Annotated in this window: 49 protein-coding genes (1 of these 49 only partly in view); 23 read left to right on the top strand and 26 right to left on the bottom strand. The window is 72.8% G+C overall.

The window, feature by feature from the left end:
• The 5 genes from ACIA8R_RS26535 to ACIA8R_RS26515 all read left to right on the top strand — a co-directional run.
• Nucleotides 1–168: the final stretch of a LysR family transcriptional regulator gene (locus ACIA8R_RS26535; protein ID WP_364092056.1), read on the top strand. The gene continues 735 nt to the left of window position 1, outside the view; 168 of the gene's 903 nt are visible here — the last part of the coding sequence; the start codon falls outside the window, past its left edge; its stop codon occupies nt 166–168.
• Nucleotides 169–335: 167 nt separating this feature from the next.
• Nucleotides 336–1,439, top strand: coding sequence for a hypothetical protein (locus tag ACIA8R_RS26530; RefSeq protein WP_397040959.1), 1,104 nt, complete (start codon nt 336–338; stop codon nt 1,437–1,439).
• 35 nt (nt 1,440–1,474) lie between these two features.
• A complete protein-coding gene (locus ACIA8R_RS26525) occupies nt 1,475–1,924 on the top strand; it encodes an SRPBCC family protein (protein WP_397040958.1) in 450 nt (149 codons plus the stop codon).
• Nucleotides 1,925–2,018: 94 nt separating this feature from the next.
• A complete protein-coding gene (locus ACIA8R_RS26520; RefSeq protein ID WP_397040956.1) occupies nt 2,019–2,708 on the top strand; it encodes a GNAT family N-acetyltransferase in 690 nt (229 codons plus the stop codon).
• A gap of 136 nt (nt 2,709–2,844) precedes the next feature.
• Complete coding sequence (locus ACIA8R_RS26515; RefSeq protein ID WP_364092049.1) at nt 2,845–4,014, top strand: MFS transporter; 1,170 nt, start codon at nt 2,845–2,847, stop codon at nt 4,012–4,014.
• Between the two features lie 48 nt (nt 4,015–4,062).
• Here ACIA8R_RS26515 and ACIA8R_RS26510 read toward each other — a convergent pair whose 3' ends face one another.
• The 3 genes from ACIA8R_RS26510 to ACIA8R_RS26500 all read right to left on the bottom strand — a co-directional run bounded on the left by ACIA8R_RS26510 (nt 4,063) and on the right by ACIA8R_RS26500 (nt 5,926).
• The gene (locus ACIA8R_RS26510) at nt 4,063–4,389 is read right to left on the bottom strand and encodes a DUF3140 domain-containing protein (RefSeq protein WP_397040955.1); all 327 of its coding nucleotides are present in this window, start codon (nt 4,387–4,389) and stop codon (nt 4,063–4,065) included.
• Nucleotides 4,386–4,619 carry a DUF2945 domain-containing protein gene (locus ACIA8R_RS26505; protein ID WP_397040953.1) on the bottom strand — a complete coding sequence of 78 codons (234 nt, stop codon included), beginning with the start codon at nt 4,617–4,619 and terminating at the stop codon, nt 4,386–4,388. Before ACIA8R_RS26505 ends, ACIA8R_RS26510 begins: the two co-directional genes overlap by 4 nt.
• Before the next feature lie 74 nt (nt 4,620–4,693).
• Nucleotides 4,694–5,926, bottom strand: coding sequence for a serine hydrolase domain-containing protein (locus tag ACIA8R_RS26500; protein ID WP_357707389.1), 1,233 nt, complete (start codon nt 5,924–5,926; stop codon nt 4,694–4,696).
• A 193-nt stretch (nt 5,927–6,119) separates the two neighbouring features.
• On the opposite strand from ACIA8R_RS26500, the gene gdhA reads away from it, so the two are divergent.
• A complete protein-coding gene (gene gdhA / locus ACIA8R_RS26495; protein WP_357707387.1) occupies nt 6,120–7,460 on the top strand; it encodes an NADP-specific glutamate dehydrogenase in 1,341 nt (446 codons plus the stop codon).
• 103 nt (nt 7,461–7,563) lie between these two features.
• On the opposite strand, the gene ACIA8R_RS26490 is transcribed toward gdhA, so the two are convergent.
• The 10 genes from ACIA8R_RS26490 to ACIA8R_RS26445 form a co-directional block, all read right to left on the bottom strand.
• A complete protein-coding gene (locus ACIA8R_RS26490; RefSeq protein WP_357707385.1) occupies nt 7,564–7,980 on the bottom strand; it encodes a cytidine deaminase in 417 nt (138 codons plus the stop codon).
• Nucleotides 7,977–8,723, bottom strand: a complete 747-nt coding sequence (locus ACIA8R_RS26485; protein ID WP_397040951.1) for an alpha/beta fold hydrolase — start codon at nt 8,721–8,723, stop codon at nt 7,977–7,979. Before ACIA8R_RS26485 ends, ACIA8R_RS26490 begins: the two co-directional genes overlap by 4 nt.
• A gap of 10 nt (nt 8,724–8,733) precedes the next feature.
• Nucleotides 8,734–9,693: a hypothetical protein gene (locus ACIA8R_RS26480; protein WP_397040950.1), complete on the bottom strand. Its 960-nt coding sequence runs from the start codon at nt 9,691–9,693 to the stop codon at nt 8,734–8,736.
• A complete protein-coding gene (locus ACIA8R_RS26475; protein WP_397040948.1) occupies nt 9,690–10,133 on the bottom strand; it encodes a PadR family transcriptional regulator in 444 nt (147 codons plus the stop codon). Before ACIA8R_RS26475 ends, ACIA8R_RS26480 begins: the two co-directional genes overlap by 4 nt.
• A gap of 125 nt (nt 10,134–10,258) precedes the next feature.
• Nucleotides 10,259–12,007, bottom strand: a complete 1,749-nt coding sequence (locus ACIA8R_RS26470) for a bifunctional metallophosphatase/5'-nucleotidase (protein WP_397040947.1) — start codon at nt 12,005–12,007, stop codon at nt 10,259–10,261.
• A gap of 45 nt (nt 12,008–12,052) precedes the next feature.
• Entirely contained in the window at nt 12,053–12,862 is an 810-nt protein-coding gene (locus ACIA8R_RS26465) for a carbohydrate ABC transporter permease (protein ID WP_357707378.1), read from the bottom strand.
• Nucleotides 12,855–13,787 carry a sugar ABC transporter permease gene (locus ACIA8R_RS26460; protein ID WP_357707377.1) on the bottom strand — a complete coding sequence of 311 codons (933 nt, stop codon included), beginning with the start codon at nt 13,785–13,787 and terminating at the stop codon, nt 12,855–12,857. The genes ACIA8R_RS26465 and ACIA8R_RS26460 overlap by 8 nt, the downstream gene beginning before the upstream one ends.
• A 3-nt stretch (nt 13,788–13,790) precedes the next feature.
• On the bottom strand, nt 13,791–15,038 hold the full coding sequence (locus tag ACIA8R_RS26455; RefSeq protein ID WP_357707376.1) for a sugar ABC transporter substrate-binding protein: 1,248 nt from the start codon (nt 15,036–15,038) through the stop codon (nt 13,791–13,793).
• Between the two features lie 125 nt (nt 15,039–15,163).
• The gene (locus tag ACIA8R_RS26450) at nt 15,164–17,533 is read right to left on the bottom strand and encodes a phosphatidylserine/phosphatidylglycerophosphate/cardiolipin synthase family protein (RefSeq protein WP_397040945.1); all 2,370 of its coding nucleotides are present in this window, start codon (nt 17,531–17,533) and stop codon (nt 15,164–15,166) included.
• Entirely contained in the window at nt 17,530–19,170 is a 1,641-nt protein-coding gene (locus ACIA8R_RS26445) for a beta-N-acetylhexosaminidase (RefSeq protein ID WP_357707373.1), read from the bottom strand. The genes ACIA8R_RS26450 and ACIA8R_RS26445 overlap by 4 nt, the downstream gene beginning before the upstream one ends.
• A gap of 199 nt (nt 19,171–19,369) precedes the next feature.
• Between ACIA8R_RS26445 and ACIA8R_RS26440 the strand changes: the two genes are divergently transcribed.
• From ACIA8R_RS26440 to ACIA8R_RS26430, 3 genes are read left to right on the top strand one after another with little or no spacing between them, the layout of a single operon-like run.
• Nucleotides 19,370–20,542, top strand: a complete 1,173-nt coding sequence (locus tag ACIA8R_RS26440) for an ROK family protein (protein WP_397040943.1) — start codon at nt 19,370–19,372, stop codon at nt 20,540–20,542.
• Between the two features lie 53 nt (nt 20,543–20,595).
• Nucleotides 20,596–21,054 (top strand): MarR family winged helix-turn-helix transcriptional regulator, encoded by a 459-nt coding sequence (locus ACIA8R_RS26435; RefSeq protein ID WP_397040941.1) that lies wholly within the window; start codon nt 20,596–20,598, stop codon nt 21,052–21,054.
• Nucleotides 21,055–21,067: 13 nt separating this feature from the next.
• Entirely contained in the window at nt 21,068–22,303 is a 1,236-nt protein-coding gene (locus ACIA8R_RS26430) for an epoxide hydrolase (RefSeq protein ID WP_364092023.1), read from the top strand.
• 36 nt (nt 22,304–22,339) lie between these two features.
• Here the strand turns inward: ACIA8R_RS26430 and ACIA8R_RS26425 are convergent, their stop codons facing one another.
• From ACIA8R_RS26425 to ACIA8R_RS26405, 5 genes are all read right to left on the bottom strand, one after another.
• Nucleotides 22,340–23,110: a hypothetical protein gene (locus ACIA8R_RS26425; RefSeq protein WP_364092021.1), complete on the bottom strand. Its 771-nt coding sequence runs from the start codon at nt 23,108–23,110 to the stop codon at nt 22,340–22,342.
• Between the two features lie 55 nt (nt 23,111–23,165).
• The gene (locus ACIA8R_RS26420; RefSeq protein ID WP_397040939.1) at nt 23,166–24,548 is read right to left on the bottom strand and encodes a CU044_5270 family protein; all 1,383 of its coding nucleotides are present in this window, start codon (nt 24,546–24,548) and stop codon (nt 23,166–23,168) included.
• Nucleotides 24,549–24,620: 72 nt separating this feature from the next.
• Complete coding sequence (locus ACIA8R_RS26415; RefSeq protein WP_397040938.1) at nt 24,621–25,514, bottom strand: aminoglycoside phosphotransferase family protein; 894 nt, start codon at nt 25,512–25,514, stop codon at nt 24,621–24,623.
• 82 nt (nt 25,515–25,596) lie between these two features.
• Nucleotides 25,597–27,546, bottom strand: a complete 1,950-nt coding sequence (locus ACIA8R_RS26410) for a DUF6596 domain-containing protein (protein ID WP_397040936.1) — start codon at nt 27,544–27,546, stop codon at nt 25,597–25,599.
• Nucleotides 27,546–27,860: a YciI family protein gene (locus ACIA8R_RS26405; RefSeq protein WP_364092015.1), complete on the bottom strand. Its 315-nt coding sequence runs from the start codon at nt 27,858–27,860 to the stop codon at nt 27,546–27,548. The genes ACIA8R_RS26410 and ACIA8R_RS26405 overlap by 1 nt, the downstream gene beginning before the upstream one ends.
• Before the next feature lie 63 nt (nt 27,861–27,923).
• Here ACIA8R_RS26405 and ACIA8R_RS26400 point away from each other — a divergent pair, with 63 nt between their 5' ends.
• Nucleotides 27,924–28,568 (top strand): DUF998 domain-containing protein, encoded by a 645-nt coding sequence (locus ACIA8R_RS26400; RefSeq protein ID WP_397040935.1) that lies wholly within the window; start codon nt 27,924–27,926, stop codon nt 28,566–28,568.
• 62 nt (nt 28,569–28,630) lie between these two features.
• Here the strand turns inward: ACIA8R_RS26400 and ACIA8R_RS26395 are convergent, their stop codons facing one another.
• Complete coding sequence (locus tag ACIA8R_RS26395) at nt 28,631–29,854, bottom strand: oxygenase MpaB family protein (protein WP_364092011.1); 1,224 nt, start codon at nt 29,852–29,854, stop codon at nt 28,631–28,633.
• A 215-nt stretch (nt 29,855–30,069) separates the two neighbouring features.
• Here ACIA8R_RS26395 and ACIA8R_RS26390 point away from each other — a divergent pair, with 215 nt between their 5' ends.
• From ACIA8R_RS26390 to ACIA8R_RS26380, 3 genes are all read left to right on the top strand, one after another.
• A complete protein-coding gene (locus ACIA8R_RS26390) occupies nt 30,070–30,792 on the top strand; it encodes a TetR family transcriptional regulator (protein WP_364092009.1) in 723 nt (240 codons plus the stop codon).
• 119 nt (nt 30,793–30,911) lie between these two features.
• Nucleotides 30,912–34,097, top strand: coding sequence for an amidohydrolase family protein (locus tag ACIA8R_RS26385; RefSeq protein WP_397040933.1), 3,186 nt, complete (start codon nt 30,912–30,914; stop codon nt 34,095–34,097).
• 107 nt (nt 34,098–34,204) lie between these two features.
• Entirely contained in the window at nt 34,205–35,755 is a 1,551-nt protein-coding gene (locus ACIA8R_RS26380) for an alpha/beta hydrolase (protein WP_397040931.1), read from the top strand.
• A gap of 10 nt (nt 35,756–35,765) precedes the next feature.
• Here the strand turns inward: ACIA8R_RS26380 and ACIA8R_RS26375 are convergent, their stop codons facing one another.
• Complete coding sequence (locus ACIA8R_RS26375) at nt 35,766–37,451, bottom strand: tetratricopeptide repeat protein (RefSeq protein ID WP_397040930.1); 1,686 nt, start codon at nt 37,449–37,451, stop codon at nt 35,766–35,768.
• Nucleotides 37,452–37,748: 297 nt separating this feature from the next.
• On the opposite strand from ACIA8R_RS26375, the gene ACIA8R_RS26370 reads away from it, so the two are divergent.
• The 3 genes from ACIA8R_RS26370 to ACIA8R_RS26360 are packed head-to-tail and all read left to right on the top strand — an operon-like array spanning nt 37,749 to nt 44,997.
• Entirely contained in the window at nt 37,749–39,077 is a 1,329-nt protein-coding gene (locus tag ACIA8R_RS26370) for an SWIM zinc finger family protein (RefSeq protein WP_364092001.1), read from the top strand.
• Nucleotides 39,074–42,217, top strand: a complete 3,144-nt coding sequence (locus ACIA8R_RS26365; RefSeq protein WP_397040928.1) for a hypothetical protein — start codon at nt 39,074–39,076, stop codon at nt 42,215–42,217. The genes ACIA8R_RS26370 and ACIA8R_RS26365 overlap by 4 nt, the downstream gene beginning before the upstream one ends.
• Complete coding sequence (locus tag ACIA8R_RS26360; RefSeq protein ID WP_397040927.1) at nt 42,214–44,997, top strand: hypothetical protein; 2,784 nt, start codon at nt 42,214–42,216, stop codon at nt 44,995–44,997. Before ACIA8R_RS26365 ends, ACIA8R_RS26360 begins: the two co-directional genes overlap by 4 nt.
• A 78-nt stretch (nt 44,998–45,075) precedes the next feature.
• Here ACIA8R_RS26360 and ACIA8R_RS26355 read toward each other — a convergent pair whose 3' ends face one another.
• On the bottom strand, nt 45,076–45,285 hold the full coding sequence (locus tag ACIA8R_RS26355) for a heavy-metal-associated domain-containing protein (RefSeq protein ID WP_357700554.1): 210 nt from the start codon (nt 45,283–45,285) through the stop codon (nt 45,076–45,078).
• A gap of 151 nt (nt 45,286–45,436) precedes the next feature.
• Here ACIA8R_RS26355 and ACIA8R_RS26350 point away from each other — a divergent pair, with 151 nt between their 5' ends.
• From ACIA8R_RS26350 to ACIA8R_RS26320, 7 genes are all read left to right on the top strand, one after another.
• Nucleotides 45,437–46,579, top strand: a complete 1,143-nt coding sequence (locus ACIA8R_RS26350; RefSeq protein WP_397040925.1) for an NAD(P)/FAD-dependent oxidoreductase — start codon at nt 45,437–45,439, stop codon at nt 46,577–46,579.
• 26 nt (nt 46,580–46,605) lie between these two features.
• Complete coding sequence (locus tag ACIA8R_RS26345; RefSeq protein WP_357700550.1) at nt 46,606–46,980, top strand: BlaI/MecI/CopY family transcriptional regulator; 375 nt, start codon at nt 46,606–46,608, stop codon at nt 46,978–46,980.
• Nucleotides 46,977–47,927 (top strand): M56 family metallopeptidase, encoded by a 951-nt coding sequence (locus ACIA8R_RS26340; RefSeq protein WP_397040923.1) that lies wholly within the window; start codon nt 46,977–46,979, stop codon nt 47,925–47,927. Before ACIA8R_RS26345 ends, ACIA8R_RS26340 begins: the two co-directional genes overlap by 4 nt.
• Nucleotides 47,928–48,183: 256 nt before the next feature.
• On the top strand, nt 48,184–48,660 hold the full coding sequence (locus tag ACIA8R_RS26335) for a DUF4396 domain-containing protein (protein WP_397040922.1): 477 nt from the start codon (nt 48,184–48,186) through the stop codon (nt 48,658–48,660).
• Nucleotides 48,661–48,928: 268 nt separating this feature from the next.
• Entirely contained in the window at nt 48,929–50,362 is a 1,434-nt protein-coding gene (locus tag ACIA8R_RS26330) for an MFS transporter (protein ID WP_364091989.1), read from the top strand.
• 32 nt (nt 50,363–50,394) lie between these two features.
• Nucleotides 50,395–50,883 carry a universal stress protein gene (locus ACIA8R_RS26325; protein WP_357700542.1) on the top strand — a complete coding sequence of 163 codons (489 nt, stop codon included), beginning with the start codon at nt 50,395–50,397 and terminating at the stop codon, nt 50,881–50,883.
• Nucleotides 50,884–51,088: 205 nt separating this feature from the next.
• Nucleotides 51,089–52,063, top strand: a complete 975-nt coding sequence (locus tag ACIA8R_RS26320; protein WP_364091985.1) for an NlpC/P60 family protein — start codon at nt 51,089–51,091, stop codon at nt 52,061–52,063.
• Here ACIA8R_RS26320 and ACIA8R_RS26315 read toward each other — a convergent pair.
• From ACIA8R_RS26315 to ACIA8R_RS26295, 5 genes are all read right to left on the bottom strand, one after another.
• Nucleotides 52,024–53,250 carry a MalY/PatB family protein gene (locus tag ACIA8R_RS26315; protein ID WP_397040920.1) on the bottom strand — a complete coding sequence of 409 codons (1,227 nt, stop codon included), beginning with the start codon at nt 53,248–53,250 and terminating at the stop codon, nt 52,024–52,026. The genes ACIA8R_RS26320 and ACIA8R_RS26315 overlap by 40 nt on opposite strands.
• 126 nt (nt 53,251–53,376) lie before the next feature.
• Nucleotides 53,377–55,617, bottom strand: coding sequence for a heavy metal translocating P-type ATPase (locus ACIA8R_RS26310; protein WP_397040918.1), 2,241 nt, complete (start codon nt 55,615–55,617; stop codon nt 53,377–53,379).
• Between the two features lie 27 nt (nt 55,618–55,644).
• Nucleotides 55,645–56,601: a hypothetical protein gene (locus ACIA8R_RS26305; RefSeq protein ID WP_357700534.1), complete on the bottom strand. Its 957-nt coding sequence runs from the start codon at nt 56,599–56,601 to the stop codon at nt 55,645–55,647.
• Complete coding sequence (locus ACIA8R_RS26300; RefSeq protein ID WP_364091978.1) at nt 56,598–56,810, bottom strand: heavy-metal-associated domain-containing protein; 213 nt, start codon at nt 56,808–56,810, stop codon at nt 56,598–56,600. The genes ACIA8R_RS26305 and ACIA8R_RS26300 overlap by 4 nt, the downstream gene beginning before the upstream one ends.
• Nucleotides 56,811–56,832: 22 nt before the next feature.
• Nucleotides 56,833–57,111 carry a metal-sensitive transcriptional regulator gene (locus ACIA8R_RS26295; protein ID WP_357700530.1) on the bottom strand — a complete coding sequence of 93 codons (279 nt, stop codon included), beginning with the start codon at nt 57,109–57,111 and terminating at the stop codon, nt 56,833–56,835.
• Nucleotides 57,112–57,347: the final 236 nt, after the last annotated feature.

Below are 57,347 nucleotides of genomic sequence, written 5' to 3'. Positions count from 1 at the left end.
ACCCGTGCGCCCCTGGCCTGGGTGGACGTCGACGACCCCGACTGCCGCCGTACGCTCACCCTGCTCTGGGGCGCCGACAGCCACCTGTCCACCGCCGCCCGCCTGATGCGCACCACGATCACCAGCTGGGACTGGCTGGCCGGCGAACCCCAGGAGAAGCGCGCCTGACCCCGGCCCGCGCCTCCGCGGACCGCTCCTACGGCCTGGGCGCCGCCGCTCGCGGGCGGCTGGACGAAGAAGGCTCGACCGGACACGGAGTGCGAGCGTCCGTACACTTTCTGTCGCTGGTCCGCGTGGCCTTACGGCCCGGTCGAGAGAGGGCGGGGTTGACAGCGATGAGCGAGGTCCACGGCGGCGGACAGTCGCCGGGCGCCGCGGCGGCCACCGGGCCCGAGTCGGTGACCTGTCATGAGGATCTGGTCAGGCTGCTGGCCGAGCAGTTCGCGCGGGCCGACGTGTCGCTGCGGGAGTTGCAGGCGCGGGCCGACAGGTCGGGCGGGACCAGGCTGCCGCGCAGCACCTGCGCCGACATGCTGGCCGGGCGGCGTTTTCCCAAGAAGGCGGTCATGGTGGCGTTCCTGCGGGGGTGCCGGGTGCCCGACCATGACCTCCCGGCGTGGGAACGGGCCTGGGACCGGGTGCGGATCAGCCGCCTGCCCGCCGGGGCCTGGGACGGTCGCGCCTCGCCGACGCCCACCGGCACAGCGCCGACGTCCGCGGCCGCCCCGGCGGGACCGGCCGTGGACGAGGGCGGGCGCCGGCGGCGGGCGGTCCTGACCGGAGACGGACGCGGGCGGCGGGCGGTCCTGACCGGAGGTGGTCGTCGGCGGGCCGTCCTGGTCGCGGCGGTCGCCGTTCCCGCGGCGGCCGCGCTGGTGCTGGCCGTGGTCGTCGCGCTGCGGATGACGGCCCGGCCCGAGGCGCCGCCCGAGCGGGTCCCCGACCAGGCCGTGGATCCCGATCACATCGTCACCGACGACGGCCGCGCGTTCCCCCGGGGCGGGTCGAGCCGGTTCACGGTCAGTGTGAGCCCGGCCAACACCGGCGTACGGCTGACCCGCCGCCTGGACGCGGGCGTCGGCCTGCAACACGCGACCATCACCGTGGACGGCGCCCCGGCGGCGCACTGGCGGCCGCTGCTGGAGGACGGCGTCCACAAGTGGCGCAACCAGATCGTCGACCTGCCGCCGGCCCTGACGGCGGGGCGGCGCGCGCTCACCGTCGTGAACGAGTGCGTGTCCGCCTCGGGCTTCAACGAGTTCCTCTACACCGTGGAGCACCGGATCAACGGCGTCTGGTCGATCGCCGACAAGGTCGACGTGGGCCCCGATCATCCCGAGAGCGAGGCCGCGCACGACTACCGCGTCATCGGCGGCGACTGGGCCCACCACCAGACCTTCGTCTACCCGCCCCGCAAGGAGGACTGGAACGTGCGCTGAAGGCCCCGGGCGATAAGATAGCGAAGCACTTCACAATGAAGGACGTAAACAAACCCGAGGAGCTCCCCCGCATGGCCTCCATCCGGCACGAGATCGTCGTCGACGCCTCCCCCGACCACATCTGGGACGTCCTGCGCGACGTCGGAGCCGTGCACGAACGGCTGCTCCCCGGCCGCGTCGAGGACACCCGGATGGAGGGCGACCAGCGCTTCCTCACGTTCCCCGACGGGCACGTGATCCGCGAGCTGATCCTGGCCATCGACGACGACGCCCGCCGCCTGGCCTACGCGGTCGTGGACGGCGCGAGGCCGCCGCTGGAGCACCACCACGCCTCCTTCGAGGTCCGGCCGGAGGGCGAGGGGGCGGGCCGGCTGATCTGGGTCACCGACGTGCTGCCCCACGCGCGGGCCGCCGAGGTCGGCCTGCGGATGCGGTACGGCGCGTCGGAGATGCGGCAGGCGATCGAGGGCACGGCCCGCTCCTGACCTGGCGCGAGGGCGCCGACAACGGTGTCACTAGGATGGCCCGCGCCGGGAGGGCTTCCCGTCCCGTCCCGCACGACCCGAGAGGCACATCCTGATGGCGGACCGCGACGCCCACCCGCTCGACGACCCGGTGGGCGCGTCACTGCGCGGGCGCCACGCGCACCTCGCCCGCCGGCTCGGCGACGCGGTCGCGTACCGGCAGGACGTGGCGACCTTCTGCTCGGTGCCGGCCGACCCGGACGAGCGGGTGTGGGCCGACCTCGCCCGGCTGCTCGGGCCGGGTGAGCTGGCCGACCTGTTCAGCCTCCCGGCGACCCCGCCGCCGGACTGGGAGCCGGTCTTCTCCGTCGAAGGACGCCGGCTGATCTGGCCCGGCGGCCCGCCTCCCGCCGGGTCCGGCGAGGTCGCCGAGCTGGGCGTCGACAGCGTCCCCGAGATGCTCGACCTGGTCGCCCGGACGCGGCCGGGGCCGTTCTGGCCGCGTACCCGCGAGATGGGCGTCTACCTCGGCGTCTTCGACGGCGGGAAGCTGGTGGCGATGGCGGGCGAGCGGCTGCGGCCGCCGGGCTGGACCGAGATCAGCGCCGTCTGCACCGCGCCCGAGGCGCGCGGCCGCGGGCACGCGGCCCGCCTGGTCGGCGCCCTCGTCTCGCGGGTCCTGGCCCGCGGCGACCGTCCCTTCCTGCACGTGGCCGAGGCCAACACCGGCGCGATCGCCCTCTACGAGCGGCTCGGTTTCCGGACCCGCGGGCCCGTGACCTTCCGGGGTTTCCGCACCCCCTGACGGCCCCGGCGGGCGCCCGGGTCCGTCACGGAAAAACGCGTTGCCGTGGACGCCCGGCGAAACGTATGGTTTTGCGCTCGTGGTCACAGTGGTGGAGCGGGTCCTGCCGGCCCGATTGGGTACAGGGTTCCGATGGTTGCTGGCGTCGAGCTGGCTGACGAATCTCGGTGACGGGATCGCGGCCGCCGCGGGCCCCCTGCTGATCGCGACGTTGACCCGCGACCCGCTGATGATCTCGCTGTCCGCCCTGGTGAGCTGGGCGCCGCCGCTGATGTTCAGCCTGTACGCGGGCGTCCTGTCCGACCGGCACGACCGCCGCAGGATCGTGCTCGTCGCGAACGCCGTACGGGCCGTGGTGCTGGCGGCGCTCGTCGTGCTCATGGCGACCGGCACCGTGACCGTGGTGACGGCGCTGGTGGCGCTCACGCTGCGGTCCGTCGCCGAAGTGTTCGCCGACAACGCGACGTCCACGCTGACGCCCATGATGGTCAGCAGGGACGACCTGATCATCGCCAACGCCCGCCTCGGCACCGGGTTCATCACGCTCAACCAGCTCGCCGGACCGCCGGTCGGCGCGGCGCTGTTCGGACTGGGGCTGACCTGGCCGTTCGCGGGCCAGCTGATCCTGGTGCTGGCGGGGATGGTCCTGGTCTCCCGCATCACGCTGCCGCCCCGCGACCGGCCGGCCGGCGCGCCGCGGCCGGACACCCTGCGGGAGCTCGTCGCCGGGTTCAGCTGGACCGTCAGGCATCCGGCGGTCCGCACGCTGGCGCTCACCATCCTGATCTTCAACTTCACCTTCGGCGCGGCCTGGTCGGTCCTCGTCCTCTACACCCAGGAGCAGCTCGGCCTCGGCGCGATGGGGTTCGGGCTGATGACCACCATCGGCGGGATCGGCGGCCTGATCGGCACCGGCCTGTACGGGGCCGTCACCCGCAGGGTGAGCCTCGGCGCGCTGATGCGGATCGGGCTCATCATCGAGACGCTCACCCACCTGGGCCTGGCGCTGACGCATTCGCCGTGGGTCGCCGGAGCCATCTTCCTGGTGTTCGGCGCGCACGCCTTCATCTGGGGCACGACCTCGGGCACCGTCCGCCAGCGCGCGGTCCCGCAGGAGTTGCAGGGCCGGGTGGGCAGCGTCAACACCGTCTGCGTCTACGCCGGTCTGGTGGTCGGCTCGGTGATCGGCGGCGTGCTGGCCACCCGCTTCGGCGTCGCGGCGCCCTTCTGGTTCGCCTTCGCCGGTTCGGCGGTGTTCGTCGTGCTGCTGTGGCGTCAGCTCATGCTGATCGCCCACGACGACTGACCCGCCCGCCGGCGGACTCGGAGCACGTCGTGCAGCCGGACGCTCGTCTCACTTGAGCGGGTCGTGTCCCCAGTTCATCAGCGAGTGGCGCCACCGCGTCTCCCGGACGTCGCCGGACGGACGTTGCGCCAGGTGCCGGTGGATGTAGCCGATGACCTTGGTCATGTGCTCGTAGTCGTGGCCGTTCAAGGACGACTTCCCCTTGCGGAGGAGCCGGACGATCCCGCGGCCGGAGGCGTGCCCGGTCGACTCGCCGCCGTCCCGCTTCTGGCCGGCCTCCTTCGACTCGTCGGTGTCCAGCCAGCGTTCCAGCTCCTTGGCGGTCATGTTCACCGCCTCGCCGAACTCGGCCGCCACGTCCCGGTCGCCGCTCATTTCGCGTCCTTGTCCTCGCGCAGGGCCGACGGCTTGTGCACGGCCTTGCGCCCGCTCCTGTCGCTGCGCACGACGTACTGCGGGTCGTCGGGCGAGGCCGCGACCGTGCGGCCCGCCTCCTTCGTCCTCTTGGTGATCTTCTTCTCCACCTTGCCACGGGCCGTGGACCCGTGGCTCTTCCAGGAGACCTCGTCACCCACGGACGGATCGTCCTTGCGCTTGCCGGTCATAGAACCCGCGCTACCCCGCCCCCCTCCCGCACTCGGCCCCGGAGGCAAACCTTCCTTTACCGTCGGCGCCCCGGTCAGGCGTCGATCGCCTGGTAGAGCGTGGTCCAGAAGTCGTGGACGAGCCGGGCCGAGTCCGGCGTGGACATGCCGACCTGGGTGAGCAGGATCCCGGTGAGCCCGTTCTCGGGGTCGGCGTAGGTGGAGGTGCCGCTGCCGCCGTCCCAGCCGAACTGGCCGACGGGCGCGTAGTCGCCGCGATACGTGCGCACCGCCATCCCGAGGCCCCAGCCGCCGTGCTGGCCCTGGCCGAAGGAGATGTGCACGTTGTCGACCGCCATCGCGTGCCGGGCGGCCTGCTGGGCGGGCGTGAGGCGGTTGGTGGTCATCAGCTCGACGGCGGGCCGCGACAGGACGCGCTCGCCGTCGTGCGTGCCACCGTTCAGCAACATGCGGAAGTAGGCGTGGTAGTCGTCCACCGTGGACGACAGCCCGCCGCCGCCGCCCTGGAACGCCGGGGGCTCGCTGTGACGTCCGCCCTGAGCCTCGTCCCAGACGTGGAACTCGCCCGTCGCCGGGTCGGGGGCGTACAGGGGAGGCAGCCGGTCGAGCTTGCCCGCGGGCACGTCGAAGCCGGTGTCCTTCATGCCCAGCGGCTCGAAGACGCGTTCGTTCAGGAACGTCCCGAACGGCCGGCCCGTGACCCTGGCCACCAGCACGCCGAGCAGGTCGCTGGCGATGTGGTACTGCCAGCGCTCCCCGGGCTGGTGCATCAGCGGCAGCTCGCCCAGGCGGCGCATCCACTCGTCCGGCTCGGGCATCGGCGTCGGCAGGTCGGGCGTGAGACCCTGCCCGAACACCGCGTTCATGATCGGGGTGCCCAGCGACGTCATGTCCATGCCGAGCCCGAACGTGGAGGTCAGCACGTCGCGCACGGTGATCGGCCGGCGTGCCGGCACGGTGTCGTCCAGCGGGCCGTCCACGCGGGTGAGCACTCGCCGGTCGGCCAGTTCGGGCAGCCACGGCTCGACCACGTCGTCCAGCCGCAGCCGGCACTCGTCCAGCAGGACCATCGCCGCCGCCATCGTCACCGGCTTGGACGTGGACGCCATCCGGAAGATCGTGTCCCGGCTCATCGGCGCGCCGCCGTCGTGCCGCATCGTCCCCATCGCCTCGACGTGCGTCTCCTCACCCCGGCCGACCAGGGCGACCAGGCCGGGGATCCGCCCCGAGTCCACATGCCGCGCCAGCACGTCGTGCAGCCTGCCCAGCCCGGCCTTCGAGAAGCCGCCGTTGCCGTTGCCCGTCATCGTTCTCCCTCGTCCCGTGAGCGCCGATCCGCTCATGGGGTAAACCTTCGCCGACCGTCCTGACACCGGACTGTCGGCGCCCTGACGCCGCCGCTGACATCCGCGGGAGCGCGCGAGGGCGGGCCGCCTGCTGCTCACGAGTGGCCGAATCGTAAAGTGAGCAGGATTGCACCAGTGATGTAGGGAGTCCTTCTTGCACGAGAAACTGTCGTCGATCTACGACAACGTCCTGCGCCGGAACCCCGGCGAGGTCGAGTTCCACCAGGCGGTGCGCGAGGTGCTCGAAAGCATCGGCCCGGTTCTCGGCAAGCATCCCGAGTACGCCGAATCGAAGATCATCGAGCGGATCTGCGAGCCCGAGCGTCAGATCATCTTCCGGGTGCCGTGGGTGGACGACCGTGGCGAGGTGCAGATCAACCGTGGCTTCCGGGTGGAGTTCAACAGCGCGCTCGGGCCGTACAAGGGCGGGCTGCGCTTCCACCCGTCGGTCTACCTGGGCATCGTCAAGTTCCTCGGGTTCGAGCAGATCTTCAAGAACGGCCTGACCGGCCTGCCCATCGGCGGCGGCAAGGGCGGCTCGGACTTCGACCCCAAGGGCCGCTCCGACCGCGAGGTGATGAGCTTCTGCCAGAGCTTCATGACCGAGCTCTACCGGCACATCGGCGAGTACACCGACGTCCCGGCCGGTGACATCGGTGTCGGCGGGCGCGAGGTCGGCTATCTGTTCGGCCAGTACAAGCGCATCACCAACCGCTACGAATCCGGCGTGATCACCGGCAAGGGCCTGGTCTACGGCGGCGCGCAGGTACGCACCGAGGCCACCGGCTACGGCTGCACGTTCTTCGTGGAGGAGATGCTCAAGGCCCGCGGCACGTCGTTCGACGGCAAGCGGGTCGTCGTGTCGGGCTCCGGCAACGTGGCCATCTACACGATCGAGAAGGTCGAGCAGCTCGGCGGCGTCGTGGTGGCCTGCTCCGACTCCTCCGGCTACGTCCTCGACGAGAAGGGCATCGACCTGGACCTGCTCAAGCAGGTCAAGCAGGTCGAGCGCGGCCGTCTGGAGGCGTACGCGGAGCGCCGGGGCGAGCACGCCGTCTTCGTCCCGGACCGCAGCGTGTGGGAGGTGCCCTGCGAGGTGGCGATGCCGTCCGCCACGCAGAACGAGATCACCGGCCGGGACGCCGCGTTCATGGTGGACAACGGCTGCCTCGCGGTCGGCGAGGGCGCCAACATGCCGACCACGCCCGAGGGCATCAAGGTGTTCCTGGAGGCGGGCGTCTCGTTCGGGCCGGGCAAGGCCGCCAACGCGGGCGGGGTGGCGACCAGCGCGCTGGAGATGCAGCAGAACGCCAGCCGCGACTCGTGGACGTTCGAGTTCTCCGAGCGCCGCCTCCGGGAGATCATGCAGGACATCCACGGCCGCTGCCTGCAGACCGCCGACGAGTACGGCATGCCGGGCAACTACGTGGCCGGCGCCAACATCGACGGCTTCCGCCGGGTCGCCGACGCCATGCTCGCCCTGGGCCTGATCTGACCCGCGCGCACGGCTGAACCCGCCGCCGGCCGGCTGTGCCTGACAGCGGGCGACGTGCGGACGGACCCCGGGTCCGGCCGCACGCCTGGCGGCGGGTCGGCGGTCAGGCCGGAGTGGTGGGGTCGAGCTGGTGGTCGGCCCAGACGTAGGTCTCGGGCAGCAGGTCGGCGACGGGGACCGCCCGGAGGCGGTCACCGCCGCCCACGATCACCTTGAGGGCCGGGAAGTAGTCCAGCAGCACCTGACGGCAACGGCCGCACGGCGGGACGACTCCCCGATCACGGTCCCCCACGGCGACGATCGTGTCCAGCTCGTAGGCGCCCTGGGCGGCGGCCGTGCCGATGAGCACCAGCTCGGCGCAGGGTCCTCCGGTGAAGTGGTAGGCGTTCACGGCGGTGATGATCCGGCCGTCCCGGGCGCGGGCGGCGGCCGCCATGGTGTGGTTGTCGCCCCGGCAACGAGTACGGGCGACCTCCGCGGCGGCCTGGACGAGCTCGCTGTCGGCGTGGTGGCCGGTCAAGCCCGTCCCTGCTCGCGCAGGAACGCGACGATCAGTTCGGTGACCTCGGCCGGGCGTTCCATGCTCGCCAGGTGGCCCGCCCAGGGCAGCTCGACGTTGCGGGCGGCGGGCAGGTCGGCCTCGGTGTGCCGGAAGTCGACGGCGTCGTGCGCGCCCGACACGGCCAGGCACGGCATCGTCACGACCGACGGCTCGATCGCGACCTTGACCGGCCCGACGACCCCCTCGGCGAGCTGGAGCTCGTAGGCGCGCACCTGCATCTCGTGCACGGCCCGCCCGGCCTCCTCGCCGGCGTCCGGGCCCAGCCAGCGGTCGACCATCAGCTGCGAGGCGGCCGCCAGATCGCCCGCCTCGACCAGCTCCTCCTCGCGTTCTCCGAGTGCGCGCAGGTCGGCGCTCGGCTCCCGCCAGGGCAGCGCGGCGGAGAGCAGGACCAGCGCCTCCACCCGCTCAGGGCTGCCGGCGGCGACCTCCAGCGCCACCTTCCCGCCGTAGGAGGAACCGACCAGGAAGAACCGGTCGATGCCCAAGCTGTCGAGCAGGTCGAGAACATCGCCCGAGTTGCTGTACGGCTCGGTGGGCAGCGGGCTCTGCCCGAAGCCGCGCAGGTCGCATCGGACCACCCGGAACCCGGCGGCGATCAGGGGCTCCCACTGGGGGTCCCACATGCGCCGGTCGCACACCCCCGCGTGCAGGAGGAGCAGGGCCGGTCCGTCACCCGCGACATCATGAGAAATCATCATCGCGCAGACGTTACCAGCCATTCAGTGACCGGTTCGTCCCCTTTTTTACGGCACCCGCGCCCTGTCCGGCGACCCGGGCCATCCAGGACGTCACCCCCAGCACCACCATCGCCGGCACGCTCAGCAGCACCGCGTTCAGCAGATAGCCGGCCCCCGGAAGCCCGCCCACGTAGACGCCGACCATCGGCAGCAGCACCACCAGGGCACGGCGCCCGACCGGCGACCGCAGCGCCAGCCCCGCGGCCACCACCGCCAGGGCCCACATGGGCGGGTAGGCCCATCGGGACGAGACGGCCGCGCCGGCCGCCGCAGCCCCGAGGAGCACGGCCATCCACCACAGCAGCCGCCGCCCGCCCAGCGGGCCAGGCCCGGGAGACGGCGCGAGGAGCAGCATCGCCCCGCACAGCACCAGGGGCAGCGCCGAGATCGCCATCCCGCCGAAGTCGAACGGCACGCCTCCGATCAGGAGCACCCCGTCGCCGGTCACGCTGGACGTGAACGACGCGTTGACCCACCCGCGCACCCCCGGGGTCACCAGCGCGTACGCCCACGCGCAGACGGCCGCCGCACCGGCCTTCCCGCGCCAGGCCAGCACCACCACGACCGCGTACGGCAGGGCGTAGGTGAGCATGCGCAGGAACTGCGGGAACTCGTCCGCCACGAAGGGGCGCTGCCATGTCGCCGCTCCGAACATGGCGGCCCGCGCGAGCGCCGTCAACAGGAGCGCGACGGGCACCAGGAGGGCGGCGGCGTCGACCGCGGCCCGCCACTGGGCGCCGGCCCCGCGCCGCACCCTGATGGCCAGGCCGCCCCGCACCAGGTCGAACGTGTCGCGCACCCCGGGCCGCCGCCGGCCGGGCTCCGCGCCCGCCACCAGCACCGCGATCATCTCTTCCTCGTGCAGGGCCCGATGCTCGGCCGGGTACCACCGGACCAGCAGCCGCCGGTAGCGCCGTTCCAGGGACGTCATCGCGACCTCCCTGCCCCGCCGAAGGCCGCCGACGGCCCGCCGAGCGCTCCCGGCGGCCCCGCGAACGCCCCGAGCGGCCCGGCGAACGCCGATCCCAGCCCTCCGCCGGGCTGCCACGCCGCCCGGCCGCGCAGCCGGGCCGTGGCCGTCTCCGCGTTGTGCCGCAGTTGCTCGGCCTCGGCCGCCAGCCGGAGCTCGCCCTCGGGCGTCAGCCTGTAGTGGCGCCGCGCCCGCCCGTCGACGACCTCCTCCCGGTCGGCGGCCACCAGCCCTTCGGCCTGGAGCCGGTCGAGGGCGGCGTAGAGGGTGCCGGCCCGCAGCCGCACCCGCTCGCCGGAGATCCGCACGACGTCGGTGATGATGCCGTAGCCGTGCTGCGGCCCGGCCGCGAGCGCGGTCAGGATGAGGAACGTCGGCTCCTGCATCGCTCTGGAAGTCATGCCGACGATATATACCGATGATCAGAGCGAGCCGCAACTCCGGCATGCGAAAAAACCGCCGGTCCCGCGAGCGAAGTGCGAGCCCGGGGTGCGGAGGGACGGCAGGTCCCCCCGCACCGGGAGCCCTACGGGAGCGGGATCGCGCGGTCCAGGGCGGGCGGGGTCAGCGGTCCCTGTCGCAGGTAGGCCCGCATGGCCTCGTAGTCGCGGTTGCCGCGCACCGCGTCGGTGTACCCGGCGAAGGCCGTATAGCCGTCGGCGCCGATCAGCGTGTACGCCAGCGCCGCCAGCCGGTACGTCCTGCCGGTGTCGAGCGGCTGCCCGTTGATCACCACGTCCGCGGGGTTGATCCGGTCCCCCACGGGCCGGTTCGGGGAGTAGGAGAAGCGGACGTTCTTGGACACGGCCAGCGGCGCGAACTTCACGGTGCCGTCGGCCTGCGTCTGCCACTGCTGCTCAAGGGCCTGCTCGATCTGCGCGCCCTTGACCGAGACGGTGAGCACCGGGTTGGCGTAACCCCATGCCGCCCAGGACTCGCCCATGAGCACCCGGCCGTCGGCGTCGGCGGGGTTCGTGCCCTTGGCGAACTTCAGGTCGCCGCGCAGCGAGTTCGAGCCCTTGGTCGGCGCCACGGCCGCCATGGCCAGGTCGGCCTTGCCGCCCTCGGTCTGCTGCGAGTCGTAGTACTCCACGTCGGCCACGGTGTTGCCGAGCGTGCTCTGCCCGGTCGCGTCGCGGGTCCTGGTGAGGTCGCCGGTGATGGTCCCGTAGGGCTTGGCGTAGGTCTCCTTGGTCTTGGCGTTCCAGTGGTCGACCAGCTTGACCATGGCGGGGTCGGGGGTGACGTCGCGGGTCACGGGGTGGTTGACCGCGGTGGTCTCGGGCCTGATGACGTCACGGGTGCGGCGGTCGAGCTTCAGGTTGATCTCGCTGATGAGGCGGCCGTGGTTGGCGGCCTCGACGACCGGGCGGAGGTTGCCGGCGGGGTCGGGGAGCGAGCAGGTGAAGTACCAGTGCCAGTGGCCCGTGACGATGACGTCGATGTCGGCCGAGGCGTTCTTGGCGAAGTCCCAGATCGGCCCGCCCTTCGGCTCGCCGCAGCCGTTGTAGTCCTCCCCGGCCTTGCCGCCCTCGTGCACGTTGGCGACGATGGCCTTGACGCCGCGCGCCTTGAGGATGGCGGCGTACTTGTCGGCCGTCTCCACCAGCGGCAGGTTGTCCAGCGACGGCTGGTAGGAGGTGGAGCCGTCCACGGTGGTGGGCGTGGTCAGGTTGATGAACCCGACGGGGATGCCCTGGAAGCGCTTGATCACGTACGGCGGGAGCACCGGCCGGTCGTCGCCCTTCTGGACGATGTTGGCCGTGGAGAAGGTGAAGTCGGCGCCGGAGAACTGCTGCCCGTCGGAGTCGGTGAAGCAGCTGTCGAGCCCGATCTCGCCGAAGCACTCGCCCTTGCCCATGTGGTCGCGCAGGAAGCCCAGCGACCGGTCCAGCTCGTGGTTCCCGACCGCGGTGAACTCCACCTTGATCTTGTTCAGGAACTCGATGGTGGGCTCGTCGGCGTGGTAGGACACCTCGGTCGGCCAGCCGCTGAAGTTGTCACCGCTGGCGAACGTGACCGTGTTCTTGCGGCCTTGCCTGAGCCGGTCGAGATGCGTCGCGATGTACGGCGCGCCACCCACCACCAGGGTGTTCCCCTGCGGATCCTTGATCGTGCCGTCGGTGGCGTTGGACTGCGGGGTGATGTAGCCGTGGAAGTCGGTCAAGGACAGCAGCTGCACGTCCACGGGCTTCGGCTCGGCCTGTGCGGGCGAGGCTGTCGAGGCCAGAGTGACGCCTAAGGCGACAACGATCCACTTACGGAACGAAGACACACTTGCTCCTCAATAGGTGAAATATCGGGATAAAAGGCTTGCGGATCAGCCCTTCGAGCCGGTGAACGCGATCCCCGCGATCAGCTGCCGTTGCATGACCACGAAGAGAACGATCACCGGCAGCGAGGCCACGACGGACCCGGCGAAGAGGATGGGGTAGTTGGTCAGGTACTGGCCGCGCAGCGAGGCCAGCCCGGCGGAGAGCGTCATCATCTCCGGGTCGGTGTTGACCACCAGCGGCCAGAGCAGGCTGCTCCAGGACCACATGACGGTCAGCAGGCCGAGCGCCAGCAGGCCGGGCCGCACCAGCGGCAGCATGATCCACCAGTAGATCTGCAGCGGGTTGGCGCCGTCCAGCCGCGCCGCCTCGTCCAGCTCCTTGGGCAGGGTCTTGAAGAACTGCCGCAGCAGGAACGTGCCGAAGGCCCCGAAGACGCCGGGGGCGATGAGCGCCTGGAGGCTGTTGAGCCACCCGAGCCCCTGCATGATCTCGTACCGCGGGAGCAGGAACAGCTCCCCCGGCACCATCAGCACGGCCAGGAACAGCATGAAGACCAGCCCGCGCCCGGGGAACTCCAGCCGCGCGAAGGCGAAGGCCGCCAGCGAGCACAGCAGGAGCTGCCCGGCCGTCACCGCCACCGTCACGATCACCGTGTTGAGGAACTGCCGCCCGAGCGGCACGGTCTGGAACACGTCGGCGAAGTTGTGCCACTGCCAGGAGGGGACCGCCGTGGGCGGCACCCGCATCGACTCGGTCATGGTCTGCAGCGAGACCACGAGCTGCCAGACGAACGGCGTGATCATGATCAGCCCGCCGGCCAGCAGGACCGCGTGCACGATCCAGCGCCTACTCATAGTGCACCCACCGCTTCTGCAGCCTGAACTGGACGGCGGTCAGCAGGAGGATCAGGGCCAGCAGCACGACCGCGATCGCGGCGGCGTAGCCGCGGCTGTTCTGCACGAAGCCCTGCTCGTAGAAGAGGTAGACGATGGTGCGGCTCCCCGCCAGCGCCGGGCTCTTGGTGTCGATCATGAGGTAGACCAGGTCGAACACCTGCAACGCGTTGATCAGCGTGATCACCGTGACGAAGAACGTGGTGGGTGTGAGCAGCGGCAGCGTGATGCGGAAGAACTGCCGCAACCTGCCCGCGCCGTCGATCGAGGCGGCCTCGTAGTAGTGCTTGGGGATGCCCTGCAACCCGGCCAGGAACAGCACCGCGTTGTACCCGAGCGAGGTCCAGATCCCGACCACCGCGATCGCGTAGATCGCGAACTCGGGGTCGGACACCCAGTAGGGCCCGTCGATGCCCACCTGGGCGAGCAGGTAGTTGATCGGCCCGAAGTCGCCGTTGTACAGGTAGCGCCAGGTCAGGCCGACGGCGGCGGGCATGGTGACCACCGGCAGGAAGTACAGCGTGCGGTAGAAGCCGAGCCCGCGCAGCCCCGGCACGTTGAGCAGCGCCGCGATCACGATCGACAGCGGCACCCCGATCAGCACGAGCACGGAGTAGAGCAGCGTGTTGCGCAGCGCGCCGACCATCTCCTCGTCGCCGAAGAGGGCGACGAAGTTGTCCAGGCCGACCCACGTCTGCCCGCCGAACACGCCGGACTCGGTGAAGCTGAGATAGAGCGTCTGGACGATCGGCCACAGGTAGAACACGGCCAGCCCGAGGGCCATGGGCGCGATCAGCGCGTAACCCCAGAGCCAGTCGCGGCGCGACCGCCGCCCCGGCGGGGCCGCCGCCCCGACGGCGGCGGCCCGTTCCTCGGTCAGCACCATCGGCTACTCCTTGGCCAGGATCTCGTTCATCTGCGCGGCGATCTCCTTGGCCGCCTCCGCGGTCGGCCGCTTGCCCGCCCACGCCTCGGCCAGGACCTTGTTCTGCACGTCCTGCCACTTGGCGGTGTTGAGGGAGACGGGGTACGGCACGCCGTTCGGGATCGAGGCGTCGAACGTCTCCTTCAGGCGGTAGTTCGGGAAGGCGTTGAACCAGCCGTCCTGGGTGCCCGCGCGGGAGGAGACCGAGGCGCCGCCGGCGTCGCTGAGGATCTTCTCGGCCTCGTCGGAGGAGAGGAACTGGGCGAACTGCGCGCTCTCGGCCGGGTGCTCGCTCTTGGCCGAGACGGCGTTGGCCAGACCGAGCAGGATGACGGCCTCCTGCGCGGGCCCCTTGGGCAGCGGCGCCACGTCGACCTTGTCGCCGCGCTCGGTGTTGGCCTTGAACGTGGTGGCGAGCCAGGAGCCGCCGTAGTACATGGCGTACTTGCCGGTCATGAACAGTTGCACCGGGCTGGTGTCGGTGGTCGCCTGGGCGGGCGGGGCGACCTTGTCCTTGTTGATCATGTCGGTCCAGAACTCCAGGCCCTGGATCGAGCCGGGCTCGTCGAAGCCCGACTTCTTGCCGTCGGCGGAGATGACGTGGCCGCCGGCCTGGACCATCGTGGGGTAGAAGCCGCCCTGGTCCCACAGGGGGGCCAGCAGGCCGTACTGCTTCTTGGCCGGGTCGGTCAGCTTCTTGGCGGCGGCCCGCAGGTCGTCCCAGGTCCAGTCGGCGGTCGGGTAGGCGACGCCGCCCTTGTCGAAGAGCTCCTTGTCGTACCAGAGCACGGGGACGCCGACGTCACGCGGCATGCCGTAGAGCTTGCCGTCGTAGCGGTAGCCGTCCACGATGGCCTGCGGGAAGGCGCTGACGTCGGCGTTCTCGAAGGGGGCGATCACGCCGCCCTTGGCGTACATCCGGACGTTGAGGCTGTTCATCCAGAAGACGTCGGGGGCCGCGCCGCCGGTGGCCGCGGTCTGGAGCTTGGTCCAGTACTGGTCCCACGGGGTGATCTCAAGCTTGACCGTGACGTCGGGGTGCTGCTTCTGGAAGGCTTCGATGATCTTCTGGGTGCTGGGCTGGTCGTTCTTCTCCCAGATCGCGTAGCTGATCGTGACTTTTCCGGACTTGGTGCTGGTGGTGTCGGTGCCGGAGCCACAACCGGCCAGGGTCATCGCCAGGGCGGCGGCCAATGCCATACGCAGGCGCATGGGCGTTCCTTTTCTCTGTAAGCCGTCGGCGGGCAGGCCGGAGGACGGCGTCGGGGGTGATGATCAGGTCTCGATCTCGGCGGGTCCGCCCGCGCGGGGGCGGCGGGCGGTGAACGGCGGCGGGCTCAGAATCCGGTGTTGGTGAAGCCTGTCCTGGCCACGACGTCGCCGTATCCGTTGACGTCGAAGTCCTCGACGTAGAAGAGGTGGAAGCCGCGGCCGTCGGCGGCGACGGCGGTGCCCGACTGGTCGCCGACCGTGTTCGGGTTCATGCGCTCGCAGGGGAAGCGGCCGGTCGTCGTCCCGTCGGCGTTGAAGCCGCGGGCGTACACCTCGTGGGAGCGGCCGGCGTTCCACGCGTCGGACTCGGTCCAGCCGACCACGAACCGGCCGGTGTCGTCCACGGCCACGGACGGCGTCCCCTGGACGGCGCACCTGTCCACCGAGGACACCTCCCCGCACAGCGGCGGGTACTCCTTGCCGCCGTCGGAGGGCGTGTTCGGCGCGTACTGCCCGAACGCGACGGGGGTCTCCGCGAACCGCTGTCCCAGGGACGGCGTCAGGCCCCGCGTCCGCACCCGCCAGACGGTCGTCACGTCGCCGCCGGTGACCGCCACGTTGTCGCTCCAGGCCACGACGCTGTCGCCGCCCGGGGTCGTGGCCACGGCGGGGGCCAGGTGCTGGGTGGCGGCGTTGGTGTTGATCCTCGTGGCGGGCGCCACGGTCGCGCCGGTCGCCGAGAGCCGCCTGCCGTACACGTCGGGCGCCTGCTGCCAGACCACGGTCGCGGCGCCCGCGCCGTCGACGGCCACGTCCGGCCGGTCGCCCGTGCCCACCTGGAGCGGGGCGAAGGCGCGGGCGGTCAGGGAGGAGTAACCGGCCGCGCGGACGGTTCCGCTCGGCCCGTCCTCCCACACCACCGTGAACCCGCCGCCGCCGCGGACCGCGATCCTCGGCCGGGTCTGGTCGCCGCTCCACTGCGGCTCGTTGGCCCAGATCGCCGGGCTCAGCGTGCCCGACGGCGAGAGCCTGCGCACCGCGATGTTGTGCTCGCCGCGGCAGTCGCCGTCCTCGGCCCAGGCGACGTACGCGTTGCCCGCGTCGTCCACGCCGGCCGACGGCTGCACGTGGTTCCAGCCGGTGGCGCAGCCGACCCCGCCCATGGAGACCTTCACGGGGCCGGTCACCGGCTGCCCGTCGCGGTAGATGCGCGCGTAGATCTCGGTGCCGTCCACGGAGGCGCGGTCGCGGTCGTCCTCCCAGGTCACCGCCGTGTAGCCGGATCGCATGGCGGCCGCCCTGGGGGCGCGCTGGTCGTCGGGGCCGTTGGCGGCCATCTGGAGCCCGGCCCCCGGGTACGCCCTGGGGACGATCTTGATCATCTCGTCCAGCATGGAGGTGAAGTCCGCGTCGTACAGCGCGTAGGTCGCCGCGTCGTCGACGCGGACGAAGGAGTCGTCCGAGGCGGTCAGGGAGCCGTTGTTGAGGTTGTGGGAGCCGGTGTAGACGTAGCTGCGCCGCGCGCCGCCCGCCGCCGCCGACGGCCCGTCCACCAGGACGATCTTCGAGTGGAGGCCGTCGGGCGCGCAGGTGCCGCCCGCCGGGTAGCGGCAGCCGCCGGGCCGGAAGGTGTGCACCACGATCCCGCCCTTGGCGAGTTCCTGGGCGGTCGCGACCGTCTGGTTGCCCTCGGCCACGAGCACCTGGACGTCGCAGCCCTGCTGCTTCTTCGCCTTGAGCTCCGCGATGACCAGCGGCCGGTCCGTGGCGAACTGCGACTGCGCCACGCGGATCGTGCCGGGGCAGCCCACGTCGCGGATCATGGCCGCGACCAGGTCGGCGCTGCCGTAGGCGGTCTGGTCGTAGGCGGTGTCGCGGGGCTCCATCCAGACCGTGACCTTGCCACTGGTGGAGGTGAACGGCGCCCGCCAGGTGGTCCGCACCCGGGAGGCCAGCGTGTCGAACGCCTGCCGGTAGCCGTCGGCCAGCCCGGCGTCGCCCGTGCTGATCAGCATGTTCTGGTGCATGCCGTTCTCGGGGCTGAGATTCTGCGAGCTCTGCACGACCACGTCGGTCCTGCCGTCCGTGAGCCGGCTGAACACGAAGAACTTGTGGTGGCTGATGTCGGTGTCCGGCCCGTTGCAGCCCCTGTCGCAGAGCGTGACCGGCACGCCGGCGGCGGCCAGCTCGTCGAGCAACGGGTGGGACCCGGACCCTTCGGACACCACCCGCACGTCGACACGCCGCTCGTGCGCCGCCGCCAGAGCGTCCTTGACGGCCTCGATCTCCAGCACGAAGGTCGCCACGCGCAGGGTGGAGTCGGGGGCGGCCAGGTTGATCAGGTCCAGCAGCCTGGTCAGCAGGGAGCCGTCGAGCGTGCCGTCGACGCTCGGCCTGCTGAAGTAGGCCGACACCTGGGGAGCCGCCGCCTGGGCCGGGGCGACCGGTCCGAGCAGGGACAGGCCGACCAGGATGACGAACAGGCGCTTGATCATGACCGCTTCCCTTCGCTGTGGTTCCGCCGCAGGTCGCGGGTCCAGGCAGCCACCTCGGCCTCGGTCTCCGCCCGCTCCCGCGGCCAGCCGCGGACGTCCGGCCGGGTCTGCCACGGCTCGGGGCCGGTCTCCTTGCGGTACTCCACGCCCAGCGCGGCGAGCCGTCGCTCGTGGTGGTGCAGCCGTGCCCGGAAGTCCTCGTAGTCGCCTCCGCCGGGGCTCCACACGACCTCGGCGAAGGCCGAGAGCCTGGGGAAGGCCATGTAGTCGAGCGCGCGGGGCGAGTCGATGTGCTCGGTCCAGAGGTTGGCCTGCGCGCCGAGCACGCGGCCGGCCTCGGCCTCCGTCAGCTCCGCGGGCACCGGCTCGTAGGCGTAGACGTCGCGTAAGGAGATCACGCTGCCGATCGGGACCGGCTCGTCGGAGCGGTCCGACTGACGGAAGTCGAGGTAGAGCTCGGTGAAGGGGCAGGTGACCACGTCGTGCCCGGCCTTCGCCGCCACGACCGCGCCGTACGTCCCGCGCCAGGACGCGACCGTCGCCCCCGGCGGCAGGCCACCCTCGATGATCTCGTCCCATCCCAGCAGGCGGCGCCCGCGCGCCGCCAGGTGGTCGGAGAACCGGTGGATGAACCAGCTCTGCAGCTCCGCCTCGTCGCGCAGGCCGAGCTCGCGGATGCGCCGCTGGGCCGACGGGCTGCGCCGCCACTGCTCCTTGGGGCACTCGTCGCCGCCCACGCAGACGTACTCGCCGGGGAAGATGTCCATGACCTGGTCGAGCACGTCCCGGTAGAAGGCGAGCGTGGCGTCCTCGACGTTGAGCACGTTGGGCGAGACGCCCCACCTGGTGGCGACCTCCAGCCGTTCGTCGAGGTTGCCCAGCTCCGGATAGGCCGCGATGGCCGCCTGCGAGTGTCCGGGCAGCTCGATCTCCGGCACCACGGTGACGAACCTGTCGGCCGCGTACGACACGATCTCCCGCAGGTCCTCCTGCGTGTAGAAGCCGCCGTGCGGGCGGCCGTCGAACATGTCGTCCCGGCGGGAACCGAGCGGGCTCTCCCTGCGCCACGCGCCGACCTCGGTGAGCTTCGGGTATCCCGTCACCTCCACCCGCCAGCCCTGGTCGTCGGTGAGGTGCAGGTGCAGCACGTTGAGCTTGTGGGCGGCCAGCAGGTCGATGTACCGCAGCAGGTCGGGCTTGGGCAGGAAGTGCCTGGCCACGTCGATCAGACAGCCCCGCCACCGGAAGCGCGGCCGGTCGGCGACGGTGACCGGGGCGAGGTGCCAGTCCCGCTCGCCGACCGCGCCGCTGCGGAAGGCGTCGGGCGGAAGCAGCTGGCGCAGGGTCTGCGCGCCGTAGAACGCCCCGGCCGCGTCACCGGCCTCGATGCGCACCCCGTCCGGGCGTACGGTCAGGCGGTAGCCCTCGGGGCCGAGCCCGTCGGTCAGGGTGAGCTCGATCGCGCCGGGCCCCGGCGCTCCGGGAGGCAGCGGCAGGCCGGTCACCGGGAACAGCACGGTACGCAGCCAGCCCTCCACCCGCGAGAGCCCGGGAGGCGCGGCGATCACTGTGGTCGTGGTGAGGGCGAAGGGTTCCCCGCCGTCTCGGGTCAGATGGACGGGTCGCGGCAGCAGCAAGACAGGTCCCTGAGGGGTCGGGGGGTGGGGATCGGCGGTCAGTGACAGGGTGGGCGGCGGGTCGTACCATGGCGCTCGGCTTCCGGTCGCCGCGAACCGCCCGCGGCCACGCCCATGATCTGGCCTCTTTTCTGGGTGAGCGCCTCGATCTGGATTTATGATGTAGCTCACCATTAAGATTCGTCAAGAAGGGTTCTCAGTGACGCTCTCCGTGACCGGCGGCGACCTTCAGCGGCTCCGGCGGCTCAACGCGATCGCCGCGCTCTCGGCCCTGCGCGCGGGCGGGCCGGCGACGCTGACCCAGCTCGCCGAGCGCGCCGACCTGGCCAGAGCCACCATCAAGGTGGTGGTCAAGGACCTGATGGAGCTGGGCTGGGTGATCCAGATGGACCCGAACGGCGGGGAGAAGGGCAGGCCCGCGCGCCGCTACCGGTTCCACGCCGAGGCGGGCCGGGTGCTCGGGCTCGACATAGGAGCGCACAAGGTGCTCGCTGTCGTGGCCGACCTCGACGGCAACGTCCTGCACACCACGCGGGAGCCGGCCTCCCCCGAGCAGCCGCGCACCGAGCGCCTGGCCGCCGTGGACCGGGCCATCGAGTCCTGCCTGACCGGCTCGGGCACCGCCGCCTCCGACGTCTGGCTCGCGGTCGCGGGCAGCACGGGCTATGTCGACCTGCAAGGACGCGTCGTGCTCTCGCGCGCCATCCAGGACTGGTCGGACGTGCCGCTGGCCGACCATCTCGGCGCCCGGCTGCGCTGCCCCGTCCTGGTGGAGAACGACAGCAGGCTCGCCGCGCTGGCCGAGTGCCGCAGGGGCATCGCCCGCGACGCGCGGAACCTGGTCTTCCTGCACGTCGGCCGCCGGGCCGGCGCCGCCGTCGTGCTCGACGGGGTCCCCCTGCGCGGCGGCGGCGGCGCGGCGGGCGAGATCGGCGTGCATCCGCTGTTCAACCTCGGTTACGTGGGCGAGCTCCTGCAGGCCGTCCCCTCGGTCGAGCCCGGCACACCGCCCGAGGCGGTCGCGGGAGCGGTGTTCGAGGCCGCCAGGCGGGGTGACGTCGAGGCACGCCGCGCCGTCCTGCGCTACGTCAAGGTGCTCGCGCTGGCCACCACCGCGATGGCCCTCACCGTCGATCCCGACCTGGTGGTGCTCGGCGGGGGCTTCTCCCGCTCGGCGGACGTGCTCATGGAGCCGCTGCGGGTCGAGCTGGAGACGATGTGCCTGCGCACGCCCGAGCTGCGGGCCTCCGTGCTCGGGGACGAGTGCGTGGCGATCGGGGCCGTGTGCCACGGCGTCGACCATCTGTCCAAGGTCCTCTTCGATCCGGAGACCGACCTGCCGGCCGCGACCTCCCCCTTAATAACGGTTTAGTTCACCGAAAGTCGGCTCTCCTCGCTTATATCGAAGTTCGATATAAATGGGTCGTGGCATCTGCGCAGGCGGGCCACGGCCCCGCCCTGGACCTCGACGAGCTGGTCGGCGCGATCGAGGAGTTCAACACGTACTTCATCCGGCTGCCCTCGGTCAGACGGCTCAGCTTCTCGACCCTGTCCGTGCTGCACACGCTGGCGGGCAAGGGTCCGATGCGGCTCACCGACCTGACGGCGACGGAACAGCTCAAACAGCCCGCGCTCACGACCCTGGTGGCCAAGCTCGAACGGGACGGGCTGGTCTCACGCCGTCCCGACCCGCGCGACGGGCGCGCCGTCCTGCTCACCCTCACCGAGGAGGGCATGGGCATCGTCCGCTCCCGGCGCGCCGACCGGGTGGCGCGGGTCGCCCGCCTGGTGGAGCACCTGAGCGATGAGGAGCGCGCGGCGCTGGCCCGGTACGCGGGCCTCCTGGGCCGCCTGACCGAGATCGCCGCGCGTGTCGAAGACTAGGAGAACGGTCCCCTTGACGAATCGCCCCTTCCCGCTGCGCCCCGAGCCGCTGCACGTCCCCGACGAGGTGCTCGACGACCTGCGCCGCAGGCTCGCCCTGACCAGATGGCCGGCCACCGCCGGGAACGAGGACGGCTTCTACGGCGTGCGCGGCGACCACCTGCGCGAGCTGGTCGCCTACTGGGCCGACGGCTTCGACTGGCGTGCGGCCGAGCGCGCGATCAACGCCTACGAGCACTACCGCGTGGACGTCGGCGGCGTGCCCGTGCACTTCATGCGCAAGCCCGGCGTCGGCCCCGCCCCGGTGCCGCTGATCCTCAGCCACGGCTGGCCCTGGACGTTCTGGCACTGGTCGAAGGTGATCGACCCGCTCGCCGATCCGGGCGCCCACGGTGGCGATCCGGCGGAGGCGTTCGACGTGATCGTGCCGTCGTTGCCGGGGTTCGGCTTCTCGGCCCCGCTCGACCACCGACCGGACATGAACTTCTGGAAGATCGCCGATGTGTGGCACGAGCTGATGACCGGCGTCCTGGGCCATGACCGGTACGCCGCCGCCGGGTGCGACGTCGGGGCGCTGGTCACCGGGCAGCTCGGCCACAAGTACGCCGACGAGCTGTACGCCGTCCACATCGGCTCGGCGCAGAAGCTCACCATGTTCAACGGCGACCGCGCCTGGGACCTGAGCGGCGGCATGCCCATCCCCGACGGCCTGCCCGCCGACGTGCACGCCCGGATCGTCGAGCTGGACAGGCGGTTCGCGGTGCATCTGGCGGCGCACGTGCTGGCGCCGTCCACGCTCGGCTTCGGGCTGGCCGACTCCCCCGCCGGCATGCTGGCCTGGATCCTGGAACGCTGGACGAAGTGGTCCGACAACGGCGGCGACATCGAGAACGTGTTCACCAAGGACGACCTGCTCACCCACGCGACGATCTTCTGGGCGGGCAACACGATCGACAGCTCGATCCGCACCTACGCCAACAACAACCGCTACCCCTGGACGCCGTCGCACGACCGGTGGCCGGTCGTCGAGGCGCCCACGGGCATCACGTTCGTCGGCTACGAGAACCCGCCCGGCGTGACGACCGGCGAACAGCGGATCCAGGGCTTCGTCGACGGCGAGCGGGGCGCCTGGTACAACCACGTCGACATCACCGCCCACGACCGCGGCGGCCATTTCATCCCCTGGGAGATCCCCGGGGAATGGGTGGCGGACCTGCGCCGCACGTTCCGCCCCTACCGCCCGGCCTGACCCACATCGAGCTCGACGCGCGGCCCGGCCCGTCCGTCAGGACGGGCGCGGCGCCGCCAGGAGCTCGCCGACCCGGACGACCGCGAACTCGACCTGGCTCTGCCCCTCCTCCCAGTTCGCGATCAGCGTGCAGCCCACGTCGCCGAGCAGGTCGCCGCCCGTGCGCTCGGTCCGCAGGTACATCAGCCCCTCCTCGCCGTCGGTGCAGAAGAAGCTCAGGTGGGTGAACAGTTCGGGCGGGGTGAGGCCGCCCAGCGCCTCCTGCCACTCCTCGGCCGCCTCCGCCTCGAACGGGAGCAGGCTCTCGGGGCCCGTGCCGAGCGCGGTGGCGACCCGCATCGCGTCAAAGAGCGTGCCGTCGGAGACCAGCCGCGGGTGGCTGACGGTCCAGGCGTCCCGCAGGCCGGGCCCGGCGAGGTCGTGCCGGGCGAGCAGGGGAACCAGATCACCGCCCAGGACGAGCCGGTCCGCGAAGCACACCGCCGCCAGGTCCGCCGCGAACTCCGGCGGCAGCCCCGCCTTGTCGAACTCGAAGACCGACCGGCTCGCGTCGAACGTCGTCGGCGGCTCGTCCACGTCGAAGATCGGGCAGTCCCAGACGACCGGCTCGGCGCCGGCGAGGGCGGCCGGGGTCACCCAGGCGACGTCACGCGCGAAGCCGAGCTCGTCGATGAGGTTGCCGCCGAAGAACGTCGCATAGGTGGCGTCCGCGTCGAAACTCGACAGCGGACGGCCGAGCAGGATCTCGAAGGCGCCGGTCAGCTTCGCTGCCCACGGACCCGGCATGGTGGCGGAAACACAGTTCATGCCGGGACCATATTGTCCGTCCCTCTCATTTCAGGCCGGGTTCGCGGGCTTGTGCTCAGCGCTGCTCGGGCAGCACCGGTCTCGCGTCGGTCCAGCCGGACGCCGTCAGAGCGGTCCACGCGGAGAGCTCGTCTCCGTCGAGCCGGTCCTCCATGGCCAGCGGGCGGCCCGACGCCTCGTCGATGACGATCCGTTGCGTTCCGCCCTGGAGCTCTATCCCTGTCCCCACCCGTCCCAGGGGGTCGCTGATCCTGCCGAGGTTCTTCACGCCCGGAAGGTCGGCGAGCATCCGGTAGAGCGCGGCCCGTATCCTGGGCGTGGTCGGAAGTTGCGACAGCAGACTGACGGCCTCCGCGAACAACGCCTCGTCCGACTGCTGACCGGCCTGCCGGTCCCACTGCTGAAGGACCTTCTTGAGCGCCGCCGGATCGGCCGGCAGGTCCATCACCTGCTTCGTGGTGACGGGCGTGGCTCCGACCATCGGATAGGACACCTCCGGGTTGCGCTTGTCGTCGAGCCGTACGGCGAACGGCGGCGCGGTCAGCGGGCCCACTCCGGGAACGCCGGCCCCATCGCAGTCACCCAGCCTCCATCGGCCCTGCAGGCGCCAGGTCTCCTCATCGGCGCCGGTGAGCGGCTTGCCCGACTGAGCGGTGACCACGAGCCAGCTGGGGTCTCGTCCCGACTTCGCCATCCAGAGCTCGTGGGTGCACGTCACCCGGTAGCCGACGCTCTTGGGGGTCCCGCCGCCGGGCGGCCCCTGTCCCGCGTTCCGCAGCGCCATGCTCAGCCCCACGGTGTGCCAGTAGCGGCCGGTCGCCGGGGTCGCGGTCTCGATCCGCTCCGCGGCGGCGAGCAGTACGGTACGGGCGGACATGGCGACAGGCGTGGCGAGCCGGGCGTCCGTGCTCCGCACGAAGACGACGGCCGCGACCGCGACGGCCGCGACGGCGGTGAGCCGAAGGCCCGTCAGCAGGGTCCGTCTCGGGCGCGACGGCCGGACGAAGAAGACGGCCTTCGTGCAGCCGAGCACCTCGGCCGCCTCCGCGGCGGACAGGCCGTGCCAGGTGGTCAGGGTCAGGAGCTCCTTGTCGGCATCGGACATCCTGGCCAGCGCCCGCAGCACGGCGACCCGCTCGGTGGCCTGTTCGCCCGCGTCGAGGGCGGCCGACTCGGTCCACGTCCTGAGCTCGGCCTGAAGGGCCTCCCGCCGTACGACCTGCCGGAGGTTGTCGCTCAGCATGTTGCGGGCGACGCGGAAGAGCCATGGCAGCTCGGCGTGGCCGGGAATGTCGTCCAGACGCCGCCAGGCCACCAGGAAGGTCTCGCTTACCACTTCCTCGGCGAGTTGGTGCCCGGCGCGGCTCGCCGCGTAGGCGTACACCCGCGGTTGGTAGGTGTCGTAGAGCACGGTGAAGCGCTCATGTGGGTCGGGCAAGCCGGTTCCTTCGGTCGTGGACGAGTCGTTCCTGGACATGTGGTCCGAAGGGCGGCTTTCTTACATCCCGATTCAGCCGGCGAGGGCCTCGGTGATCTGGCGGGTGGTCTGCGCGGCGACCCTCGGGTCGACGGCGGCGTAGGCGGTGTACGCGTTCAGGCCGGTGGCGAGGGCCCAGCCGCGGCCCCGGGTCCAGGTGGCCTCGTCCACGCCGAGCGCGGCGCGGAAGGCGGCCCGGCTGCCGGCCGACATCAGGGTGAAGGCGATCGTCAGGTCGCAGGCCGGGTCGCCGATGCCGAGGCCGCCGAAGTCGATGACCGCGCTGATCCGGCCGTCGGCGGTCAGCAGGTTGCCGGTGTGGAAGTCGCCGTGGAACCAGACGGGGGCGCGGTCCCAGCCGGGGGCGCTCATGGCCGCCTCCCACAGGGCGGTCATGGCCCTGCCGTCGAACACGCCGCCGAGCGCCGCGATGGCGGCCCGCGTCGCGCGGTCGCGGCCCGCCAGCGGCTGCTCGCCGAGTTCCGGACGTCCCTTGAGCGACCGGACGGACTCGGGCATGAACCGCTGCAGGGCGGCCAGGAATCCGGCCAGCTCCACGGCGGCCTCGGACGAGCCGGCCAGCGCCTCGACGGTGGCCGCCTCGCCCGCCAGCCAGCGGGACACCGCCCACCGCCACGGGTAGCCGAAGCCGGGCTCCCCCACCTCCACCGGCACCGGGACGGCCAGCGGCAGCCGCGGGGCGAGCCGGGGCAGCCACTCGCGCTCCTTCTCGGCCTGCCCGACGGCCCCGGGATGGCGGGGCAGCCGGACGGACAGCTCCTCGCCCAGCCGGTAGATCACATGGTCGGAGCCCGCCGGGTCGAGCAGTCGCAGCGGCAGCCCGGCCCACTGCGGGAACTGCGTGTCAACCAGCCTCCTGACCAGGGCGGCGTCGATCGTGGGGCGGATGTCCGCGGTTTCCGGCAAAGGCGACTCCGTCGACGGGCCCCCTCGGTGCGGCGGGCGGCCGGACCATCACACTGCATCGCCGGCCCGCCTGTCGACCCGATTACCCGGCCGCCGGCGCCGGACGGCGTCCCGACGTCGCGAGCTGGTGCAGGGTGTAGCCGCCCGAGGCCTGCTTGAACAGGTACTCGGCGCGTTCGTAGGACAGGCGGCGCCTGCCGGTCTCGGGGCACAGGTCGGCCGGGTCCGGCGTCCGGGCGGGGGCGGGCCTGCGGTCGGCCAGGAAGAGCGGGCCGCCGGTCCGGCCCGCGACCAGCTCCTCCAGCAGGGCCGCGGCGCCGTCGCCCCACGTGATCGTGGCGGCGCGGCGGGCGGGCAGGTCGAGGTCCTCGACGTTGAGCGCGAGGACGGCGGCGGCCGAGGCGCCCGACTCGTGCACCAGCCGCCACAGCGCCCTCTCCCGCGGCGACGGGTGCCGCCAGAGCGCGGCCAAAGCCTGATCGGCGACGGCGGGGCGCCTCCTGCGGTCGTCGTGCTTCCTGGGCAGCTCGGCCGGCAGGTCGCCGAGGCCCGCCCACGCGCCGAAGGACCGTACGGCCGCGCGGTGCCGGTTCCAGGTCCTGGGCGCGGCCATGCTCCAGGCGGCGGCGAACACCCTGGCCACGAGGGCGGGCGTGATCTCGGCCAGCGGCGTGGCGGCCCCCAGGTCCAGGCGCAGCCGCCGCAACGTCTGCCCGTACGACCGGATCGTCCCGGCGTCCAGGTCCGTGCGCGCCAGGAACCGGTCCGCCGCCTCGCCGAGCAGGGCCATGTCCCGGACGCCCGTCGTACGGGCGAGGGAGGAGGCGGTGCGGTGGCGGGCGGCGCGGGTGAGGAGGAAGGCGCGTTCGGCGGTGTTGCGGGTGAGGGCGGCGGCCCGCTCGAACGCCGTCGCGGCCTCGGCGTCGCGCCCCGCCCGCGCCAGCAGGTCGCCGTGGACGGCCGACAGCGGCGGGTAGTCCCGCAGCGCCGGGTCCGACAGCAGCGAGTCCACCAGCGCCAGCCCCGCCTCCGGCCCGGTCGCCATGCCGACGGCGACCGCCTGGTTGAGCCGGACCACCGGCGAGGGCAGCAGCCGTGCCAGCGCGCCGTAGAGGGCCGCGATCTGGTCCCAGTCCGTGTCGGCCGCCCCGGCCGCCCGCGCGTGACACACCGCGATCGCCGCCTGCAGGACGTACGGCCCGAGCCCTCCGCCCGCCTCCCGCGCCCTCAGCATGGAGGCGAACCCGCGCGCGATCAGCTCCCGGTCCCACCGTCCCCGGTCCTGCTCGTGCAGCTGCACCGGCTCCCCCGACGGCCCGGTACGGGCGTCCGCGCGCGACTGCTGGATCTCCATCAGCGCCACCAGCCCGTGCACCTCGGACTCGCCCGGCGCCAGCCCGGCCAGCAGCCGTCCGAGCCGCAGCGCCTCCAGCGCCAGGGCGGGCCGCATCAGGTCCTCGCCCGCCGTGGCCGAGTAACCCTCGTTGAAGATCAGGTAGATGACCTCCAGCACGGACGCCAGCCGTACGGCCAGCTCGGGCCCCTGCGGCAGCTCGAACGGCACCCCTTCCTCGGCGAGCGTGCGCTTGGCGCGCGCGACGCGTCCGGCCACGACCGCCTCCCGCACCAGGAACGCACGGGCGATCTCCGCGGTGGTCAGGCCGCCGAGCAGCCGCAGCGTCAGCGCGGTCCGCTCCTCGGCGGGCAGCACGGGATGGCTGGAGACGAACATCAGCCGCAACACGTCGTCGCCGGGCGGCTCGTCCTGGCCGGGCCGCTCCGGCCGGAGTTCGCCGATCACCCGGTCGTGCCGCCGGTCGCGGCGCAGGTGGTCGAGGGCGCGCCGCTTGGCGGTGGTCATCAGCCACGCGCCCGGCCTGTCCGGTACGCCGTCGCGCGGCCAGGTCTCCAGCGCGGCGACCAGCGCGTCCTGGGCGAACTCCTCGGCCAGGCCCACGTCGCCGAGCATCCGGGCCAGCCCGGCGACGATCCGCGCGGACTCCTCCCGCCAGACCGCCGTGACGGCGTCCATCAGTAGATCTGGCGCATGTGGCACTCGCCGTCGCCGACGACCGCGAAGAAGCGCCGCGAGATCTCCAGCGCCTCCTCCCGCGAACCGACCTCGATCAGCGCGAAGCCGCCCGCCATCTCCTTGGCCTCGGCGAAGGGCCCGTCGGTCACGGTCAGCTCGCCGCCCGCGGACCTGAGCACGGTGCCGCCCAGCTCCATGCCTCCGGTGGCGAGCAGCACGCCCGCCTCGGTGAGCTCCTGGATGAACCTGCCCATCTCGACGTGCAGCGTCTCGTCGTCGCGCCGCTCGCTCACGTTCGTCAGCAGAAATCTCATGTGCGTTCCCTGTCACATCGCCCGTTCGTCGCGTATGCAGTAGAACACGAAAGGACACGGGACATGACCGCCATCGCCCCCACCGCCACCCCCGCCTCGACCCGCACCCTGCTGACCGCGGGCGCCGTCGCCGCCCCCCTGTGGACGGCGGTCAACCTGGCCCAGGTGCTCACCCGCGAGGGCTTCGACATCGTCCGCCACCCGCTCAGCCAGTTGTCGACCGGCTCGCTCGGCTGGATCCAGGTGGCCGACTTCCTGGTCGTCGGCGCGCTGGTGATCGCCGGCTCGTACGGGCTGCGCCGGGCCGTCCCCAGCCGGTGGCTGCCCCGCCTCCTGCTGGTCAACGGCATCGGGATGATCTTCGCCGGGATCTTCCGGATGGACGCCGGCGACGGCTTCCCCGTCGGCACCCCGGCGGGCCCGCCCACGACGATGAGCTGGCACGCCGGGCTGCACATGGCCTCCGGCTCGATCGCCTTCATCGCCCTGGCGGCGGCCTGCTTCGTGCTCGGCCGCCACTTCTCCCGGGCCGGGGCGCCGGGCTCGGCCGTCGCGTCCTTCGTGGCGGGCGTGGCCGTCATCGCCGGGAACGGCTGGACGATGAGCGGCGGCCCAGGGGGTTCGGTGACCCTGGCCGTCGGCGTCACCGGCGCGATGTTGTGGGTGTCGGCGGTCGCCTACCGGCTGCGCCGTCGCCCCCTGGTCTGACACGCACCCCGAAGACCCTCCCCGTCACCGGCGGGGAGGGCCTTCCGCTTGGGCGGGGGCGGTCAGCCGGGACGGTTGCCGGTCGGAATCACGATCTTGGTCTGCGCGCCCTTGGTCAGGTAGAACGTGGTCCACTTCTTGATCATCTCGTCCAGGAGCCAGGCCGCGGCGGGCACCAGCGGCAGCCCGATCAGCCCCTCCCTGAACTGCACCAGCAGCGGCCAGGCGGTCTTGACGACCGGGTCCCACAGCGGCTCGCGCGGGATGCCGTTCCAGTCGGCCGCCTGGTTGCCGGTGAGGTACCTGGAGAACGCGTTGACCAGGGGCTTGTCGATGCCGCCCGGGCTGGTCAGCTCCGCGAGCATGCCCCGCAGGATGCCGTTCAGCTCCACGCCCTCGGCGGTGGGCCCCATGTTCCTGGGCAGCACGATGTCGGACTGGGCGTAGGAGGAGTCCCAGGTGGCGGGGATGAACTCGTCCCTGATGCCGAGCATGTGCGCCAGCAGCTGCAACGAGTGCAGGTACGCTGCGGACTCGCCGGCGGAGATGCGCACCTTCCACTCGCGCATCCCGCGCATGGAGTAGGTCGCCAGGGTGTGCCACGTGACGAGCATGTCCTCCTGGCTGATCGGGATGGGGCCCGGCCAGTGGGGGGACGACTTGAGCAGGTGCCGCACGGCCGCGTGCACCAGCCGGGTCTTGACGGCCTCGACCACGGCCGTCCCGCCGGGCCCCCAGGCGTTCTGCGGCCTGACCGCGTAGGCCAGGACGTTCGTCTTGGCGACCCGGTCCTTCAGGTCGGCGCCGCCCGCCGAGTAGTAGACCGCGCGGGCCTCCTTGGGGATGGCGGTGGCCAGCATGCCCGCCCCGACGATGGTGAGGACGACGATGTAGTTGCCCTTGAGCGCGTGGAAGCGCGAGGCGGCGTCCAGTTTGCCCTGGTCGGCCCACGAGGGCAGCTGACGCGCCTGCTCGATGAAGGCCCGCAGGTCGGCGGGGAGCCCGGCGGGCAGGGGCTGGTCGTTGCGGTTCCAGTCGTACAGCAGCCGGTTGACCTCGGGGATGACGCCGCGGTCGAACAGCGAGGCGAGGAGTGGATCGGCGACGTCGTCCCACACCCATCGGGGGTCGGCGCCGGTGCCGGAGCCCGCGACCGAGCCGGAGGCCGGCCAGGTCCAGTCGTCCGCCAGGGTCTTCGCCTGGGCCGGAGAGGTGATGCCCAGCGCGCCGAGGGCTCCCAGGGCGGTGCCCGAGATCAGGATCTCGCGCCTGCTCAGCTCTGCCATGCTCTGCACTCCTTCGAGATGGGGGGTCCCGCTCAGGGCAGTCTCGATCGGCTCGCCGGAGATCCGCCGAGCAGGGGGCGCGTGTCGGCGTCGTCGCCGGAATCACGCCTGCCGAGGTCTCCCACGCCGCTTCCTCCTTCTCGTGCGAGGCCGAGAAGTGGGTGATACTGAGAAACAAACCTTGAGTCTGTGTATCATCATGAGAGCACGATGTGATGGACATCACAAGACCCGCCCCCGAGGCGGAACCGGACCAGGAGGTGATCGTGGAATCCGTGCTGTCCGGCTTCATGGCGCCGTCGGGCTCGGAGTCGTTGCTGGAGCGCGCGTTCGTCGACGCCGTCGAGCGGGTCGGCGACCTCGACGAGCTGAGGGCGCGCATCCTCGACGCGGCCTACGAGCAGTTCTGCCGGATGGGCATCAGGCGCTCCACCATGGAGGACGTCGCGCGCCTGGCGAAGGTGTCCCGGATCACCGTCTACCGGCGCTTCGACACCAAGGACACGCTGGTCGAGCATGTGGTCCGCCGGGAGTTCCGGCGCTACTTCGACCAGTTCCTCGTCGACATCGAGCAGGCCCGCACCCCGGCCGACAGGGTGGTGCTCGGCTTCGTCAGCTCGTTGCGGGCCATCCGCGGCAACCCGCTGATCGGCGGGCTCATCGCCACGGAGCCCGACCTGCTGGTGCCGTCCATGATGACCGACGGGGGCCGCACCCTCGCCACCGTGCGGCAGTTCGTCGCCGGCCAGCTCCGCCGGGAGCAGCGGGCGGGCAACGTGTCCGAGCGCCTGGACGCCGACCTCGTGGCCGAGATGATGGTGCGGATCTCCACCTCCTTCCTGGCGATCCCCAGCGCCGTCATCGACCTCGACGACGACGGTCAACTGGCCGCGGTGGCCAGGCGCTTCCTCGTGCCGATGCTCGAACCCCCCGCCTGATCCCCTGCCGCCGATCGGAGCAACTCCGGGACTAAAGGCATTTCGTCTGCGACCATGACTCGCGCGTCAACACGTTCAGCGGTTCGCTGACCATCTGAATAGTGGAATGGAGATTCGCGATGTCCCATGCTCCGGTTCCTCCCGACGCGTTCACCTCCTCCTCCGGATCGACCTCCCGCCCGTCCCGCCGGGCCGTTCTGGCGGGTGGCGGCGCCGCCCTCGCCGCCGTGCTCGTCCCGGCCTCACCGGCGCGGGCCGGCGTCGGGGGCATGGCGGGCGCCGCCGCCCGTACGGCCGTCACCTCCGGCACCGACTTCGCCGTCGCTCCCTCGCCCGACGGCCGCCGGCTCGCCCTCGACCTGCTCGGCGTCCTGTGGGTCTGCTCCGCCTCCGGGGGCGCCGCCCGCAGGCTCACCAGCGACCTGTACGACATCGCCCAGCCCGACTGGTCCCCCGACGGCGGCACCCTCGTGTTCCAGTCGTACCGCGACGGCGTCTTCGACCTGTGGACGATCCGCCCCGACGGGTCCGCGATCAAAAAGCTGACCACCGGCCCGTTCGATCACCGGGAGCCCCGCTACAGCCCCGACGGGCGGACCATCGCCTACGCCTCCGACGCGGGCGGCAGCTACGGGATCCACCTGCTCGACGTCGCCACCGGAGCGAGCCGCGTCCTGACCGACGGCCCCGCCGAGGAGTACGAACCGGCCTGGTCGCCCGACGGACGGAAGATCGCGTTCGTCGTCGCCGACACCAGGATCGACGTCATCGAGGTCGCCACCGGCACGCGCGGCACGGCGGTCACGGTGCCCACCGGCCAGGTCGTCCACCAGCCGTCCTGGCTGCCGAACGGCGCCGACCTCGCCTACCACCTCTTCCGCTCGGGCGCCAACGAGCTGGCCGGCACCGCGGGCGCCCTCGTCACCGGCGAGGAGGTCTTCCCGTTCCGTGCCCGCTTCGCCCCTGACGGACGCTTTTACTACACCTCCGCGGGCGCCATCAAGGTGCGCCGGCTCGATTCCACGTCCGTCGGCACGGTCGGATTCACCGCCGCGCTCACCACGACCACTCCGAAGTACCAGAAGAGGGTCCGCGTGTTCGACGAGCCGGGGTCGTTCCCCGTCGTCGGGATCGGCAGCCCGGCGGTCTCCCCCGACGGTTCCGCCATCGCCTTCCGCGCCCTCAACGACATCTACCTGATGCGCGGCGGCGGCACCCCTGAACCGCTCTTCCGCGACCGCTGGTGGAAGGCCGACCCGGACTTCTCCCCCGACGGGCGGCGGCTGGCGTTCGTCACCGACCGCACCGGCACGCTCAACGTCTGGGTGCGCGACCTGGGCACCGGCGCCGACCGGCAGGTGACCCGGCTGACCGACTCCGCCGCCCTGTCGGTCCGCTGGTCGCCGGACGGCCGAGAGATCGCCTACCTCGACCAGGACGGCGCCCTGTGGGTCGTGGACGTCTCCACCGGCGACCTCCAGAAGATCTACGACGCCACCTTCGAGCCGGGCCGCCCGACCTGGTCACCCGACGGCCGGACGCTGGCGATGGCCGCGGTGGTGCCGTACTCGCGACGCTACCGGGAAGGGCTGTCCAAGATCCTGCTCGTCGACCGGGCCACGGGCGCCGGCACGTACGTCGACCCCGCGCCGCACCGGTCCCTCCAGACCCGCGGCGACGACGGTCCCGTCTGGTCCCCCGACGGCACCATGCTGGCGTTCGCCATGGAGTCGCTCCTGTGGGTGCTGCCCGTCGACAGTTCCGGACGGCCCACCGGCGCCGCCCGTCAGGTCACCCGGGAGGTCTCCGACGCCCCCGTCTGGGCCGGCGACTCCGCCACCCTGCTCTACCTGAACGAGGGGCGTCTCAAGAGCGCGCGCCTCGACGGCGGGCCCGCGCGGCCGATCCCGATGCGGCTGACCTGGCGCAACGACCCCGGCCCCGACCAGGTCGTCATCCACGCGGGCCGCATGTGGGACGGCGTCTCCGACCACGTCGCCCACGACGTCGACATCCTCGTACGAGGCCAGCGCATCACCGCGGTCGAGCCGCACCGGGACGGCAGGCCCGGCACCCTGATCGACGCCCGGGACGGATTCGTCATGCCCGGCCTGATCGACATCCACCACCACCGGGAGATGCAGGGCTACGCCTACGGATCGCGGCAGGGTCCGCTGTGGCTCGCCCTGGGCGTCACCACGACGCGCTCGCCCGGCTCACCCGCGTACCACATGGTCGAGGAGCGGGAGTCGGTGCAGTCCGGCGCCCGGCTCGCGCCGCGCTACCTGGGCACCGGCGAGGCCATCGACGGCGCGCGCGTCTACTACAACTTCATGCGCCCGACCTACAGCCACGACCAACTGCTGCTCGAACTGCGGCGGGCCGCCGCCCTCGACTACGACCTGCTGAAGTGCTACGTACGGCTGCCGGTCGCCTGGCACCGCGAGGTCATCGAGTGGGCCCACCGGCGGGGCAGGCCGGTCAGCTCGCACTACCACTATCCGGCGATCGCCATGGGCGGCGACCAGACCGAGCACGTCGGCGCCACCAACCGGTTCGGCTACTCGCGCACCGTCACGAACGTCGGGTCCGCCTACTCCGACGTCATCTCCATGTTCAACGCCTCGAAGATGGCCAGAACCCCCACCCTGTTCACCTCCTCGATCCTCTACCGGGAGGACACCTCGCTCGTCACCGACGAACGGGTGCGCCGGCTCTACCCGAACTGGCGGATGGCCCAGCTCCGGGCGACGGTCACCACGGTGCAGAACGCCGACCCCGCGGCGGTCCAGGTGACCCGGACGAACCTCGCCAACCAGGTCGCGCAGCTCACGGCGATGATCCGCGGCGGCGGGGTGGTCACCGCCGGCACCGACGCGCCGATCGACCATCTCGGGGTCAGCCTGCACATGAACCTGCGCGCCATGGTCAGGTTCGGCCTGACCCCGCGCGAGACGCTCACCGCCGCGACCAGCGCGTCCGGGGCCCACCTCGGCCTCCCGCTGGGCAGGATCGCCAAGGGCATGTACGCCGACCTGGCCATCGTCCGCGGCGACCCGCTGTCCCGCATCGAGGACGCGGCCAATGTCACCGCCGTCGTCGTCGGCGGCAGGCACCACACGGTCGAGCGGCTTCTCGCGCCCTACCCGTCCGCCACCACCACCGACCAGGCGACGCCCGCCGCTTCGGCCGCCTCGGGCAGGGTCAGGGACCGCGTCCCCGTCCATCCGAGCACGGCGGGCCACTGGTGGAACGAGCCCGTCCACCTTCAGGCGGCCCGCACCGCCTGCTGCGACGGCCACTGAGCGGGGAATGTCCGTTAGGCCGACCCCGGTCGGCCGTTCGGCCGATCAAGATCAAACGCACGGAACCCTAGCGTCGGTGACGACATCATCAGAAAAGGGGGCTTTCTGTGCGTGCACGAAAGATCGTGACAGCCGTCGCCGCGAGCGCGACCCTGGTGGCGGGGCTCGCGGTCACCGGCCAGGCGTCGGCGGCCGTCACGGGTGACGCCCGGGCCGGTGACGCGACCCGGTTCCACCGCCAGACGCTCGACTGGCACCGCTGCCGGACCGGTCGCGGCGACGAGATCGGCGAGGCTCTCGACGCGGCGGGGGCCCAGTGCGCCGAGGTCACCGTCCCGCTGGACCACCGCAGGCCAGGAGGGCGGACCGTCTCGGTGGCGATCTCACGGATCAAGGCGACCGACCCCGCCGCGCGCCGGGGCGTCCTGCTGATCAACCCCGGCGGTCCGGGCGGGAGCGGGCTGCCACGGCCGCTGCTCGGCCGGCTCATGCCCGAGGTCGCGGCCCGGTACGACCTGATCGGGATGGACCCGCGCTTCGTCGGCCGCAGCACGCCGATCCGCTGCCGGTGGACGACCGACACCCCCACCCGGTCGGCCGGCCCGACCCGCCGCACCTTCGACGAGAGCGTCACGCTCATGAAGGAGCTGGCCGACGGGTGCGCCAAGGGCGGCCGCGACCTGCTGCCGTACGCCTCCACCCGCAACACCGCCCGCGACATGGACGTCATCCGCGCCGCCCTCGGCGAGCCCAGGCTGTCCTATCTCGGCTACTCCTACGGCACCTATCTGGGCGCGGTCTACACGCAGCTGTTCGGCTCACGGGCCGACCGGTTCGTGCTGGACAGCGCGGTCGGCCCGGACGTCTACGGCCCCGACCTGCTGTCCGCGAACGGCCCGGCCATCGACGCCGCGCTGGGGAACTGGGCCGCCTGGGCCGCCGCCCGCGACGCCGAGTACGGCCTGGGCGGCACCCGGGCCGACGTCCTGGCCACCGTGGAGCGCGTCGACCGGGCCGCGGCCCGCCGCCCGCTGCGGGTCGGCGCGTACCGGATCGACGCCCATCACATCCCCTACCTGCTGTTCGTCCGCCTCTACGACGACAGCGCCAAGGCGTACGCCGGCTTCGCGGCGGAGGTGCGGACGCTGGCCGGCGCCGCCCGCGGCGAGGCGGTCACCGTCCCGGCGTCGCTGAAGGAGACCCTCGACGGCCTGTTCACCGGCTCGGGGCCGGCCGAGGACCGGGCCGGCACCCCGATCCTGTGCGCCGACCGGGCCGCCTCCCGCGACGTGGAGGGCTACTTCCGCGACATCCAGGCCCACCGCGCGGACGAGCCGCTGTTCGGGCCGATGACCCGCAACCTCAGCCCCTGCTCCTTCTGGCCGTCCGCCCCCGTGGAGGCGCCCACCAGGCTCGGCAACGACGTCCCGATGCTGGTCGTCGGCGCCGACGGCGACCCCGTCACCCCGTTCCCCGGCCAGCGGGCGATGCACCGGACGCTGACCGGCTCCCGCATGGTCACCCTGCGCGGCGCCTTCCGCCACGGCGCCTACCTCGCCGCGGGCGACACCTGCGTGAACACCACGGTCAACCGCTACCTGGTGGACGGCGTCCTGCCCGGCCGTGACACCACCTGCGACAAGGCGGACGCACAGTAAGCCTTGCGGTTCAGCCGGAGCGGGCGCGGTCGCAGCGGGCCAGTTCGGCACGCAGGTCGCGGCGGAGAGCCCGGTCCAGGCCGGGCTGGGCGAGCGCGTCGGTGAAGTCGCGGGCCGCCTCCTCCCAGCGGCCGAGCCGGGCCAGCGCGGTGCCCCGGTTGTAGCGCGGCTCGGGCGCGGGCGACAGCGCCACCGCCCGGTCCAGGTCGGCCACGGCGGCGGTCACCTCACCACGCTCGAAGCGCACGGCGGCGCGGTTGGTCCACGCCTCGACCAGCGTCTCGTCACCCTCCAGGGCCTGGGTGAACAGCTCCTCGGCCGGCTCGCCGCGCTCGGAGCGGATCAGGCCGAGCGTGCACAGCAGCGCCGGCTCCTTGGGGGCCAGCGCGAGGCCGGCCAGCGCGTCGCGTTCGGCGGCGTCCAGCGCGCCGCGCTCCAGGTGGGCGTTGACCAGGGCGATCCGGGCGTCCAGGTGGCCGGGGTCGATGGCGAGCGCGCGCCCCAGGTCCTCGCGGGCCCGCTCGTCGCGGCCGCGTTCCAGGAGGAGCACGGCGCGGTTGTAGTACGCCTCGGGCAGGTGCGGTCCCAGGCGGATGGCGGTGCCGTAGTCCTTGATCGCGGCCTGGACGCGTCCGGCCGCGCGGTGCAGGGCGGCCCGGTCCACGTAGTACTCGCTGTTGTCCGGGTCGTGGGCGATCACGCCGTCGAGGTCGGCCAGGGCCCGCGCCGGGTCGCCGAGAGCCAGGTGCACCTGGGCGCGGTTGTGGCGCAGGCGGGCCAGGTGCTGCGGGTGCTCGCCCGGCGCCAGCACCGCCGTCAGCCTGGCCAGCCCGTCGTCGATCAGCCGCAGCGCCTCGGCGGGCGCGCCGGCCTTGGCGTCCAGCAGGGCCAGGCCCTGCTCGTAGAAGACGGTGGAGATCACCTGGTGGCGGGGGTCGTCCACGTCTTCGGCCAGCCGGAGCGCCTCCTCCAGCCAGTGTCGTGCCTGCCCGGGGTCCTGGCGGGCGGCCGGGAGGTGGCGGGCGTACAACATGGCGGTGGCGTACGCGGCGGACATGTTGATCTTTGGGTCGCCGGTGGCCGCGCGGGCCTCGTCGTAGAGTGCGAGCGCCTCTTCCGCGCGCTCCAGCGCCGCCAGCGCGGTGGCCAGGCCCGTGGTGCAGGCCCACCACTGCCGCAGGTCGCCTTCGGGGGTGACGATGGCGCGTCCGTGGGCGGCGACGCGGGCCGCGTGGTGGTAGAAGCCGCGGGCCAGGCCGTCGCCGAGCGCGGCGCGGACGGCGTCCGGGTCCGTGGGCAGCGGCGGGGGCTCGGCGCGGCCGTCGTCGCGCAGGTCAAGGCGCAGCGGGGTGGAGGCGATCCGCGGGAGCAGGGTGTCCAGCAGTTCGGCGGTGGTCTCGTCGGCGTGCGCGACGTGCTCGAAGGTGACGGTGACCGGGCGGCGCAGGGTGCCGGCCCAGGAGGCGGCGAACTCCGCGGCGCCGTACGCCAGGCAGGCGGTGCGGCGGGCCGGGTGGAACCTGATCGGCTCCTCCTCGGCGGCCGGCCGGGCCGTACGGTCGAGCCAGGGGGCGATCGCGTACAGCTCGACCCGGTGAGGGGCGGCCAGGCGCGGACGGTCGGCGGCGATCTCAGCGAGGAAGCCGGAGACCCCGGCGTAGGGCCCGTGCCCGCGATGGCAGTCGAAGCGGTTCACGGCAGGTCCGGAGACCGCAGGGGCGGGCACCCGAGGGCGCCCGCCGTCTTGGCACCTACCAGCACCACTCGATCCAGAGCCGGCGGGCACCGGACATCAGGCGCTGCGTGCTCTTGCGGCGGATGGTCATCTTCTTCATGGGCGCCTCCCGGGGGTGTGATCCACTTCAGGATGCCCAGAGCATAAACCGGCTTGTCCGAAATGAGTAGACCATCCGGTATTAAAGATGATCTGGCGTCGAAGGCCGCGGAAAGTGAAGCAGCGATCTTGTCGGTGGGGCGATCTATCGTCCCGGCCATGACTTCAGCGACGCAGGCGTACACGTACGCCGCGCCCTCCTCCCTCGTCGACGGCCGGCTCGGTCTGGCGACCTCCGGCGGCCGGGCCCTGTCCGGCCCGGCCGTGGCCCCCCGGTTCTTCAGCGGCGTGGTCACGCAGGCCGCCCCCGCCGCCGCGGCCCTGCTCGGCGTCGCCGACGTGGCGCTGGCCCGCTACCACCAGCCGCAGTCGCGGCCCGGCTGGGTACGCGACCCGGTGGTGACGTGCAACGGCGACCGCTTGCGCTTCGAGTCCTTCTCGGCCTGCGGCGGCGTGTACGCCCGGCTCGACCTGCTGGACGGCGCGCTCGACGGCGAGGTCTTCGACCGGGGCACCACCAACGTCGACGTGAACGCGCCGCTGCGGGAGGCGCTGGCGCGCATCGGCACGCGCGACCCGCTGCACCTGGGGGTGGGCCTCGACGAGCTGGTCGTGACCACGACGGACGGCGCGGTGGTGGAGAAGAAGGTGCCGCTGCCCGAGCGCTGGCTGCGCGGGTTCGCCGAGGTGCAGGTCATCGCCTCGGGCATGGACCAGCGCGGCGAGCTGGCCGGCATGGCGGCGGTGCGGTTCCTGCGCGGGCTGCCCAAGAAGGGCACGGTGTGGGTGGCGCAGTCCGGGCGCGACCTGAAGGTCTCCCAGCACCAGGTATCCGGCTCGGTCCAGCTCGCCGGCCCCAACCGGCTCGGCACCCTCCTGCCGCTGCTGCGCTTCGCGAAGTCCCTGCGGGTGTACGGCCCGCCCGACGCCGCCTCCAGCGCCTGGGAGCTGGAGCTGCCCGGCATGCGCTACACGCTCACCCTCTCGCCCGAACGCTGGCGCGGCTTCTCCGGCGAGGGCGCGGTGCTCGACGACCTGGCCACCGACGAGGCCGAGAACGACGCCGACGTGGTGGGCATGCTGCTCAACTTCGAGCCCGAGATCGAGATCGGCCTGCTGGCCGACCGCGCCGGCATCCCCGCCGACCGGGTACGTGCCGCGCTGACGCGGCTCGGCGTCGCCGGCCGGGTCGGCTACGACCTCTCGGAGGCCGCCCACTTCCACCGCGAGCTGCCCTACGACAAGGACAACGTGATCCTGCTCAACCCGCGGCTGGCCAAGGCGCGCAAGCTGGTCGAGGCGGGCGCGGTGCACCTCGAAGGCGAGTCGGCCACCGTCCGCACCTCGGGCGGCACCCGCCGGGTCTCGCTGGCCGACGGCTCCTGCACCTGCGAGTGGTGGTGGGACCATCGCGGCTCCCGCGGGCCCTGCAAGCACGTGCTGGCCGCCCGGATCGTCGCCCGCGCCGCCGTGGAGGTCTCCCGATGACCCTCTGGACGGAGATCCTCGACCTGATCACCCGCAACCAGGTCGCCCGTCTGGCCGACCGGCTGGGCACGATCACCGAGCAGGAACGCGCCGAGCTGGGCGGACGGCTGCCCGGCCTGGTCAAGGAGCTGCGCCAGGCCCGCACCGAACGGCTGCGCGCCGAGCACCCCGACGACTTCGAGGGCGTCGAGGAGATGGCCTCCTGGGAGGTCGGCGACCTGCTCGACACCGTGGCCGGCGCGCTGCTGCTGACGGGCGTCGGCGTCATCACCGGCCCGGCCGCCGCCGTGGCCTGGATGACCGGCCGCGACGTCAACCGCCGCTGGGCCAGGGAGCCCAACGTCGCCCAGGTGTGCCGGTTGGCGGCCACCCGGCCCCTGGAGTGGCGGCGCGACGTCGCTGTCCGGCTGGCCCGGCGGGTGCGCCGTCCCGCCGACCGCATCGCGCCGCTGGCCGTGGCGCTGCTGCGCGAGTCCGGGGCCGTGCCGCCCGACCACGACCCGCTGGTGGCCGCCTGGCTGACCGTCCCGAGCGTGCCCGGCGACCCGCTGACCCCCGTGCTGCTGCCGCGCGTCTTCGACGCCGACGGCGCGGGCCGTGCCCTCCGCGACGAGCGGCTGGAGCCCCGGCCCAGCCGCTGGCTGGCCGCCGCCGCCCGCGAGCTGCCCAGGGAGCAGGCGCTCGACGGTTGCGTGAGCCGGTTCCTGCGCGGCGGCGAGGCGCAGGACCTGCGTTTCTTCGTCCGGCTGCACACGCTGCTCGACCCCACGCCCGCGGAGTCCGCCGCCCGTGTGCGCGACTACCTGCGGTTGTTGCCGTCGGCCCCGGGCACGGTCGCCGAGCTGGCCGCCGCGCAGGTGCGCGGGGCGATGCCGCTCGACCACGCCGACCTGGTCGAGGCGGTCGACGCGCTCACCTTCCGGGCCGAGGCCAAGCTCGCCACCCTGGGCCTGCGCTGGCTCGACCAGGCGATCCGGGCCACGCCGGAGACGGCCGCCGACTTCGTGACCGCGCTGACCACGGCCTACGCGCACGCGTCCTTCGACGTGCGCAACCGCGCGGTCGAGCTGACGCTGCGGCACGCCGCCCTGTTCGCCGACCACGCCGAGGCGATCCTCGACGGCGTCCGCGCGCTCCCCGCGGATCTGGGCGCGAAGCTGGCCGGGCGGTTCGGCGGGGACATACCGGTCGAGGAGCTGCTGGAGCGCAAGGAGTTCCCGCCGCTGCCCGAGCCGCCCGAGGCGCGGCGCTTCCCCGAGCCGTCGGTCTTCCCCGACCACCACGAGCCCTGGATCGAGCAGGAACGCTGGCTGGCGGCCTTCGTCACCGGCGCCGCCGGCGACCGGGCGGCACTGCGCCACGATCTCAGGGGCCACGCCGAGCAGGTCCACAGCTACTGGCGGACCGACAAGGTGCGCCTCGACCCCGACAGCTGGCAGGCGGCGCTGTCCGCCGAGCTGGTCACCCCGGGCAGCGTGCCGGAGGTGCCGCCGATCCGGCCGGAGAAGTTCTGGGACCAGGCGAGCCACTCCCTGAGGGCGCGCGTCCTCACCCGTGGCGAGGATCCCGCCGCGCAGCCGCCGCAGTCCCGGCGGATCATGGTGGGCGGCTTCCACCGGCCCGGCCGCTACCTCGACGACGACGCCCCGCTGCGCGCCTTCTTCATCACCTGGACCAGCGACGACGGCCCCGGCAACGCGGTGGCCCACGAGGGCGACCGGCAGATCTCCTTCGCCGGAGGCCGGATCCACCTGAACGACCCCGACCCTCTCCACCCGGCCCAGGCCAGGCCCGGCATCCAGTACGACGACTCCGCGGAGGCCATGCCGGACCACATCCTTGAGCACGCCTACGAGCGCATGGCCGAGTTCGGCGTGCGGCCCGCCCGGATCGCCGCGATGCGGGCGGGTGACCAGGTGCCCCCGCCGGGCCCCGACGAGCCGCTGGTGCAGGTGACCGTCGTCTTCGTCCCGCCGCGGCTGCGTTCGTACATGCCCCATGAGCTGCCCGAGCAGGACGAGTGGCGGCGGCGCAACCGGCTGCCCCACGCCCATCGTGTCTCCCCGCCCCACGACTTCCTGCTGCACCGCCACGCCGAACTCGCCGAGGCCCTCCGGACCGGCACGCTGCCACCGGTGCTGCTGGCCACGCCGACCTGGACGAGCGGCCACCTCGACCCCGACGTGCTGATCGACCGGCTGGAGACGTGCGCCGCCGCCGGCGTCGAGCCGCTGCCGGCCGACCTGGCGCAGGCGCTGCTGCGGCTGCCCCGGGGCGCCCACCCGGCGGCGGCCGAGCGGGCCGCCAAGGTCGAGTCGGAGGCGGCCGGGTCCGCCGCCCGCTGGCTCGCCGGCGACGGCCTGGCCGACCCCGAGTGCGGCCACGTGTGGCGTCACATGGCAGGCGCGTCCATGGTCGACTTCGGTGACGGCGAGCCGGAACACTTCACCGAGGTCAGACTGCGGCCCGTGCTGCGGCTGACGGCCCCGACCGGCCATCGGCTGATCGACGAGGTGCTGCTGCGCGAGCCGTCCGACTCGACCGGCGAGTCCGGCCACACGGTCGGCGCGTGGCCCGCCATGCTGCCCTCGCACCGCGAGGTCGTGGCCGTCAACTTCCTGCCCTACCTGTTGCACGGCCACTGGGGGGTGTGGAGCGCCCCGGCGGGGCTCGCCGGCCTGGAGATCGCCCAAGGGCCGATGGGCGAGCCGACGGCGGTGATCCTCGCCTTCCTCCTGGCCGGCGGCGTGCCCGGCGTGACCCGGCAGATCCTGAACCTGGCCGCCAAGGGCGAGCTGCCCGCCGAGGCGATCGGCCGCCAGCTCGCGCTGGTGCTGCGCCGCACCTGGCAGGAGACCCGCCCCGCCATCGCGGCCCTGACCGCGCTGGCCGAAGCCGGCGGCCACCACGAGGTGTGGCGCATCCTGCTGACCCTGCTGCCCGGGATGCTGCCCGGCGAGGGGCGCCGCGTCACGGCGACCCACACCTCGCTCGTCGCCTTCGCCGCCGACGTCGCGCACTGGACCGGCGCGCGCGGGGAGATGCCGGTCATCGCCGAGTACGCCCGCGGCCGCCGGACGACCCGCTTCGCGCACGAGTGCCGGCGCCTGCACGCCCAGCTCACAGGAGCCACCTCGTGACCGCCGACGACGTCCGCACCGAGATCAGGAACCTCGTGCTCGCCCGCGACACCGAGGGCCTGGCGGCGCGGCTGCCGACGCTCACCGGCGACGAGCGGGCCGCCGTCGCCGCCGAGCTGCCCGGCCTGCTCGCCGAGGTCCGCCCCCGGCTGGCCGCCATCGGCTGGGACGGCTTCGCCTGGACCGCCGACGGCCACGCCGCCCGCCTGTCCGAGGCGCTGAGGATGACGGGCGCGGCGACCGTTCCCGGCCCGGCCGGCGCCGCCACCTGGCTGACGAAGCGTGACCTCAATCCCCGCGGGACCGACGCGCCGAGCCCGCACCGGCTGGTGAAGGCGCTCTCCGGCCGCCCGGCGGCCTGGCGGGCCGATCTGGCGGCCCGGATCGCACGCCGCGTCCGCCGTCCCGACGACCGGATCGTGCCGCTGGCCCTGGAACTGCTGCGCGACGGCGCGACCACCCCGCCCGACCACGAACCGCTGGTGGCGGCCTGGTTGTCGGCGGCGGCCGTGGCCGAGGACCCGCTGACGCCGCACCTGCTTCCGCGGATCTTCGAGACGGCCGGCGCGGGCCGGGCACTGGCCGGCGAGACGCTCACCCCGAAGCCGTCCCATTGGCTGGCCCTGACCGCCCGCGCGCTGCCGCGCGAGCAGGTCATCGCCGGCTGCGTGCGCCGGTTCCTGCTCGGCGGCGACGCGCGTGACCTGCGGTTCTTCGTCCGGCTGCACACGCTCGTGGCGCCTGCGCCGGAGGAGTCGGCCGGGCTGGTGCGCGACTACCTGCGGCTGCTGGCCGCCGCGCCGGGCCCGGTGGCCGAGCTGGCCTGGCAGCAGGTACGCCGGGCGCGCCTCGACCCGGCGGACGCCGCCGAGGCCGTCGAGGTGATGACGTTCCGCCAGGAGGCCATGCTCGCGGTGAAGGGCCTGACCTGGCTCGACCGCGATCTCGGCCGCCATCCCGAACGCGTGGCCGACCACGTCACCGCGCTGACCAACGCGTACGCGCACGCCTCCCACGAGGTGCGCGACCGCGCGGTGGCCCTCACCCTCAGGCACGCCGCCCACCTCCCCGACCCCGCCCCGATCCTGGAGGGCGCCGAACTGCTGCCCCCGGCCTCGGCCCGGCGGCTCCGCGAGCGGTTCGTCGAAGGCTGGACCGGCGACTTCACCCCGGGCCGGCTGCCGGAGCCCGTCGTGCCCGGCCCGTTCCCCGCGTCCGGCCCGGACGGCGGCCCGGACGGCGGCCCGGACGGCGGGCCGCCGGGGGAGATCGGCTGGATCGGCGTCGAGGCGTGGCTGGCGGCGGTCGTCCGGGAGGCGCACGCGCATCCGGGCACCCTGCGGGAGAGGCTGGCCCGGCGGTTCGGCGAGGACCTGCGGCCGGTGCTCTACGACGCGCCGTCGTGGGAGTCCCCTCGTGACTGGTGCACCGCGCTGGCCAGGGAGCTCGTCAACCCCGGCGAGGACCCGGGGCCGCCCGGGTCACGTCCGCGGCGCCGGGTCCTCCCCGACCCGGCCGGCGATCTCGGGAACACCCTGTACGACGGCATGGTGACCCTCGCGGCCACGGCCTTCCGGCTGTTCCCCGCCCTGCGCACGATGGTCCCGATCCACGAGCTGCCCGCCGACGTGCGGGCGGACCTCCTCCGGACGGACGACGCCGAGCCCGACCTCCACGACCTCTACGCCCCCGGCGCGCGGCCCGCGTCCGCCGGTTGGAGCCGCCTCCCCCACCAGCGGAATTGCGCCCACCCGCACGCCTTCCTCCTGGCCCGCCTCGACGAGCTGCTGAGCGCGGCGAAGGCCGGAGCCCTGCCCCCGGTCCTGCTGGCCACCCCCACCCGCGCCGACGGCCACCTCGACCCCGAGACCCTGCTCACCCGCCTGGCCGGGTACGCGGACTCCGGTCGCGAACCGCTGCCGCTGGATCTGGAGCAGGCCCTGCTGCGCCTTCCGCCCGGCCCCGCCCCCGACCTGGCCGCACGCGCGAAGGGCCTCGGTTCGGCGGCCGGCGCGGTGGTGGCCCGCTGGTTCGAGCGCGGCGCGCCGCCGCCTCCGGAGGTGGAGCTGACCTGGAGCCTCGACCTCGGGCCTCACGGCGACCGGGGGCTCGGCCCCCAGGTGAGCTGGCGGCCCGTGGAGCCCACCGGTCTCGCGCACCTCGACGCCCTGCTGACCGCGCCGTCCGGGACACGTCCGTCCCGGCGCGCGTCACGGCGGTTCTGGCCGGGCATGATGCCGCACCACCGGGAGCTCGTGGCGGCCCATCTGGCGATCGGACTGACCGGCCGCTTCGACCCGCCCGACCTCACGATCGACGACCTGCGCGGCCTCGCGTCGGCCGAAGGCGCGTCCGGCCCGGCCACGGCCCTGGTCCTGGCCTACTTCCTCACCCTGGAGGGCGACGACGCGGTGCCCCCGCTGCTTGAGCTGGCGGCCAGGGGCGCGCTTCCCGCCGCCGAGACTGGCCGCCTGCTGGGCCGCCGCACCCGCCACGAGACCGACCCGGCGCTGCCCTCACTGGAACTGGCCGCCAAGCAGGGCGCGCACGCCGAGGTGTGGACGATCATGCGCCACCACCTGCCCGTCTTCCTCCCCCGCGAGGGCGAACGGGCCCGGCGCCCGCACACCGACGCCGTCGTGCTGGCCACCGACCTCGCCACGTGGGCGGGCGCGCGCGGCGAGATCCCGGAGGTGGCCGCCCACGCGGAGAGACGCGGCTCGACCTCACTCACCCGCGCCTGCCGGAACCTCCACCGGGAGCTGACCCGGCCGACCTGATCGACCCGGCCCGGCCGAGGGTGACGGCCGAAGCGGCGCCGGGTCAGCTCCCGGCGCCGCTTCGGTGGTCCTGCCTGCTCAGCCGGCCACCAGCTCGTAGCCCGCCTCTTCGACGACGTCCCTGATCCTGGCGTCGTCGAGGGCGTCGGCCGAGGTGACGGTCACCTGTCCCGTGGCCAGCTCGACGTCGACCGAGGAGACCCCGGCGACCTTGCCGATCTCGGTCTTGACGGTGCCCGCGCAGCCACCGCAGGTCATCCCGGACACCGTGTAGGTCTTCGTGCTCATCGCCTCGCTCCTCTCATAAATACCCCTGCCGGGTATGTGACGAAGAGAACGTACGCCCGATCACCACGAAAGGCAAGCCATACGGAGGAGGGGTATGTGAGACGCGCGTCACATTGCCTCGGAGATACCCCCTACCGGTATGGTGCCTCGCATGAGAATCCTTGGCAAGATCATTGTTGTCGGCGCCTCGCTGGCGGGGCTGCGGGCCGTCCAGACCCTGCGCCGCGAGGGCTTCGACGGCGAGCTCACGCTGGTCGGCGCCGAGGCGCACGTGCCGTACAACCGGCCGCCGCTGTCCAAGAGCGTCCTGCGCGGCGACGAGGACGTCACGCTCCCCGGTGCGGAGGAGCTCGGCGAGGAGTGGCTGCGCGGCAGGCGGGCCGTACGCCTGGACGCCGCGAACCGCACGGTCGTCCTCGACGACGGCACCGAGCTCGGCTACGACGGCCTGGTCATCGCGAGCGGCGCCCGTCCCCGGCGGCTCGACGGCGTGCGCACCCTGCGCACCATCGAGGACGCCCTGGCCCTGCGCGCCGAGCTGGACTCCGGCCACGAGCACGTGCTCGTCATCGGGGGCGGGTTCATCGGGGGCGAGGTGGCGTCCACGGCCAGGCAGCTCGGCCGCAAGGTCACCCTGGTCGACTCCGGACCGCACCCCATGCACGCGGGCCTCGGCGCGGAGGCGGCGCGCTGGCTGGCCGGGCACCACGAGCGCAACGGCGTCGAACTCGTCACCGGCACCCGCGTCACCGACGTGACCGACGGTCGGGTGCGCCTCGCCGACGGCCGCGTGCTGTCCGCCGACCTGGTCGTCGGCGGCATGGGCGTGACGCCCAACACCGAATGGCTGGAGGGCAGCGGCCTGGCCGTGGACGACGGCGTCGTGTGCGAGCCGACGCTGTACGCCGCCGGTTCGGCCGACGTCGTCGCGGCGGGCGACGTGGCCCGCTGGCCGCACCGCCTGTACGACGACGCCCTGATCCGCGTCGAGCACTGGTCCAACGCCAACGAGCAGAGCGCGGTGGCCGCCCGCAACCTCCTGGCGGGCCCCCAGCAGGCGCAGCCGTTCGCGGACGTGCCCAACTTCGCCACCCACGTGCACGGCGCCCGCATCCAGACGGCCGGCCTGCCGCACCTGGCCGACGAGGCCCGCGTCGTCGCCGGCAGCCCGGAGGAGGACCGCTTCGCCGTGGCTTTCGCCCGCGACGGCGTGCTGGTGGGCGCGGTCGCCGTCAACGCGCCGAAGGACCTGATCAGGCTCAAGCGATCCGTCGCGGCGCGCGAGGCGCTCTGACTACGACCGCGGGTAGCATGACCGGCATGATGCGTGGCCTTGGGGAGCTCGAATCCACGATCATGGACTGGATGTGGGCCAGGCGCCGCCCCGCCTCCGTCCGCGACGTCTTCGAAGACCTCAGGCAGCGGCGGACCATCGCCTACACCACGGTGATGACCGTGATGGACAAGCTGCACACCAAGGGCATGCTCCGGCGCGAGGCCGTCGGCCGCGCCTACGTCTACGAACCGGTCGCCTCCAAGGAGGCCTACACCGCCGACGTGATGCGCCGCGCGCTCGCGGGCAGCGGCAACCAGGCCGCCACGCTCGTGCACTTCCTCGAACGGCTCACCCCCGAAGAGGCGCAGGCCCTGGAGGCGGCCCTGCAGGTCTACCCGCACCGGGGCCGCCCCGCATGATCGCCGCCACCGTCCTGGCCTGCTACACCGTGGTGGCGGCCGTCTGGCTGCCCGCACTGGGGCGGCGGGCCGCCAAGTGGGCCGACCGCGCGCCCCGGCTGGCAATCGCGCTCTGGCAGGCGGGCGCGGCATCGGTGATCGCCTCGGCCGTCCTGGCCGCGCTGGCCTTCGCCGTGCCGGCCGAGGTCGTGGGCCACGGGCTGGCGGGGCTGTTCGAGGTCTGCGCCGGCATGCTGGGCGACGGTTCGGGCGTGACCCGGGTCGGGTCGGCGGCCATTCCGGCGGCCGCCGCGGTGGTGGCGAGGGTGGTCAGCTGCGGCGGGGTCGTCCTGGTGCGGGCCTCCGTCGAGCGTCGCCGGCACGCCGCCATGCTGCGGCTTCTCGGGCGGCGCGACGCCGAGCTGGGCGCGGTGGTGATCGATTATGACGAGCGGCTGGCGTACTGCGTGCCGGGCCGGCGCGCGCAGACGGTGATCACCACGAGCGCGCTGCGGGCCCTGACCCCGGAGCAGATCGCCGCCGTGCTGGAGCACGAGCGGGCGCACCTGCGCGGCCGCCATCATCTGGTGCTCGCCGGGGCCGAGGCCCTGGTCCGGGCGTTCCCCCGGGTGCCGCTGTTCGAGCAGGCCAGGACCGAGATCGCCCGGCTGGTCGAGCTGCTCGCCGACGACGTCGCCGCCCGCCGCCACCCGCGCGCGCAGATCGCCGCGGCGCTGGTGAGCCTGGCCACCGGGCGCGCGCCCGCGTTCACGCTCGGAGCCGGCGGCGAGACGGCGCTCACCCGCGTACGCCGGCTGCTCGGCCCGGAGCAGCCGCTCCGCCGCCGTGAACGGCTGACCGGGCGGCTCCTGGTCAGCGCGCTGCTCGGCGGGCCCGGAGTGGTCGCGCTGGCGCCGGGGGTCGGCTCGTTCCTGGCCCATCACTGCCACTCGCTGTTCTCGCTCTGACCTACGACCACATCTAGTAGCCGACGCCACCCGAGCGCGTCCGGCCGCACGGCCACGCCCTGAAACGCCGCGACCACATCCCGCGGACCTCGGACTGCCGAGCCACACCGAAGAACCCTTGAACGAAGTTCTACTAACCATGATAGTAGAGTTACGAATCGGGCGAAATCGCCCCTATTTCCCTTCTTCGTCCACCAGGAGGCCCGCCCCTTGACCCGGACGCATACCCCATACCCCTACCCTGTGGAGCCACATCATGGACCATAGCGAACATCACCACCATCCGCCCGCCGCCACCTGGACCACGGCCGCGCAGGCGACCCTGCACTGCCTGACCGGGTGCGCGATCGGCGAGGTGCTCGGCATGGTGATCGGCACCGCGGCCGGCCTGTCCAACCTCGCCACCGTGATCCTGTCGGTGGCGCTGGCGTTCGTGTTCGGCTACGCGCTGACCATGCGCGGCGTGCTGCGCGCCGGGCTGGACTTCAGGTCGGCGCTGAAGGTGGCACTGGCCGCCGACACCATCTCGATCGCACTGATGGAGGTGCTGGACAACACCGTGATGGTGACCGTGCCGGGCGCCATGGACGCCGGGCTGGCCGACTGGCTGTTCTGGACGGCCCTGGCCGGGTCGCTGCTCGTGGCCTTCCTGCTGACCACGCCGGTGAACAAGTGGCTGATCTCCCGCGGCAAGGGTCACGCGGTGATCCACCAGTACCACCAGGGCCACTGAGAAGACCCGCCCCGGGCAGGCGATGAGCCGCCCCGCCCGTCGTCCGCACCTGCTCGGGACATGGACGGCGGGCCGGCGGCGGCCCCCCTGAAGCGCCGCCCCGATCCGCGCGCCGCACCGAATCTCCGAACAACCGCCCACGTGGACTTGACAGATACCCCCCCGGTGTATGTATGTTCATCGCCAGATACCCCCTACAGGTATACAGCCGAACCGAGAAACCACCCGCATCCCCCACCGGGGTACGGCGTAACGCTGGAGAATGCTCATGTCCACACCATCCCCCCGGCGATGGACCGCCCTGGCCCTGATCGCCACGGCCCAGTTCATCGTCATCATGGACACGTCGATCATCGGCGTGGCCCTTCCCCGCATCCAGGAAGACCTCGGCTTCTCGCAGGAGAACCTGTCGTGGGTCTTCAACGCCTACGTCGTCGCCTTCGGCGGGCTCCTGCTGCTCGGCGGCCGGCTCTCCGACCTGTTCGGCGCACGCAAGCTGTTCGGCGCCGGCTGGCTGATCCTGCTCGCCGGCTCGCTCGTGGCCGGCATCGCCCCCGAGGTGTGGGTCGAGCTCACCGGACGTGCCGTCCAGGGCGTCGGCGCGGCCCTGATCGCCCCGTCCGCGCTCACCCTGCTGATGATGCTGTTCGGCCACGACCCCAAGGAGCTCACCAAGGCCCTCGCCCTCTACGGCGCGGCCGCCCCGGCGGGCGGCACCGCGGGCGTGTTCCTCGGCGGCGTCATCACCGAGTACCTGAGCTGGCCCTGGGTCTTCTACATCAACATCCCGATCGCCCTGGTCGCGCTGCTGGCCACCCGCCCCCTGATGCCGGCCGGCCAGTCCCAGCGCGGGTCCATCGACGTCTTCGGCGCGCTGTTCGTCACCGCCGGGCTCGGTGCCGCCGTGTACGCCATCGTCCGGGCGCCCGAGGTCGGCTGGGGCTCCGCCGAGACCTGGGGCGTGCTGGCCGCGGCCGTGGTGCTGCTCATCGCCTTCCTCGCCATCCAGGCCCGCCGTCGCGAGCCGCTGATGAGGCTGTCGATCTTCCGTACGCCGAACCTCGCCGCCGCCAACCTGACCCAGCTCCTGCTCGGCGGGGCCTGGATCCCGATGTGGTTCTTCCTCAACCTCTACCTGCAGCAGGTGCTCGGCTACAGCGCCTTCCCCAGCGGCGCCGCCCTGGTGCCGATGACCGTCCTCATCATGCTCGGCATGATCGTCCTGGCGCCGCGCGCCATCAACCGGTTCGGCCCGAAGGCCGTCACGGTGGCCGGCCTCGTCCTGCTCGCCGTCGGCATGGGCTGGCTGTCGCTGATCAGCCCCGAAGGCAGCTTCGCGGTGGACGTCCTGCCCGCCAGCCTCGTGGCCGCGCTCGGCATGTCGCTGGCCTTCATCCCCTCCCTCGGCACCGCGATCTCCTCCGCCCGTCCCGAGGAGGGCGGCCTCGCCTCCGGCATCGTCAACACCAGCTACCAGGTCGGCTCGGCGCTCGGACTGGCCGCCATGACGGCCGTCGCCGCCGCGAACGGCGCCGCCCAGCTGGGGAACCTGCCCGCGCTGACCGACGGCTTCTCCTCGGCCTTCGTGGGAGCCGCCGGGATCGCGGTGGCCGGCGCGCTGATCGCCGCGCTGACGCTGCGCTCGCGGGGCGCCGTGCACACCGAGGCCGCCGACGAGACCCCTGCCGCCGCCCGCGGCTGACCTCGACGCCCACAGCTCCGAAGGAGATCCCCATGTCCATCCTCATCGCCTACGACGGCTCGTCCGACGCCCGCCACGCCGTCGAGGAGGCCGCCCGGCTGTTCCCCGGCGCCTCCGCGGTGGTGCTCTACGCCCGTCAACCTCTGGAGAGCCTCGCCGCCCACCTCGAAGGGCATCCCGCCCTTGAAGATCTGCGGGACATCGACGCCAAGACCCTGGACGCCTCCGAGCGGCTGGCCGCCGAGGGCGCCGACCTGGCTCGCACCCTCGGGCTGAAGGCCGAGCCGCGGGTCGCCTCGGTCCCGGAGGAGGTGGTCGCCGCCACCATCGTCGCCGTCGCCGAGGAGATCGACGCCTCGCTGATCGTCCTGGGCTCCCGTGGCCGGCAGGGGCTGCGCGCGCTGCTGTCGGGCAGCACGTCCACCCACGTCATGCACGCCACCTCGCGGCCCACGCTGATCATCCCGTCGAAGCCGCTGGCCGACGCCCGCCGCGCCGCCGGGCATCGCGCGGCCCGCTGAGGCCGTCGGAAACGCCCGGCTCCCACGGGAGCCGGGCGTTTCCGCGTGCCGGTGAACGCGCTCGACGCCGCGTGCGTATCTCCAGACGAGCCGGAACGGCCGTCTGTTACGCCGGGTAGTACGCCCGAAAGGCCCACACTCAGGAAGACTTTCTGTACTATTCCGCCTCAGGCATGGAGACATACGAGGAGGCATCGTAGTGGTCGTGGCGACGAGGCTCGCGCGAGCGGCAGTGGCCGTGACACTGGCGGCGGTCGGGGCGCTCTCCGTCCCGGATGCCGCCTTCGCCGATCCGTCCCCCGCCAAGGCCAAGGCCAAGCTGGTGAAGCTGAACGAGCGGGCGGACGAGGTGGTCGAGCGGTACAACCAGGCGTCCGAGGCGTACAAGACGGCGAAGCGGAAGTTCGACGCGCTCAACGCCGAGGTCGAACGCAAGAACGCCCAGGCCGACCAGTTACGCAAGGATCTCGTCACGACGGCGGTCAGCGACTACCAGTCCGGCCCGATCACCAGCTGGGGCCGCCTCGTCGCCGAGGGCAGCCCCGAGACGGTGCTGAGCGGTATGGCCTCCCTCGAACAGATCTCCCAGGCCAGAGCGGCGAAGCTGGCCGCCTTCGCGGCGACCACCAAGGACCTGCGCGACCGGCGCGACCAGGCCAAGACCGTCCTCGCCGAGGCCGACACGGCGCGCGACAAGTTCCGCTCGGAGAAGGCCAAGGCCGAGAAGATGGTGGCGGAGCAGACCAAGCTCCTGCGCAAGCTCAACGCCTTCCGCAGCGGCGATCCCAACAGTACGGGGATCAGGTACACCGGCCCGGCCTCCGGAAGCGCCCGTGCGGCGTTGCAGTTCGCCTTCGCCCAGGTCGGCAAGCCGTACCGGTTCGGCGGCACGGGCCCCGGCTCCTACGACTGCTCCGGCCTCACCCAGGCCGCCTGGCGCACGGCGGGGGTCGCGCTGCCCCGCACGACCTGGACGCAGTGGTCGTGGGGCGCGGCCAGGCGCGTCCCGCTCGACGCGTTGCAGCCCGGCGACCTGCTCTTCAGCAAGGGGCTGGGACACATGGGCATGTACGCCGGCAACGGCAAGATGGTCCACGCGCCCCAGACCGGGGACGTCGTCAAGGTGGTCGACCTCGACGACTATTGGCGCGCCCGGCTGCTCGGCGCGGTCCGCCCCTGACCGACGGCGGCGGCCATCCGTTCGACGCCCTGACCGACGGCGGCGGCCATCCGTTCGACGCCCTCGCCGACCCGGGCCGGCGAGGTGGCGAAGTTGAGCCGGACGAACCCGCCGCTGTCCGGGCCGAACCTCAGCCCTGCCGACAGGCCGACCCTGCCCTGCTGGAGGAACACCTGGGCGGGATCGTCGCCCAGGTCCAGCGGGCGGCAGTCGAGCCAGGCGGCATAGCCCGCCTGCGGCGGGTGATGGGCGACGGCGGGCAGGAGGTCGGCCAGGCGTCCGGCCAGCAGGTGCCGGTTGCCGTCGAGGGCGATGATCAGCTGATCGAGCCAGGGGACGCCGTGCGTGAAGGCGGCCTCGGAGGCGAGCACGCCGAACAGTCCGGCACCCTCGCCGACCTCCTCGCGGATCGCCGCGACGTCGGCGCGGGCGTCCGGCCCGGGGACGGCCAGCGCGGCCTTGAGCCCGGCGATGTTCCACGCCTTGGACGCCGAGACGAAGGCGACAGAACGGGCCGCCGCCGGGCTGTCCAGGGACGCGAACGGGACGTGCCGGTGGCCGGCGTAGGTGAGGGGGGCCAGGACCTCGTCCGTGACGACGCGCACGTCATGGCGGTCGGCCAGCGCGGCGACCCTGGTCAGCTCCTCACGGGTGAGGACCAGGCCGGTGGGGTTGTGCGGGTTGCACAGCAGGTACGCCCGCGCGCCCGCGGCGAAGTCGCGCTCCAGCCGGTCCAGGTCGAGGCGGTGGCCTTCGGGCCCGGCTGCCAGCGGGTTGCGGACCACCTGGCGGCCGAGGTGTTCGAGCCAGGTGAAGAAGAGCGGGTGGCCGGGGGTGTTGACGACGACGCGGTCACCGGGTCCGGTGATGATCCGGAGGATCTCCACGACGCCCGACATGATGTCCGGGAGCACGCGTGCCCCGGCGGGGTCGGGGTGCCACCCGTACCGTTGCGCGGCGAAGCCCGCGAACGCCTCGGGCAGGCCTCCGGCCCGCGCGTAACCGGTGTCGCCGCGGCGGACGGCCGACGTCAGCGCCTCGGCGACGGGCTCGGCGAGCGGGGTGTCCATCTCGGCGATGCGCAGGGGAAGGACGTCGGGAGGGAACTCGCGCCACTTGACGCTGTGCCGCCGGCGCAGTTCCTCGGTGGTGAGCGCGGTGAGGATGTCGTCCGGGTTGGTGGTCAACGGGGGTCCTTCCTGTGCAGATGATCAGAGCCTAGGCCGGACCGTTCCACTCCCCGGCGGCGGGGCCGAGCGCGGGAACGCGGAAAGGGCTCCGGGCGGGGTGCCCGGAGCCCTTTCCTGGGGTGTTCACTTGAAGCGGCGCAGCCGCAGGCTGTTGCTCACCACGAAGACGCTGGAGAAGGCCATCGCGGCCCCCGCGATCATCGGGTTGAGCAGGCCGAGCGCGGCCAGCGGCAGGGCGGCCACGTTGTAGGCGAAGGCCCAGAACAGGTTGCCCTTGATCGTGCCGAGCGTCCGGCGCGACAGCCTGATCGCGTCGGCCGCCACCCGCAGGTCGCCGCGGACCAGGGTCAGGTCGGAGGCCTCGATCGCGGCGTCCGTGCCGGTGCCCATGGCCAGGCCCAGGTCGGCCTGGGCGAGCGCGGCCGCGTCGTTCACGCCGTCGCCGACCATCGCCACGACCTTGCCCTCGCCCTGGAGCTCCTTGACGACGTCGACCTTGTCGGCGGGCAGCACCTCGGCGATCACCTCGTCGATGCCGACCTCGGCGGCCACGGTCCTGGCCACGGCCTCGTTGTCGCCGGTCAGCAGGACGGGCGTGAGCCCGAGCGCCCGGAGTTGGCTGATGGCCTCCTTGCTGGTGGGCTTGATCACGTCGGCGACGACCAGCACCGCGCGGGCCCTGCCGTCCCAGCCGACCGCCACGGCGGTCCTGCCGCCGGCCTGGGCGGCGTGCAGAGCACGTTCCAGGTCGGGTGACAGGTGCTGCGACCACTCCTCCAGCAGCCTCGGGCGGCCGACCAGGACCGCGTGGCCGTCCACGATGCCCTGGACGCCGAGGCCCTCGACGTTCGCGAAGTCCTCGGGGGTGGGCAGGTCGCCGACGCGGGCGGCGGCGCCCTTGGCGACGGCCTGGGCGATCGGGTGCTCGGAGGCGTGCTCCAGGGCGCCCGCCAGGCGCAGCACCTCGGCCTCGTCCTCGCCCTCGGCCAGGTGCACGCCGGTGAGCGTCATCCGGCCCTCGGTCACGGTGCCGGTCTTGTCCAGCACCACCGTGTCGATGCGGCGGGTGGACTCCAGCACCTCGGGGCCCTTGATCAGGATGCCGAGCTGGGCGCCCCTGCCGGTGCCGACCAGCAGCGCCGTCGGGGTGGCCAGGCCGAGCGCGCACGGGCAGGCGATGATCAGCACGGCGACCGCGGCGGTGAAGGCCGCGCCGACGCCGTCGCCGGTGCCGAGCCAGAAGCCCAAGGTGCCGAGGGCCAGCGCGATCACGATCGGGACGAAGATGCCGGAGACACGGTCGGCCAGGCGTTGCACCTGGGCCTTGCCCGTCTGGGCGTCCTCCACCAGCTTGGCCATCTGGGCGAGCTGCGTGTCCGCGCCGACCCGGGTGGCCCGCACGACCAGCCGGCCGCCCGCGTTGACCGTCGCGCCGGTGACCGCGTCGCCGGGCCGCACCTCGACGGGCACGGACTCGCCGGTCAGCATCGAGGCGTCCACCGCGGAGGTGCCCTCCTCGATCACGCCGTCGGTGGCGATCTTCTCGCCCGGCCGCACCACGAACCGGTCGCCCACGGCCAGCCGGTCGCTGGGGATGCGGGTCTCCACGCCGTCGCGCAGCACGGCTACGTCCTTGGCGCCGAGCTCCAGCAGGGCGCGCAGCGCGGCCCCCGCCCGCCGCTTGGAGCGGGCCTCGAAGTAGCGGCCGGCCAGGATGAACGCCGTGACCCCCGCCGCGGCCTCCAGGTAGATGTTGCCCGACCCGTCGGTGCGCTCGATCGTGAACGCGAAGGGATGGGTCATTCCCGGAGTGCCCGCGCTGCCGAAGAACAGCGCCCACAACGACCAGCCGAGCGCGGCGATGGTGCCGACGGAGATCAGCGTGTCCATGGTGGCCGCGCCGTGGCGCAGGTTCGTCCAGGCGGCCTTGTGGAAGGGCCAGCCGGCGTAGACCACGACCGGCGCGGCCAGCACCAGCGACAACCACTGCCAGTTCGTGAACTGCAACGGCGGGATCATCGCCATCGCGATCACCGGCACGGCCAGCACCACCGAAGTGATCAACCGGCTGCGCAGCGGCCGCAGCTCGTCCTCCGGCTCCTGCTCGCCCGGCTCGCCCTCGGTCCTGGGCGGGGCGGGCAGGGCGGCGGTGTAGCCGGCCGCCTCCACCTGGGCGATCAGCTGCTGCGGATCGACGCCTTCGGGGAAGGTGACCTTCGCCTTCTCGGTGGCGTAGTTGACCGTGGCGGTCACGCCGTCCATCTTGTTGAGCTTGCGCTCGATGCGGTTGGCGCACGAGGCGCAGGTCATGCCGCCGATCGAGAGTTCGACCGCGTTCTGCCGGTCATCGGTGACAGCAGACATCACCATTCCCCTTTCTCCGTGGCTCGATCAGTGGCTGTGGTTGCCGTGCCCGCCGGGCGTCGCCGGCGCGGCGGACGTGGCGGCCGCCGGCCCGGCGGCGAGGGTGAAGTCGGCGGTGCGGACCTCGCCCTCGTGCTGGAAGTCCAGGAACAGGCGGTAGTCGCCGCCGCTCGGCACCTGGGCGTAGAAGACGATCTCGGGGCCGGGCTTCGTCCTGCCGTCGCCGGGCTCGCCGTCGGGGTGGACGTGCAGGTAGGCGAGGTCGCGGGCGCGGAGGGCCACCAGGTGGCCGAAGGCGCCGAGGTAGGGCTGCAGGTCGGTGACCGGCTTGCCGTCCTTGCTGACCTTGAGGGTGAGCTTGCTCGCCTGGCCCGGCGTCAGGTCGCCTTCGAGGGTGACGTCATAGCCGTCGACCTTGGACGTACGGCTCGCCTCCGGCAGCGGCTTGGGCGCGTAGTCGCCCCCCACGGCCAGGTCGGCGCCCAGCGTCAGGGGCTCGCCACCGGTCGGCGCGAAGTCGGCGAAGGCGCGGTAGCCGCCCGCCTCGGGGAAGGTGACCTTGACCGACCAGACCCCGTCGGCCGCCATCTCCGGATGGACGTGCTGGAAACTGCCCAGGTCGCGGGAGACCACGATGAAGTGCAGCTTCTTGTCGTGCTGGACCTGGTAGTCGGTGACCGCCCGGCCGTCGGGGCCGGTCACGGAGAAGCTGAAGTCGGTGGCCTCACCGGGTTTGATCGTCGCGGTGAGCGGGTTGAGGGTGTAACCGTTCTCTGACACTTGGAGCCCCCCGGGGGTATCGTTCGTCGTCTGCTGGGCTGCGTGCTGGTCGTGACCCGCGCTCTCCGCGGTGTCCGCCATGGCGCTGTGGGCGGTGGCGGGTGCGGCCCCGACCGGCCCCACGGCCTTGCCGGCGCCCAGGGCGCCGCCGAAGACGACGGCCAGCCCCAGGGCGTAGGAGCCGAGCTTGGCTGCGGTGTTCACGACTGATTCGCCACTTCGTACCCGGCCTCCTCGACGGCGGCGACGATGTGCGCCGCGTCGATCGGGCTGTCACTCTCGACGGTCAGCAGGCCGGAGGCCAGGTCGACCTGGACGCCGGTCACCCCGGCCACCTCGCCGACCTCCTCCTTGACCGAGCTGACGCAGTGGCCGCAGGTCATGCCCTTGACGGTGTAGGTGGTGGTGCTCATATCGGTCTCTCCTTCAATCCGGTCAGGAACGAACAAGTCTGGCGATGGCGTCGGAGGCTTCCTTGACCTTCGCGTCGGCCTCGGGACCGCCCTTCAGGGTGGCCTCGGCGACGCAATGGGCCAGGTGCTCCTCAAGCAGCGACAGGGAGAACGACTTCAGGGCGCTGGTCGCGGCCGACACCTGGGTCAGGATGTCGATGCAGTACTTGTCGTCCTCGACCATCCGCTGCAGGCCGCGGACCTGCCCTTCGATCCGGCGCAACCGCATCCCTTGGTCCTGCTTGTTACTGCGTCCAGCCATGTCCAGCCCTCCCTCGGCTCGTTGCCGTTGAGAACACTATACCCCCCTATGGTATCCAGAAGGCAAGGGGCTCCGACGTGCTGATTCGCGACAGAGGTGTTCGAGCAGCCCTGAAACGCAGCGGGGGGGGGGGGGGGGGGGCGCGCGCGCCGCGCGCCGGGGCGCGGGGGGGGGGGGGGGGGTGGGGTGGGGGGGGGGGGGGGGGGGGGGGGGGGCGGGGGGGGGGGCGGGGCGCG

Origin of the sequence: Nonomuraea sp. NPDC051191, assembly GCF_044455665.1 — a bacterium.
Lineage (GTDB): Bacteria > Actinomycetota > Actinomycetes > Streptosporangiales > Streptosporangiaceae > Nonomuraea.
The sequence above is the reverse complement of the archived record's forward strand: the minus strand, read 5'-3'. Positions and strand labels throughout refer to the sequence as shown.

Excerpts from the sequence above, each read along its gene's own strand:
- ACIA8R_RS26365 (WP_397040928.1), top strand. The coding sequence starts at position 39,074 with ATGACCCTCTGGACGGAGATCCTCGACCTGATCACCCGCAACCAGGTC.
- ACIA8R_RS26385 (WP_397040933.1), top strand. The coding sequence starts at position 30,912 with ATGTCCCATGCTCCGGTTCCTCCCGACGCGTTCACCTCCTCCTCCGGA.
- ACIA8R_RS26475 (WP_397040948.1), bottom strand. The coding sequence starts at position 10,133 with ATGACTTCCAGAGCGATGCAGGAGCCGACGTTCCTCATCCTGACCGCG.
- ACIA8R_RS26335 (WP_397040922.1), top strand. The coding sequence starts at position 48,184 with ATGGACCATAGCGAACATCACCACCATCCGCCCGCCGCCACCTGGACC.
- ACIA8R_RS26355 (WP_357700554.1), bottom strand. The coding sequence starts at position 45,285 with ATGAGCACGAAGACCTACACGGTGTCCGGGATGACCTGCGGTGGCTGC.
- ACIA8R_RS26325 (WP_357700542.1), top strand. The coding sequence starts at position 50,395 with ATGTCCATCCTCATCGCCTACGACGGCTCGTCCGACGCCCGCCACGCC.
- ACIA8R_RS26310 (WP_397040918.1), bottom strand. The coding sequence starts at position 55,617 with ATGTCTGCTGTCACCGATGACCGGCAGAACGCGGTCGAACTCTCGATC.
- ACIA8R_RS26425 (WP_364092021.1), bottom strand. The coding sequence starts at position 23,110 with ATGAACTGTGTTTCCGCCACCATGCCGGGTCCGTGGGCAGCGAAGCTG.
- ACIA8R_RS26405 (WP_364092015.1), bottom strand. The coding sequence starts at position 27,860 with ATGAGATTTCTGCTGACGAACGTGAGCGAGCGGCGCGACGACGAGACG.
- ACIA8R_RS26480 (WP_397040950.1), bottom strand. The coding sequence starts at position 9,693 with ATGACGTCCCTGGAACGGCGCTACCGGCGGCTGCTGGTCCGGTGGTAC.
- ACIA8R_RS26455 (WP_357707376.1), bottom strand. The coding sequence starts at position 15,038 with ATGCGCCTGCGTATGGCATTGGCCGCCGCCCTGGCGATGACCCTGGCC.
- ACIA8R_RS26330 (WP_364091989.1), top strand. The coding sequence starts at position 48,929 with ATGTCCACACCATCCCCCCGGCGATGGACCGCCCTGGCCCTGATCGCC.
- ACIA8R_RS26400 (WP_397040935.1), top strand. The coding sequence starts at position 27,924 with ATGACCGCCATCGCCCCCACCGCCACCCCCGCCTCGACCCGCACCCTG.
- ACIA8R_RS26505 (WP_397040953.1), bottom strand. The coding sequence starts at position 4,619 with ATGACCGGCAAGCGCAAGGACGATCCGTCCGTGGGTGACGAGGTCTCC.
- ACIA8R_RS26485 (WP_397040951.1), bottom strand. The coding sequence starts at position 8,723 with ATGATGATTTCTCATGATGTCGCGGGTGACGGACCGGCCCTGCTCCTC.
- ACIA8R_RS26370 (WP_364092001.1), top strand. The coding sequence starts at position 37,749 with ATGACTTCAGCGACGCAGGCGTACACGTACGCCGCGCCCTCCTCCCTC.
- ACIA8R_RS26340 (WP_397040923.1), top strand. The coding sequence starts at position 46,977 with ATGATCGCCGCCACCGTCCTGGCCTGCTACACCGTGGTGGCGGCCGTC.
- ACIA8R_RS26460 (WP_357707377.1), bottom strand. The coding sequence starts at position 13,787 with ATGGTGCTGACCGAGGAACGGGCCGCCGCCGTCGGGGCGGCGGCCCCG.
- ACIA8R_RS26410 (WP_397040936.1), bottom strand. The coding sequence starts at position 27,546 with ATGGACGCCGTCACGGCGGTCTGGCGGGAGGAGTCCGCGCGGATCGTC.
- ACIA8R_RS26530 (WP_397040959.1), top strand. The coding sequence starts at position 336 with ATGAGCGAGGTCCACGGCGGCGGACAGTCGCCGGGCGCCGCGGCGGCC.
- ACIA8R_RS26510 (WP_397040955.1), bottom strand. The coding sequence starts at position 4,389 with ATGAGCGGCGACCGGGACGTGGCGGCCGAGTTCGGCGAGGCGGTGAAC.
- ACIA8R_RS26345 (WP_357700550.1), top strand. The coding sequence starts at position 46,606 with ATGATGCGTGGCCTTGGGGAGCTCGAATCCACGATCATGGACTGGATG.
- ACIA8R_RS26465 (WP_357707378.1), bottom strand. The coding sequence starts at position 12,862 with ATGAGTAGGCGCTGGATCGTGCACGCGGTCCTGCTGGCCGGCGGGCTG.
- ACIA8R_RS26500 (WP_357707389.1), bottom strand. The coding sequence starts at position 5,926 with ATGACGGGCAACGGCAACGGCGGCTTCTCGAAGGCCGGGCTGGGCAGG.
- ACIA8R_RS26525 (WP_397040958.1), top strand. The coding sequence starts at position 1,475 with ATGAAGGACGTAAACAAACCCGAGGAGCTCCCCCGCATGGCCTCCATC.
- ACIA8R_RS26300 (WP_364091978.1), bottom strand. The coding sequence starts at position 56,810 with ATGAGCACCACCACCTACACCGTCAAGGGCATGACCTGCGGCCACTGC.
- ACIA8R_RS26390 (WP_364092009.1), top strand. The coding sequence starts at position 30,070 with ATGGACATCACAAGACCCGCCCCCGAGGCGGAACCGGACCAGGAGGTG.
- ACIA8R_RS26395 (WP_364092011.1), bottom strand. The coding sequence starts at position 29,854 with ATGGCAGAGCTGAGCAGGCGCGAGATCCTGATCTCGGGCACCGCCCTG.
- ACIA8R_RS26350 (WP_397040925.1), top strand. The coding sequence starts at position 45,437 with ATGAGAATCCTTGGCAAGATCATTGTTGTCGGCGCCTCGCTGGCGGGG.
- ACIA8R_RS26295 (WP_357700530.1), bottom strand. The coding sequence starts at position 57,111 with ATGGCTGGACGCAGTAACAAGCAGGACCAAGGGATGCGGTTGCGCCGG.
- ACIA8R_RS26520 (WP_397040956.1), top strand. The coding sequence starts at position 2,019 with ATGGCGGACCGCGACGCCCACCCGCTCGACGACCCGGTGGGCGCGTCA.
- ACIA8R_RS26450 (WP_397040945.1), bottom strand. The coding sequence starts at position 17,533 with ATGATCAAGCGCCTGTTCGTCATCCTGGTCGGCCTGTCCCTGCTCGGA.